Raw genomic sequence first — 55,862 nt, 5'->3', positions numbered from 1 at the left:
GGAACAGAGCATTTCGTAGAGATCGCCGCCGAAAAGCGGCCGCATATCGTCTTCACTGGCCATCTCGGCAACTTCGAATTGCTGCCGGTGGCGGCCGCGACCTTCGGCATGAACATCACGGCGCTGTTTCGCCCGCCCAACAATCCCTACCTCGCCGACTACATCCTTTCGACAAGGCGATCGACCATGGGAGGCTTGCTGCCTTCGATGGCTGGTGCCTCGTTCGCGCTGGCCGGAGTGCTGGAAAACGGCGGCAACATCGGCGTCCTGGTCGACCAGAAATTCTCCAATGGCCTGGAGACGACCTTCTTCGGCCGGCCCTGCCAGAGCAACCGCGTGCTCGGCACTCTTGCCCGTCACTATGACTGCGATGTCTATCCGGCGCGTTGCGTCAGGTTACCGGGCAACCGCTTCCGGCTCGAGATCGAGGACAAGCTGGTCCTGCCGCGCACCGCCGAAGGCAGCATCGACGTCCACGCCACCACCCAGATGCTGAACGACGTCGTCGAGCGCTGGGTGCGCGAGGATCCCGGCCAGTGGATGTGGTTCCACAAGAGGTGGGAGATCAGCAACTGGCGGCGCAAAAAGCGCGCCAAGCCGGCTCCCGTCTCAAACACTTGAACAGCCGCTGGCGGGAGCGCGAGTTCCTCCGCCGGCAGGCAAGGCCGATATCCGGGAATCGCTAATCGCCTAGAGGAATTCCAGGAAAAGTGCGTAGCGGTTTTCCGCCCGGAATTGCGTGAAAAACAAAGAGTTAGAGCGGTTCAGCGATTCTATCAAACGCTGAACCGCTCTAGTTGGTGACGACAATGCGCGTGTTGCCGAATCCGGCTTCGCGCACCATCGAATAAAAGGTCGCGGCATTTGCCGTATGCAGCCTCACGCAGCCATGCGAGGCCGGGCGGCCGAGCTGCCTGACGGCGCCTGTTCCATGGATGGCATAACCACCATGGAAGAATACGGAATATGGCATCGGCGACATATGGTACTTTTTCGAATACCACATCCGCGCGGTCCGCTGCGGCCGGTAGGTGCCGCGCGGCGTGAAATAACCTGGACGCGCCGTGGACACGGTCCACCGGTAAACCTCCAGGCCATATCTCACCGTCATAATCTGCGACGACACATCGATCTTCGCCTCAAGCATCGCCGCCTGGCCTGCGACAGATGTTCCAAACAACGCCGTTGCCAGCATCGCGGCCACAATTAAGAACTTTTTCATGCCCTCAAACCCCTTTGATTGCCCCTTGCATGCCCACCATCACTTTGTGCTTCACTTTTTTAATGGCAGGCGAACAGGATACACACACTCCTTGACCAATTGGCCAATCCATTGCAGCGAATTTGAACGATTTCCCGCGATAGTTGCCGCAGCGACACGTCCGCACGGGTGTGGTTGACGGACTTGCAAAATCGCGGCGATCGCTGCTCAACTCGTCGCATGAACGAGCGACTCCTCAAGGCAATCGATGTCAGGCGCGACGAAGTGGTCGCGCTGGCCGCCGACCTCATCCGTTTTCCAACCGTCAATCCGCCCGGTGAAGCCTACCGGCCATGCGCCGAATACATCGGCGCGCGGCTTCGCAAACGCGGCTTCGAGACCGAGTTCGTCCGTGCCGAAGGCACGCCCGGCGACACGGATCGCTATCCGCGCGTCAATGTCGTTGCGCGTTTCGATGGCAGGTCACCCGGCGCCTGCGTCCATTTCAATTCGCATATCGACGTGGTCGAGGCCGGTGAAGGCTGGACCGTGGATCCCTTTGCCGGCATCGTCAGGGATGGCAAGGTCTATGGCCGCGGCGCCTGCGACATGAAGGGCGGCCTCGCCGCCTCCATCATCGCCGTCGAGGCCTTCTTGGAAGTCTTCCCCGACTTTCCCGGCGCCATCGAGATCTCGGGTACGGTCGATGAGGAATCCGGCGGCTTCGGCGGCGTCGCCCATCTGGCCGGGCTCGGCTATTTTTCGAAACCCAGGGTCGACCACGTCATCATCCCCGAGCCTCTCAACAAGGACCGCATCTGCCTTGGCCACCGCGGCGTCTGGTGGGCGGAGATCGAGACCAAGGGCGAGATCGCGCACGGCTCGATGCCTTTCCTTGGCGATAATGCGGTGCGCCACATGGGCGCCGTACTGCGGGCCTTCGAGGATGAGCTGTTCCCGGCGCTCGACCGCAAGATGACGCGCATGCCGGTGGTGCCGGAAGGCGCCAGGCGCTCGACCATGAACATCAATTCCATCCATGGCGGCCAGACCGAGGATTTCCGGCCCGGACTGCCCTCGCCCAACGTGCCCGATTCCTGCCGGCTGACCATCGACCGCCGTTTCCTGCTCGAGGAAGATCTCGCCACGGTCAAAAGCGAAGTGACCGGCATTCTCGACCGGCTGAAGCGCGAGCGCAAAAAATTCGACTACGAGATCCGCGACCTGATGGAAGTGCTGCCGCTGATGACCGAGCGCGACGCGCCCGTGGTCAAGGCGGTGGCGCAAGGCATTCATGCGATCTTCGACCGCGAGCCCGACTATGTCATTTCGCCCGGCACCTACGATCAGAAGCATATCGCCCGCATCGGCCACATCCATGACTGCATCGCCTATGGACCCGGCATTCTCGACCTCGCCCACCGGCCCGACGAATGGGTCGGCATATCGGACATGGTGGAATCGGCCAAGGTGATGGCGATCGGGCTCGACGTGCTGCTGCGTGGCACCGCCTCCGGCTAGTCTCGGCGGCAAGCTTCTGCCGGTCGATACGGCCGGCATGAGAAAAACATTCCCAACCGCGAAGCGCGGCGGCAAGAAACGCAATTTACTACCGCGCGAAATCACGCTTCTATCGCCGGGTTTGAGCACGCGTCCTGAACGCATGGGGAGTCGCACGATGAGACTGTGGAAAACCATTCTGGCCGCGGCGGTGCTTACGCTTGCCGCCGGAAGTCAGTCTTTTGCCGCCCGGACCGACCTGGTCATCGGCATTCCGCTCGAACCGCCGCATCTCGATCCGACCGCGGGTGCCGCGGCGGCGATCAAGGAAGTGCTCTACGCCAATGTGTTCGAGGGCCTGACCCGGATCGGCCCCAATGGCGAGGTGTTGCCGGATCTGGCCGAAAGCTGGACCATTTCCGATGACGGCAAGGTCTATACGTTTAAGCTGCACACCGGTGTCAAATTCCACGACGGCTCCGATTTCAGCGCCGATGATGTGAAATTCTCGCTCGATCGGGCGCGCGCCGACAATTCGGTCAACGCGCAGAAGGGCCTGTTCGCCGCAATCGACAAGGTCGAAATCATCGACCCGGCAACGGTCGAGGTCACGCTGAAGCACCCGCAAGGGTCCTTCCTTTACAACATGGGCTGGGGCGACGCAGTGATGGTGTCGCCGAAATCCGCCGACACCAACAAGGCAAATCCTGTCGGCACCGGTCCGTTCAAGTTCCAGAACTGGGCCAAGGGATCATCCATCACTTTGGTAAAAGCCGACCATTACTGGGGCGCCCCGGTATTCCTCGACAAAGTCGAGTTCCGCATCGTGCCGGATGCGGCGGCCTATGTGCCGGCACTGCTGTCCGGCGACATCCAGGCCTTCCCCTTCTTCGATCCCGACAGTCTCGCACAGGTCAAGGACGACCCCCGTTTCAAGGTGGTGATCGGCTCGACCGAGGGTGAAACCATCCTGTCGATCAACAACAAGAAGCCGCCCTTCGACAAGCTGCAGGTCAGGCAGGCGATCTCCTACGCGCTCGATCGCAAGGCGATCATCGACGGCGCCTCGGCCGGGCTTGGCCTGCCGATCGGCTCGCACATGTCGCCGGCCAACAAGGACTATGTCGACCTCACCGGCCTCTATCCGCACAATGTAGCCAAGGCCAAGGAACTGTTGAAGGAGGCCGGACTGGAGAACGGCTTCAAGGCGACGCTGAAACTGCCGCCACCCTCCTACGCGCGGCTCGGCGGCGAGATCATCGCCTCGGAACTTCGCGAGGTCGGCATCGACCTCGAGATCATCCCCGTCGAATGGGCCCAGTGGCTGGACCAGGTGTTCACCAAGAAGGACTACGACCTGACCATCGTCTCCCACACCGAGCCGAACGACATCGATATCTATTCGCGCAAGGACTATTACTTCAATTACGACAATCCGACCTTCGACAAGGTGATCGCCGACCTCAACCTCACCTCCGACGAAGCCAAGCGCAAGGAACTGCTTGGCGAGGCACAGAAGATCCTGGCCGACGACGCGGTGGTCGGCTTCCTCTACGAATTGCCCAAGGTCGGCGTCTGGGACGCCAAATTGCAGGGCCTGTGGGAAAACGCGCCGATCCAGGCCAATGATCTCACCAAGGTGAAGTGGAGCGAATGAGGGTCATGGTGCGCGCCGATCCCTCGCCTCCCATGACCGCCTATCTCCTCAAGCGCCTCGCCATCGCTTTCGCCACGCTGGTGCTTGCCTCGATGGTGGTATTCGCCGTGCTGGAAATCCTCCCCGGCGACCCGGCGCGGCTGATGCTGGGCATGAACGCCAGCGCCGATCAGGTCGAACTCTTGCGCAACCAGATGGGCCTCAATGCGCCGCTGGCCTGGCGCTACCTGCATTGGGCAGGCGGCCTGTTCAGCCTCGATTTCGGCCGCTCCTATACCTATTCGGTACCGGTCATCGATCTCGTGCGTGAACGTCTTGCCGTGTCGCTGCCGCTGGCGCTGGTCGCGCTCGCCCTCTCCACCATCATCGCCATTCCGGTCGGGCTTTATTCCGCCAGCCGGCGCGGACGGGCCGGCGACACGGTGGCGATGGGTGCGGCTCAGCTTGGCGTCGCCGTGCCCAATTTCTGGTTCGCGCTGATGCTGATCTACGTCTTCGCGGTCTGGCTGCGGCTGGTCCCCGCCGGCGGCTTTCCCGGCTGGGGCGCCGGCGCCTGGCCGGCACTGAAATCACTGCTCTTGCCGGCGGTGGCGCTTGCCTTGCCGCAGGCGGCGATCCTGGCCCGCGTCACCCGCTCGGCTCTGATCGAGGTGCTGAACGAGGACTATATCCGCACCGCCCGCGCCAAGGGCCTGCCCTACCGGGCCGTGCTGTGGCGGCACGCGCTGCGCAACGCCATGATCCCGGTGCTGACCATTCTTGGCCTGCAATTCGCCTTCCTGCTCGCCGGCACCATCATCATCGAGAACGTTTTTTATCTCCCCGGCCTCGGCCGGCTGGTGTTCCAGGCTATCACCCAGCGCGACCTGATCGTCGTTGAAAGCGTGGTCATGCTGCTGGTCGCGGCCGTCATTGCCGTCAACCTCGCCGTCGACCTGTCCTATGCCGTCGTCGATCCCCGCCTGAGAACCCGGCAATGACGCTGCATATCGACATCCCCGAAGAGACGTTCGTCGGTATCCTGGCCAAGGCATTCAGGAACACAGCTTTCGTTACCGGCTTCGTCATCACCGTGCTGATCCTGGCGATGGCTGTAATCTCCTATGCCTGGACGCCTTACGATGTGACGAAGCTGGTCATAGCCGACAAGACGCAGGGCCCGTCGCTGGCGCACTGGTTCGGCACCGACCATTTCGGCCGCGACATCCTGTCGATGGTCATGGTCGGCGCCCGCAATTCGATTGCCGTGGCGCTGGTCGCCGTCGGCATCGGCATGGGCGTCGGCGTGCCGCTCGGCGCCTTTGCCGCCGCGCGCGGCGGCCTCGTCGACGAGGCGCTGATGCGCGTCAACGATCTCGTCTTCGCCTTCCCCGCGCTGCTGTCGGCCATCATGATCACCGCCATCTTCGGGCCGGGCGCCGTCAACGCCATCATCGCCATCGGCATCTTCAACATTCCGGTCTTCGCCCGCGTTGCCCGCGCCGGCGCGCTTGCCGTCTGGCCGCGCGAATTCATCCTTGCCGCGCGCGCCGCCGGCAAGAGCAGCGCGCAGATATCGATCGAGCATGTGCTGCCCAACATCGCCACGCTGCTGGTGGTGCAAGGGACGATCCAGTTCGCGCTGGGCATCCTGGCCGAAGCCGGGCTTTCCTATCTCGGCCTCGGCGCGCAGCCGCCAATGCCGAGTTGGGGCCGCATGCTGTTCGACGCCCAGACCCGCATGGTGGTGGCGCCGTGGATGGCGATCTTCCCCGGCATGGCGATCGTGGTCACCGTGCTCGGCCTGAACCTTCTGGGTGACGGCATCGCCGATATTCTCGATCCGAAATCGCGGCGGCAGCGATGAACCTGCTCGAGGTCGACACTCTGTCGCTGACCATCGGCGGCACGCAGATCCTGAAGAACATGGAACTCTCCGTCGCGCCCGGCGAGGTCATGGGGCTGGTCGGCGAATCCGGCTCCGGCAAGTCGATGACCGCGCTGGCGGTGATGCAACTCCTGCCCCATGCCGCACGCGCCACCGGGCGCATCACGTTTAATGGCGTCGATATCCTGGCGGCAACCGAGGACCAGATGTGCGCCCTGCGTGGCGACGACATCGGCATGGTGTTCCAGGAACCGATGACAGCGCTCAATCCGGTCAAGACGATCGGCGAACAAGTCGCCGAAGGCATACGCTGGCACACCAGGGCTAGCCGTGCCGACGCCGAGGAGCGGGCGCGAAAAATGCTCGACCGCGTCGGCCTTCCTTCGGCGAAATTCCCGTTGTCGCGCTATCCGCACCAACTGTCCGGAGGCCAGCGCCAGCGCGTTGTCATCGCCATTGCCTGCGCGCTGAAGCCGAAGCTGCTGATCGCCGACGAGCCGACGACGGCGCTCGACGTCGTGCTGCAGGCACAGATCCTTGACCTCCTGCGCGATCTCGTGGCGGAAAACCGCATGGGCCTGCTGCTTATCTCGCACGACCTCGCCGTCGTGACCGAGATGGCCGACCGCATCACCATTCTGCGCCGCGGCGAGGTGATGGAGGCCGGCGACACGGCGCGCACGCTGTCGGAACAGCTCCACCCCTACACCCGCCAGCTGGCGCAGGCCTCGATGCATGTGCCGGCACGTGCCCGGCCGCACGGCGCCGGATCGAGCCTCCCTTTGCTTGACGTCGAGGGTGTGAGCCGCAACTACCCCGGCCGCCGCATCTCGCTGTTCAGGCGAGCGCCTGACGTTCGTGCGGTCGACGACGTCTCGCTGTCGATGGCGCCCGGCCAGTCGGTGGCGCTGGTCGGCCGTTCCGGCTGCGGCAAGTCGACCCTTGCGCGCATGATCCTGGCTCTGGACCGGCCGAATGCGGGTGCGATCCGCTTTCGCGGCGAAGCCATCGTCGGAAAGCGCGAAGCCGCGCTGAAGCCGGCCAGGCGCGACATGCAAGTCGTCTTCCAGGACCCCTACGGCTCCTTCGATCCGCGCCAGAAGGTCGAGAGACTGGTCGCCGAGCCGTTGCATCTGCTGGAAAGGCGGCCGACCCGCGCCGAGCGCCGCGAAATGGTGGCTCATGCGCTGCACGAGGTCGGCCTCGATCAACGCGACATGGACAAATACCCGCACGAATTTTCAGGTGGCCAGCGCCAGCGCCTGTCGATCGCCCGCGCCATCATCACCCGCCCAAAACTGGTCGTTGCCGACGAGCCGGTCTCGGCACTCGACGTCTCGATCCGCGCCCAGATCCTCGATCTGTTCGCCGGGCTCAACCAGAAACTCGGCATAGCCTATCTCTTCATAACCCATGATCTGACCGTCGCCCGCGCCATCACCGACGAAGTGCTGATCATGCATGAGGGCAGGATCGTCGAGCGCGGCAAGACGAGCGAGGTGCTCGACCATCCGCGATCCGAGGCGGCGCAGGCTCTTGTTTCGGCGGCTCCGGATCTGCATCGAGCGATTGCGCGGCGGATGCAGGAACAGGGGTGAGCGACCGGTTCGCGAAGCGAGGAGCCGCCGCAGGCAGCTTGCCTCCGGCCGGGACATCCGTTCCTACTCGGCGGGCTTCACCAGATCGACCGGGCTGATGTCGAGCAAATCGAGCGTGCGACGCAACAGGCGCACCTCGCTCTCGGCCAGTTGTGAATCCGCCTTGGCGATCTCGGCCATGTGCTGGGCCAGTTGCTTGCGCCGTTCGACGTCCAGATCGCGGAACAGCGCGATCGCCTGCGAGCCGTTGGTCTCGTAGCCGAATTCGTTGAGATATTCGATGACGCCGTCGATGCTGGTCTCGGGAATGCCGAACGCATCCTTGCAGATGCGCCGGAATGCAACCATCTCACTCTCGCTGACTGTCCCATCGGCCAGGATCATGCGGAAGAGCATCAGAAGTTCCGCCGACAGGACAGGATCGTCCGCCACCTTGCGCACGCCTGGGTCGCCCTCGAAGATCGACCGTATCCGGTCCAGCAATGCGTATGCCATGAGCCGCCCCTTTCCGATTCCTCGTCAATAGAGTTAGCGCGGAATTGGCCTTGCGCAAACAGGGCGATCGTGGTCGAACGCCCGGTATCCAGCCAGCTAAATGTCTCAGCGCCAGATGATCGACCTCGGCATCCAATCCATCGCCATGCTCGCCTTCGCCGCCTTTGCCGCGGGGTTTGTCGATTCGATCGCCGGCGGCGGCGGGTTGATCACCATTCCGGCGCTGCTGCTGGCAGGTTTCTCGCCGGTCGAGGCGCTTGGAACCAACAAGCTGCAAGGCATGTTCGGCTCCGGGTCGGCGACGATCCACTATGCCTCCAAAGGCCATGTAGACTTGCGCCGGCAATTGCCGTCGGCGCTGCTCGCACTTGCCGGAGGCGCCATCGGCGCATTGCTGGCCACGATCGTGCCCGGCGACCTGTTGCGCGCCGCCCTGCCGCTGGTGCTGATTGCCATCGCGCTATACTTCGCGCTCAAGCCCAACATGAATGATGTGGACCGGGCCGAGCGCCTGTCGCCCTTCCTGTTCGGTGTGACCCTGGTGCCGGCCATCGGCTTCTATGACGGCGTCTTCGGGCCGGGCGCGGGTTCCTTCTACATGCTGGCCTTCGTGACGCTCGCCGGCTACGGCGTGCTCAAGGCGACCGCGCACACCAAGCTGCTCAATTTCGCTTCCAACATTGGTGGCTTCATCATCTTTGCAGCTGTCGGCGTCATCTCCTGGAAGATCGGCCTGATGATGGGCGTTGCCCAGTTCCTCGGCGCCCGGCTTGGCGCCAGTCTGGCCATGCGGATCGGCGCCAGACTGATCAAGCCGCTGCTGGTGGTCGTTTGCGTGGCTCTGGCGGTGAAGCTGCTGGCCGATCCCGCCAACCCTCTGCGCGTCATGATTGGTGTCTGATCACGCGCCTGTTACAATGACATGTTCGAATCATGTTGGAGGGACCAGACATGAATCTCAGCGCGCCTACCCAGATTGTTTTCATCATCTCCGTTGTTATCGCCATCATCGGCATTCTTGCAGCACTTGGCGTCCTTGCGTTCATTCCGCTCGCATCGGTGTGGATCATGCTTGTCGCCTATATCGTGCTCGCCGCCGGCTGCCTGATGCGCGGAGTCTGACAAGTTTCCCTTGAGGTGGGACCGAGAGCGCCCGGCCAAAAACCGGGCGCTTTTGATTCTGATCCAGCCTCTGCTAATAGCTTCGCCGGGTGGAAGGATGGCCCATGCCAATCGACATGCCGCGCCGAAAGGAACAAGACTGCTCCATCGCAGGGCGCTTCGAGATGCGCAGGCGTTTTGCCAGCCCTGCGCTCGACGGCATCGTTACCGACATTTGCGGCTACCGCGAAACGGCACCCGGCCATTTCCGCAATGTTGAATACGCGTCGCTGACAGTGCCGTTGGTGATCAGCTTCGCCGAGCCCTTCGCCATCGGCCTCGGCAGGCCGCCTTGTGACAATGACCGCGTCGCCAGTTTCGCCGCCGGCCTTTTCGCCGGTCCTGTAATGATCGAATCCTCCGGTGGCGCCTGCTGCATCCAGGTCAATTTCACCCCTCTTGGCGCCCGCCGCTTCTTCCGCCTGCCGATGAGCGAATTGACCGACAGCATGGTTGCCCTCGATGACGTTCTTGGCGCGGAAGGCGCGGCGCTGCGTGAACGGCTCGGCAACGTGCCTGACTGGACGGCACGTTTCGATCTTGCCGAGGCCTTCGTCGCCACTCGTCTTGAGAGCGCCGCCGGGACGCCGTTGGAAATCGCCTGGGCCTATGATCGCATCATCGCGTCCGGCGGCCGGACCCGGGTTGCATCGCTGGCCGCGCGGCTGGGCTGGAGCCGCAAACACCTCGCCGACAAATTCTCCGACGCGACCGGCATCGGCCCCAAGACGCTGTCGCGCATCGTCCGCTTCAACCGGGCACTGCGCCTGGCGAGGCAGTCGACCGTCGACTGGGCCGATGTCGCCGCCGATTGCGGCTATGCCGACCAGGCGCATCTGGTGCGCGAATTCCGCGTTCTTGCAGGCGAAACGCCGACGGCAATTTCGGTCAGGTAACATTTCTTCAAGACGCTGGAACGGTCTTCGAACACAGTGAGGCATGGACCAACCCAATTGAAGGAGGCTCCCATGCCCGCAACCACTGAAGCTCCCCGTCTCTACCCTGCCCTGCGTTACAAAAACGCGGCGAAAATGATCGACTGGCTTTGCGAGGCCTTCGGTTTCAGCGTCCGGGCCCGCTATGGCGAAGGCGAGGTCGTGCATCATGCCGAACTGGTCTTCGGCTCGTCGATGATCATGCTGGGCACGGTGCGCGACGACGACTACGGCAAGATGGTCGGCGAACCCGGTTCGGGCGGCGGCACGTCGATCTACATCGCCGTCGACGATGCCGACGCCGCTTACGCCAAAGCCAGGAAGGCCGGCGCGACGATCATCCAGGAACTGACGAACCGCGATTATGGCAGCCGTGAGTTCATCTGCCGCGACCCTGAAGGAAATGTCTGGTCCTTCGGCACCTACTGGCCGAAGGCCGGTGAGAAGGCTTGAGCCGAACGTAAGATGTGCTGAGCTTCAAGTCAGGCCGGCATCACCTTGAATATCGGTGCGCCTTAGACTCTTTGTCTTCACGCAATTCCGGACGGAAAACCGCTACGCACTTTTCCTGCAATTGCCTTAGCGGGCCTGCGCGAAAATCGCGTCACAGTCGAGATGGGTCTCCAACTCGGCAGCCACCTCGTCCAGCGCCCGCTCGACTTCGGCCCGGTAATCGATGCCGCCGCCCCTGATGCCGAGGCTTTCGAGGAATTTCCCACGAAAGTCGTCGGCGCCGAACAGGCCGTGCATATACGTGCCGATCACCTTGCCATCGGCCGAGACCGCGCCGTCCTTGGCGCCATTGATGATCGCCAACGGTCGCCTGGTGTCTGGGCCGGAGGTGCGACCGAGATGAATCTCGTAGCCTTCGAGCGGCTGGTCGAACGGCACCGAGCGGGCGCTGACATTGCGCACTGTCTTCTCCGGCTCCATCACAGTTTCGATATCGAGCAGGCCCAGCCCTTCGGCCTCCGTGACACTGCCTTCGATGCCATCGGGATCGCGCACCATGCGGCCGAGCATCTGAAAACCGCCGCAAATGCCGACGACATGGCCGCCGCGCTTGCGATGCGCGGCGAGATCCCGGTCCCAGCCATTGTCGCGAAACGTCAGAAGATCGCCGATCGTCGACTTGGAGCCGGGAATGACCACCAGCCCGGCATCGGCCGGCAGCGGCTTTCCCGCCGGCACGAACACCACCTCGACCTGCGGTTCGGCCTTGAGCGGGTCGAGGTCGTCGAAATTGGCGATGCGGCCAAGCATCGGCACCGCCACCTTCAGCGCGCGGGCGTCGCCGGACGCCAGCCGCTCCAGCACTACGGAATCCTCCGAAGGCAGCCGCGCCGCCGCCTTCAGCCACGGCACCACACCAAAACAGCGCCATCCGGTGAATTTTTCGATCGCCTTCAGGCCATCATCGAATAGCGATACGTCGCCCCGGAACTTGTTGATGAGGTAGCCGACGATCATGCGCCGGTCCTCTTCCGGCAGGATCAGATGCGTGCCGGCGATCGAGGCGATGACCCCGCCGCGGTCGATGTCACCGACCAGCACCACCGGGACATTGGCTCGCGTGGCAAAGCCCATATTGGCGATGTCGCGGCTTCTCAGGTTGATTTCGGCCGGCGAGCCGGCGCCCTCGACGATGACAAGGTCCGCATCCTCGCCGACCTTGCCCCAGGAATCCAGCACTGCATCCATCAGCCGGCCCTTCAGCGCTTGGTAGTCGCGCGCCCGTGCCTCGCCGAACACCTTGCCCTGCACGATGACCTGCGCGCCGACATCGGTCTGCGGCTTGAGCAGCACCGGGTTCATGTGAACACTCGGTGCGACGCCGCAGGCAATCGCCTGCAGCCATTGCGCGCGGCCGATCTCACCGCCGCCATGGTTGTTGTCGCCGGGAATATCGGCAACGGCGGCGTTGTTCGACATGTTTTGCGGCTTGAACGGCCTCACCTTCAGGCCGCGCCTTTTCGCGGCTCGGCAAAGGCCCGCGACCAGCACCGTCTTGCCGACATCCGAACCCGTGCCCTGCAGCATGATCGCCCTGGCCATCAGTTCCGGCCCTGCGTCGCGGTTCCGGTGATCGTGGATTTCTGCGCCAGCGGCCCGCCGCGCCAGATGTAGAGTGCCAGCAGCGGCTCCTTGCCGGTTCGCATAGCATGATTGACATTCGAAGCATGATGGACGACCTCGCCGGCCTGCCGATTGCGAAAACCGCCCTCGCCCATGCGCCACTCCGTGCCACCAGCCAGCGGAATATAAATCTCCTCGGCGATGTGATGATGGTCGGGGTAGACGATCTCAGGGCCAAGGATCAGCAGGCCGGCCGCGACCTCGCTGTTGGCGAAATGACCACGCGTGCCGAACATTTCCAGCCAGCCATAGTTATCGATGAAATCTTTTCCGAAATCCGCTTCGCTGTAAGTCTGCCCCCAATGGAGATCGTTGCGCTGCCGTGCCAGGGCTTGCACCAGCGGTTTCGCCGTCATCGGCGCCAACTCAGCCGCGCGATCGAGATGGCGCAGGCAGCCAAGCGGATGCGGCTTCATAGCGCGGGCCGGCATATCCCAGCCGATGCGCGCCACGGCTTCGCGCACCAGGGCGTCATCAACGGAAGCAAGATAGGCGTGGAACTGTCCCAACAGCTCATCGAATTTTATCGTCACATCTTGCTCCGCACATGCATTGGTGCACAGCCGCTCCGCGGCGGGTCGGGTTGCGCGGCGGCATCATTGGTCTAGATTGGTGCGCGCGCAAAGCCAAAAACGACAGGCCAGCAGGTCAGACATCAGGGAGCACGCCATGGACGCCGCGGTCGATGCGAGCACCAGCCAGTTCGAACTCAACGAGGACCAGCGCGCTATCCAGGAGATGGCGCGGGCCTTTGCCGCCGACCGCGTCGCACCGAACGCGCTCGAATGGGACCGCAGGAAACACTTTCCCGCCGACGTGATCCGTGAAACCGGACCGCTCGGCCTCGGCGGCATCTATATCAGGGACGACGTCGGCGGTTCCGCGCTCGGCCGGCTCGATGCGGTGCTGATCTTCGAGGCGCTGTCGCATGCCGATCCGGCCTTTTCGTCCTTCATCTCGATCCACAACATGGTGGCCTCGATGATCGACCGTTTCGGCAATGAAGAACAGCGCCAGCGCTTCCTGCCGAAGCTCGCCTCCATGGAATGGCTGGCGAGCTATTGCCTGACCGAGCCGGGTTCCGGCTCCGATGCCGCCGCGTTGAAGACGCGCGCGGTGAAGAGCGGCGGCGACTATGTTCTCAACGGCGCCAAGCAGTTCATCTCCGGCGCCGGCGACAGCGATGTCTACGCCGTCATGGTGCGCACCGGCGCAGACGGACCGAAAGGCATCTCCACCATTGTCGTGCCAAAGGATGCGCCCGGCCTCTCCTTCGGCGCCAACGAGCACAAGATGGGCTGGCACATGCAATCGACCCGCCAGGTCATCTTCGAGGATTGCAAGGTACCGGCGGAGAATCTTTTGTCGGGCGAAGGCGCCGGTTTCGGCATAGCCATGGCAGGACTCGACGGGGGCAGGCTGAACATCGCCGCCTGTTCGTTGGGCGGCGCGCAGTCGGCGCTCGACAAGGCGCTTTCCTACACGGCCGAGCGCAAGGCCTTCGGCTCGAACATCAACCAGTTCCAGGCGCTGCAGTTCAGGCTGGCCGACATGGAGACAGAGTTGCAGGCGGCGCGCATCTTCCTCTATGCGGCGGCCTCCAAACTCGACCGCAAGGCGCCGGACGCCGGCAAATGGTCGGCGATGGCCAAGCGCTTCGTCACCGACACCGGTTTCGACGTCGCCAACAATTCGCTGCAATTGCTGGGCGGCTACGGCTACCTGCATGACTACGGCATCGAGAAGCTGGTCCGCGACCTGCGCGTCCACCAGATCCTCGAAGGCACCAACGAGATCATGCGCGTCATCATCGCGCGCGCCCTGATCGGCCGCTGAGAGCAAGCTCTGGGAGACAGACATGACGACGATCGCCTTCATCGGCCTTGGCAATATGGGCAATCCGATGGCCGCGAATCTGGTCAAGGCGGGGCATGCCGTGCACGGCTTCGACCTGATGCCGGAGAACCTCACCGTAGCGCGGGAACACGGTGTCGTCGTCACGGCCAACGCGCCAGCCGCGGTGAAGGATGCCGATGTCGTGATCACGATGCTGCCGGCCGGCAACCATGTGCTGTCGGTCTATGAAGAGATCGCTTCGAGAGCGAAGAAGGGCGCGCTGTTCATCGATTCCTCGACGATCGACGTCGAATCGGCGCGCAAGGCGCATGCCATCGCAGCCAAACACGGCCTGCTCTCGATCGACGCGCCGGTTTCCGGCGGCACAGGCGGCGCTACCGCCGGCACGCTGACCTTCATGGCCGGGGGCTCCGACGAAGCCTTCGCCGCCGCCGAGCCGATCCTGAAGCCGATGGCCGGCCGCATCGTCCATTGCGGTGGTGACGGCGCCGGCCAGGCAGCGAAGATCTGCAACAACATGATCCTCGGCATTTCGATGATCGGCGTCGCCGAGGCCTTCGTGTTGGCGGAGAAACTGGGCCTGTCGCATCAGGCGCTGTTCGACGTCGCCTCGACCTCATCAGGCCAGTGCTGGTCGCTGACCACCTATTGCCCGGTGCCTGGCCCGGTGCCCACTTCTCCCGCCAACAGGGATTACAAACCCGGTTTCGCCGCTGCCCTTATGCTGAAGGATCTGAAATTGGCACAGGAAGCGGCACAAGGCTCCGGAGCGGTAACGCCGCTCGGCGCCGAGGCTGCGCAGCTCTACGCTCTGTTCAACGCGCAAGGAAATGCCGGCGCCGACTTTTCCGGAATCATTAATTTTCTGCGCGGCGGCAATCCACAAGCAGAAAGATAGTGGGCTTTTCGGGGTATCCGGCGAGAAACTTGCCAAATTTAGATTTGCTTAAGCTCTCGATAACTCCGCGGTAACGATGTCTCTATAAAACGGATTGCGAGGCGGACATATCGCATCCGCCCGGCGCTCCGGATCAGGTCTCGCGTACCGGAGCCCGTAAGTTTCGCAAGTGCCTTCGTAGCGAAACGCCATGCGTATCTGGCAAAGCCGCGTTCCCGATGGGGCGCGGTTTTTGCATTTCCGGCCCCTTTGTCACCCACGAACCGCCTAAATTCCAATCGCCGCACCCGGGATCGGCACGTGATCTTCATTGGTCAGCACGATGGGTGCATCGACACCGTCCACGCGGACCACGAGCAGGCGCGTGCTCCATGTGCCTGCATTGCGCACCAGATGGGAAAACACGGTGCCCTTGCCCTTGGTGCCGTGGACAGGAATGCTGAACTGAGCGTCGCCCGCTCCGTTCGCATTCACGTTGAGGTGGCCTCCGACCCAGAAATTGTCGGTCACATCGTCGCCGATCGCGGCCTTGACGCGGGAGTCGGCACGGACGGCGTCCATGGTCATGTGATAGGCATCGCTGCCTTTGAGCACGAAGGGAATGCTGCCGACCATTGTCGCACAGCCACCGATGCTGACCACCCAGACGGCAAGGCCGGCGATCGCCCAGTTGCGCTGCGTCTTGCGAAATTGTTCTGCGTCGCGCCAGGCCCGGTTCCGCCAGGCCCAGCGGCTGCCGCGTGCGCCGAGCACGAAGATCATGATGAGGTTGACGACGGGGATCAGCGCCAGCAGCGCGATGAAGGTGCTGTTGCCGATGCCCCAGATCCAGTTGAGGAAGAAGGCGCCCCAGTTCCAGCGATCGAGTTCGGCCGGAATTTCAGCCGGCTGGTTGAGCGGTTGTCCGGCCATGATGTTCCCCATCGGTGCGAATACCGATTGGTTCTAGCGCATCACCTCGGCGACGCGCAAAATCAAAGTTCCGCCGCGCCTAATCCTTTGTCGAAAGCCGGCGAAAATTCGCCTTCACCGCGCGGCTGGCCGGCTTCAGCGCGGCGCTTATCGACCGTTCAGCGGCAATGCCGTTGAACAGCGACGGTGTGCGGCCGGAAAAGACTTCGGGCCAGAAACGTGACGCCGACTGCAGCAGGGACATTTGCGCCGCGAACGCGCCTTCGGCGAGTGCGACCGTCTTCTCGTTGACCGCCCGCGCGGTCTCGGCGCCCCATGGCTGGTCGCTGCCGGCCTCCATCGCCATCAGCGGCAGCCGCATCATCGCCACCACGGGCGCCAGCATAAGACCACTGCCGATGGCGGCAGCCTCCCGGCTGCGCCGGCTCTTGCCCGTCCTGCTCATGAACACAGCCCCAAACAACAGCCGATGCGCTGCGCCAGCAACTACGCGCGGCGGGTGCAATCGTTCCCGCCGCGACGGATTTTTCAGGGCCGGGCGCCCAATCGAAGGGTCCCGGTTCGCTTTATCGCGTGCGCAGGTCGGCCTGCGCCAGGTCGAGCGCCTTGCCGATGCGCTCGCAGGCCATGTCGATCGTGTCGCGAGTCCAGATCAGCGGCGGCGACAGGATCATCGTGTCGCCGGTAGCGCGCAGCATCATGCCATTGGCGATCGCATGGTCACGTACCTTCACCGCGGCACTTCCCGCCGGCAGGAACCGCTCCTTGGTTGCCTTGTCCTTGACGATCTCGATCGCGCCCATCAGGCCGATCGAGCGCACCTCGCCAACCAGATCGTGCACGGCAATACGCTCCTGCAACGCCTTGGCGAAATAAGGCCCGGTGTCGTTCCTGACGCGATCGATCAGGCCTTCCTGTTCGATGATCTCAAGGTTCTTCAGCGCCACGGCGCAGGCCACGGGGTGACCGGAATAGGTGTAGCCGTGGTTGAACTCGCCACCCTTCTCGACGAGCGTCGAGGCAATGCGGTCGCCGACCAGCAGCGCCGACAGCGGCTGATAGCCCGATGTCAGCGCCTTGGCCGTGGTGATGGTGTCCGCTTCGATGTCGAAGGTCTGAGCCGCGAACCATTCGCCGGTGCGGCCGTAGCCGGTGATGACCTCGTCCAGCATCAGAAGCACATCGTATTTGCGGCAGATGCGCTGCACTTCCGGCCAGTAGCTCGCCGGCGGGATCTTGACGCCGCCCGCCCCCATCACCGGCTCGCCGATGAAAGCCGCGACCTTGTCGGCGCCGGCCTCGAGGATGGCATCCTCGACGGACTTTGCCGCGCGCAGGCCGAAATCATGGTCGCTTTCGCCAGGTAGAGCCAGCTCATAGGCATAGGGCATCATCACATGGACGATATTGGGCACCGCGCCGTTGAGCTGCTTGTGCATGGCATCCATGCCGCCGAGCGAAGTGCCGGCGATGGTCGAGCCGTGATAGGCCATCTTGCGCGAAATGACGCGGTTCTTCTCTGGCTTGCCCTCCAGCACCCAATAATGGCGGACAAGGCGCAACGCGGTGTCGTTGGCCTCCGAACCGGACGAGCCGTAAAACACCTGGTTGACGTTGCGTGGGGCGATCTCGGCCAGTTTCTTCGACAACAGCACCGGCGTCGGCGTCGAGCATTTGAAGAAGGAATTGTAGTACGGCAATTCCTTCATCTGGGCATAGGCGGCCTCGGCCAGTTCGTCACGGCCGTAGCCGATACTGACGCACCACAGGCCGGCCATGCCATCCAGCAGTTCCGTCCCCTCGGAATCGTAGATGAACGGCCCGTTGGCGTGGGTGATGACGCGCGCGCCGGCCTCGCGCAGTTCCTTGTGGTCGGTGAAGGGATGCAGATGGTGCGCGGCATCGATCTGCTGAAGCTGCTTCAGCGAATAATTCTGATAGGTCATGTCTGATCTTTCCTCTGGAATGCAATCCGGCGAGCGCCGGGACGAATGCATCAGAGAGCGGCGGGTGGCGAATAGCCGATACGGGCGCACAGCCGCAAAAGCTCGGCACGCAGCGTACGCAATGACGGTGTCACCGCGATGCGGAATGCCCTGACCCAAAGGAGGCTGGCCGATATCACGACAAGAGCCATGGCCGGCACCTTAGAGCAAAGGCTGGCCGAGGTGAACCACCCTTTGCTTGGCCATGAGCGGAATATGTCTAGGCCTTGGGAGCCAGCGCCCGCTGCAGAAACACGTATTTCATCGCCGTCTGAGCCGCTTGCGGCCGACGGTCGCCACGCCCGCCATGACCGCCTTCGGTCTCCTCGAAGAACAGGGTCCTGGCATGGCCAGCCTCCTGCAGGCGGGCAGCCATCTTGCGCGCGTGGCCCGGATGAACCCGGTCGTCCGCGGTCGAGGTAGTCAGCAGCACCGGCGGATAGGCGGCATCCGCCTTGACATGTTGATAGGGCGAGTAGGCGGAAAGCCATTTGGCGTCTTCCGGCTTTGACGGATCGCCATATTCGGCCATCCACGAAGCGCCCGGCGGCAGTTCGGTGTAGCGCAGCATGTCCAGCAGCGGAACCTCGATGATGACGGCGCCGAAAAGCTCGGGATGCTGTGTCAGGGAGGCGCCGGTCAGCAAGCCGCCATTGGAGCCGCCCTGTATGCCAAGCGAGGCAGGCGTTGCGATGCCACGCCTGACGACATCCTCAGCCACCGCGGCAAAGTCGTCGAAGCCGTTCTGGCGCTTGCCTTTGAGGGCAGCCTGGTGCCAGGCCGGGCCGAACTCGCCACCGCCGCGAATACAGGCCTGCACATAGGCATTGCCTTTCTCCAGCCACAGCCTGCCGCGCACGCCGGCATAGCCGGGCAGCAGCGGCACTTCGAAACCGCCATAGCCGTAGAGCAGCGTCGGCACCGGCCCATTCTGGTCGCGTCGCCTGACGACGAAATATGGGATCATCGTGCCGTCCTTCGAGCGTGCCTCGAACTGCTCGGAGACAAGCGGCGAGGCATCGAAGCGCGCCGGCTGCGACTTCACGGTGGCTAGCGTCTCGCCATCATCATCGGACCAGATGATCGAACTCGGTGTCAGGAAATCCGTGAAGGAAAAGGAGACGGTGGAGCCGAAATGCTCGGCATGGCTGATGCCGACCGTGCCGTTTTCAGGCAACGCAACAGGTTTCAGAGACCATGCGCCGCCCTCGCGCTCGCAAACGAGAACCTTGCCGCGGACATTGTCCATCAGGTTGATGAACAGGCGGTCCTGCGTTCTGGCGAGTCCGGCGATCGAGACGCGATGTGCCGGCGCGAGCAACGTCTCGATGGCGCCCAAACTGCCGGTTTCGATCCAGCGCGCGAAATCGAGGGAGTAGAGCCCGTCCGGCTGGCACGCCGTGCCGTCCGGCGCCGTCCATGGGCTGCGCACCCCGAACACCAGTTGATCCCTGAAGAGCGCGGTGTCGGTGATGTCGTCAGGCAGCGGAATCCGGCGGTTTTCGCCCGAAGGAAGACGCAGGAAACTGTGCGATGCGAAGAAGTTGAGTGTCCGAGCAAGAAACAGATGACGCTTCTCGCCGTCGAACTCGACGCCGGCGCCGACGGCGAGATCCTCGGTCTTTCCCTCGAAGATCGGGGTCGCCTCTTCCAGCTTGGTGCCGCGCTTCCAGAGCTTGACCACACGCGGATAGCCGGATTCGGTCTTGTCGGCCTCTTCGAAGGCGGCCGAAACGATGACCGTATCCTCGTCCAGCCAGCCAAAGCCCGATTTCGAAGCCGGCGCCTGAAAACCGCCTTCGACAAAGCACTTGGCCGCGATGTCGAACTCGCGCATCGCACTGGCATCACCTCCATCGGGCGACATCGAAACCAAGCAGCGGTTGAAATCGGGATAAAGCCTGACGGCGCCGCCGAATACCCATTTTATCCCCTCCTTCGCCGCAAGCTGGTCGAAGTCGATGATCGTTTCCCAGTCGGGCTTGTCGGTCTTGTAGGAAGCGACCGTCGTTCGGCGCCACAGGCCGAGCGCATTGGTCTTGTCCTGCCAGAAATTGTAGACATAACCGGCGATTGCCGCGCCAACCGCGATATTGTCCTCGGCCGTCATCAGGTCGAGCGCCGTCTCGAACGACGCCTGATAGGACGGATCACCCTGCAGTTCGCCAACCGTAATCTCGTTCTGGCGATGCACCCAGTCGAGCGACTGTTTGCTGGTCCTGTCTTCAAGCCACAGGAAGGGATCTTCATGAGCGGATTCTTGCTTGGCGATGGGCTTGGTCATGGAATCTCCGATTGCTTCGGCATGCAACATCGACATGCAATGTCCGATATTCAATAGCTGCGGCATATAGCAGAGGATTCAGGCCTTCCCGCGACCCACGACACTGGAGAGCGCCAGCGCAAAGCACAGCAAGCCAAGCGTGATCGGCAGGCCTGACGCGCCGAGCACATCCATGGCACCTCCCGCCACCGGCGGCACGGAAATGCCGCCGACACCCCACATCAGCGAAAAAGCAGCGTTGCCGGCGACCAGCGCCGAGCCGCTGAAACGCTCGCCGAGTTCGATAATCGACATAGTGTAGATGCCGTAGGAGACAGCGCCCCAGATGAAGATCGTCGGCCAGATCAGCGGCGTTTCGATGAGAAGCGGCAACAGCACGCATCCGAGCGTCGTGATACCGATGCAGATAAGTTGCACGAACCGTGCAGTCAGCCTTTCCGCCAGCAGACCGAGCGGCACTTGCATGGCGATGTTGCCGGCAATCATCATGGACAGCAGCGCTGACATGCGGGCTTCGGCGATGCCATAATGCATGCCATAGACCGGCAGCAGCGCCAGGGACGCCTGTTCGATCCCCGCGGCGACGACCACGGCAAACAAGAGCAGCCAGGCCAGCGGCACGAAGCTAAGGACCGAGAGCTGATGACCGGATTCGTCCACTTTCGGCAGGCGCGGCAGCACCGAGGCCAGGCAGATGCCGCAGAGAACAAAGGCGCAAATGCCGACCAGAAACGGCGACCAACCTTGCGTACCGACGGCAAGCAGGCAGAGCGGACCGGCGGCGAATCCGGCGGAAATGATCGTCGAGTAGACGCCCATGATACGCCCGCGCCGCGCCGGCGGCGCCAACGCGATCACCCAGATTTCGCTCAGCACATAGAGCGGATTGGTTACGACGCCGATCAGGAAGCGCAACGGAAACCACAGGTAGACATTCTGCGTACATCCGATCAGCGCCAGCACGACAGCCGAGAGCGCCGCGCAGGTGAGTGCAGTGCGCCCTGCTCCGAATCGCCGCGCCAGCGCCGGAATTAGCGGCGACGACAGAATGAAGCCTATCGGCGTCATAGCCGCCGACAGCCCGATCATCGCCGGCGAGACGCCTTGCCTCTGCAGGATGAAGCTCAGCAGCGGATAAGAGAGGCCCTGAGCGAGGGCGAACACGGACACGGTCGCGATCACGCCGGTGATGGCGGCCCACTCGAGGCCTTCCTGGCCCTTATCCGAACCGGTCACCATCACGCCTTGCCGCTCTGGCGCACGGACGAGCGATACAGCGCGAAGATCACCAGCAAGGCGTCGAGACCGGCGATCACCACGGGCAGCCCCAGCGGACCGATGCCCTGCATCAGCAGACCGGCGCCAGGCGGACCAACGATGCCGCCAACGCCCCATAGCAGGGCGAACGCCGCGTTGCCGGTGACCAGCAACGAGCCCCTGAAGCGGCTGCCGAGTTCGACCAGCGCCATCGTGTAAACGCCGTAACCGACCGCGCCCATCACCAGAAGCACACCCCAGATCAGAGGCGTGGTGATCAGCAGCGGGAGCAGAACGGCGCAAACGGCCGTCGCCACCGCGCAGGCCAGGATCATCGGCCGGCCACCGAAGCGTTCGGCGAGCAGGCCGAGGGGAATCTGGAAAAGGATGTTGCCCAGCGACAGCGCCATCACCAGCGCGGCGAGTACGGCCTCGGGCAGGCCGTAGCTTGTGCCGAAGACCGGGACCAGCGCGTAGGTGCTTTGCTGGACAGCGGCCGAGACCAGCACCGCCAGCAGCAGCGCCGGCGCCAACCGGGCAAAACCGACAAAGCTGCCGGCTGGCTGGCCGTCATCCTCGAAACCGGCGAGCTTCGAAGAGACAACGCGCAGGATGGCAGCGCAAAGCACGAAGCCGCCAATGCCGACGCTGAAGGGCGCCCAGCCGTCGATGCCGACAAAGGTCAGGGTGAAGGGGCCAGCCGCGTAGCCGGCGCCCATCAGCGTGTTGAACACGCCCATCACCCGACCGCGCCGCGACGGCGGCGCCAGCGACAGCGCCCAAACCTCGCCAAGGATGTAGAGCGGATTGATGACCAAACCGATGATGGAGCGGATGACGTACCAGGCAACCCAGTTCTGCAGATAGCCGATACCCAGGAAGCACAGTGCTCCGATCAGCGAGCATACGACGGCCAGGTTTCGCGCACCGACCAGCCGAACCGCCGCCGGCACGAAGGAAGCCGAAAGGATCAGCCCCAGAGGCATCATCGCCGCCGACAGGCCGATCAGGCCTGGCGACATGCCTTGCTTCTGCATCAGGAGCGTGAACAGCGGCGAGCTCAGCCCTTGCGCCGCCCCGAACATGGCCAATGCGGCGGTGACGCCCGCGAGCGCCGCCCATTGCGTTCCCGCTTCGCCTTCGCTCGAGCCGGTCGCGACCATGCTGTCATTCCATGTGAGGGTGCCGGCTGACCTCCTGGCCGGCAAGGGTCATCAGCTACTGGTTCGCTCGCAGGAAAGAAAGGGCCGGCAGGCGAAATCCGCTTGCGCCAACGGCCCGTCCAGAGATGGCGGGCAGGAACGGACGGCAGGTTCCAGGCCGCCGGCGCTATGGGAAATAACGGGCGATCGCGCCCTTCTTGCCATCGGCATAAGGCTTCAGCCATTTGTCGTCGGTGGAAAGCCCGTCATCGTCGGAAGGACCCTTGCCGATCGTCCTGCGCCAGGCGCGGAACTTGTAGTGGTCGAAGACGTCGAGCACGTGCACCGCATAGGCGGCCGCAAACGTCTTGTCGCCTTCGACGATCACCAGGTTCTCGTCGTTTTCGTAGGAGGCCTTGTAGCCAAGATTGTGGCTGCCGGTGACGACGGTGGCGTTGTCCTCCATCGGGTCGATGATGACGATCTTGTCGTGCACGATCGCGTGGCCGACGGTCAGCACCTCGGCCTGGAAGTCGCGGGCGATCGTAGCGCCGGTCAGGTTCGCCGCCCGCACGATGGAGACGTTCGGAGCCTCCCAGACCTTTTCCGGATAGACGAAGGGCGCCTTGCCGTCCTTGTTCGATTTATGGGTGACCGGATCCTTGGTCGGCGCGACATAGTTGGGCATGGCCTTTTCGTCGCTTATCGCGCCTTGCACGATCAGCTTCGGATCGGCCTTCGCCGCCGCGACCGCCTGGTCGACGATCGAGTTCTCGCCGAGCAGCGACGGGTTGAAGACCAGGAAAAGCATCGCCCGTTTCGCCGCCCTGATGCGGGCGAAGACATCCTCGAGGTCCACCGGCCGCACCGAGATATCCTTCTTGTTGCGGTCGGGATCGTTCGGCGAAAACCAGACCGTCATGCCATCCAGCGCCTTGGTGGCGCCGTTCAGCGGATTTGGAATATGGTTCTCCTTGCGAAACGGCACGCCTTGCGTCTGCGCGACGTGGCCGGGAGCGCTTTCCGAGGCCGGCGGTGGAAACACATCGGTTTTCATCCGCTGCCAATAGGCGTCGAAGATTTCGGCCATCGCCGGATCTTCACGGATGAAGGCGTTGTTGGATTGCCCGCAAATGCCGGTCGACGTCCAGTTGGTACTGCCGGTCATCACCGCTTGCGGCTTTCCCTGGGCGTCGCGGTAGACGGCAAACTTGTTATGGCCGATATGGTTGTTGTTGAAGAGGCGGTCCGTCACCACAATGCCCGCGTCGTGCAGGCGCTTCCTGTAGGGCGCATTGCCGGCATCCCAGGCCCCGGTCTGGTCGTCCTTGCCCGAATTGGAAAGAATGACCTCGACGACATCCTTGGCGGCGATAATGGCGTCGCACAGCTCGTCGTCGCCAAGCTCGTATAGCGCGAGCCTGACGGTGCCGCCGTCAGTCCTGGCGCGCTTCAACAGACTGGTCAGCACATCAGGCACATCGCCGTGAAGATAGGCGCGTATCTTGCTGGTCGGGTCCTCCAGCACCGCCCTGATCTTGTCGCGCTGCCCGACCTTGATGCCGGCTTCCGCCAGTGCGTGCGACATCCATTGCGTCGACAGCACGCCGTTGGTGAACGCCACGCGCGCCTTGCCGAACATCTGTCCCAGGAAGATCGGTGGGCTGACCGCGCCCTGGCCGAGATAACCCAGCGGCCGCGCCGGCCCGGTGTAGGCAGGCTTGCCGTCGACGACCTGCTCGGGTCGCACCGGCACTGGATCAAGACCGGGCTTCATGTCGCCCACCGGACGCACCCGATAGGCGATCAATTCGCCGTCAGGCCTGACATCGATACTGTCGCGGCGCCGCCGCACGGTGAGATCGCGCCAGAAGGTCTTTTGCACCGGCCACACGCCGGTATCCTGGGGGATCCATCGCGGATTGCGCTGGCCCTTGAAAGGTACCCAGGACGCCAGGCAACGCTCTTCGCCTGTATCGGGATAAAGGCGAACGATCTCGAAACCGAGGCAGCCCGGTATCATCCCGTCCATATCCCAGGAAAGGAACGCGACTTCGTTGTTGGTCGCGGCACGCACCTTGACGACATCAGGCATGGGCTGTCCCTCCAAAGACGTTCGGGCGCCAAAGTATACCAGAAGTAAAAGACGGTACTGTAACGCGCGCGGCGTCGGCATCCATTCATCCGGCCGCGTTCAGCACTTGCCGGTGTGTCATGGTGACAGGGCGAGCCACCGCCACGCGGATGCCGTTCGGGCATGTCGCTTCCCTCGCTCTAGTGGTCGCCGCCTCCGCAATGGCAGGACGGCCGCCGGTCCATTATGCCGCCCACTTTCGCATCCTACGAGGCTCTCCATGACCGCCGCCCTTCAACCCGTCGAATCGGCTCCGGCAACCGATCGCGCCCGCCGTGGCGGCCGCGCCGGAAAGCGCGCCGGTGGCTCGGCCGCGTTCGAGCAGCCGGCTTTCCGCCAGCTGAAAAATCCGTTGACGCCGACCAGTCTGGTGTCCGAGGACGAGTTGGAATCGATCCACCTCGCCTCCCTGCGCGTGCTCAGGGAGATCGGGGTCGACGTCCTGCACGACGAAGCCCGAAACATCATGAAGGCGCATGGCGCCGATGTGCGCGAGGGCTCGGAGCGCGTGCGCTTCGACAGCGACATGATCCTGGAGCTGGTGTCGAACTGCCCGTCCGAATTTACCATTCATGCCCGCAACCCCGCGCACAATGTGCGCTTTGGCGGCAACAACCTGATCATCTCGATGATGGCATCGGCGCCCAATTGCTCCGACATCGATCGCGGCCGCCGGCCAGGCAACCAGCAGGACTACCGCAACTTCCTGCGCCTGGCGCAGATGCACAACATACTGAACTGCACCGGCGGTTACCCGGTCGAGCCGACGGATATCCATCCGTCGGTCCGCCACCTCGAATGTGTCCGCGACCTCGCCACGCTGACCGACAAGGTGTTCCACATCTATTCGCTCGGCAAGGAGCGCAATGTCGACGGCATCGAGATCACCCGCATCGCGCGTGGCATCAGCCACGAGCAGATGCTGGCGGAGCCGTCGGTTTTCACCATCATCAACACCAATTCCCCGCTCAAGCTCGATGTGCCGATGATGGAAGGCATCATCCAGATGTCTAGCAAGGGCCAAGTCGTCATCGTCACGCCCTTCACCCTGTCGGGCGCCATGGCGCCCGTCACCATCGCCGGTGCGCTGGTGCAGCAGAATGCCGAGGCGCTGTCCGGCATCGCCTTCGCCCAGATGGTCAGGAAGGGTGCACCGGTCGGCTATGGCGGCTTCACTTCCAATGTCGACATGAAGTCCGGCTCACCGGCCTTCGGCACGCCGGAATACATGAAGGCACAGCTAGTCGGTGGGCAGCTCGCCCGCCGCTACAACATCCCCTACCGCACCTCCAACACCTGCGCCGCCAACACGGTCGACGCGCAGGCGGCCTATGAGAGCGTGTTCTCGCTGTGGGGCGCCGTCCAGGGCGGTGGCAATCTGATGATGCACGCGGCCGGCTGGCTGGAAGGCGGCCTGCGCTGCTCCTACGAAAAAACCATTCTGGACATCGACCTGTTGCAGATGGTGGCCGAATTCCTGACCCCGCTCGACCTGTCGGAAGAGGCGCTTGGCTTCGATGCCATCCAGTCGGTCGGCCCCGGTGGCCACTTCTTCGGCACCCAGCACACGCAGGATCGTTACAAGACCGCGTTCTATTCGCCGATCCTGTCGGACTGGCGCAATTTCGAGACTTGGGCCGAAGCCGGCTCGCCGACCGCGCTGGAAAAGGCCAACAAGGTCTGGAAGGAGCGTCTGGCCTCCTATGACGAGCCTTACATGGACCCGGCGATCCGCGAGGAACTCAACGCCTTTGTCGCGAAGCGCACGGCCGAAGGCGGCGCGCCGACCGACTTTTGATCAATGTTGTTGATGAACAGTCGACCCCCACTCCGTCGAGCTACGCTCGACACCTCTCCCCCGATCGACGGGGTAGAGGAAGGGCGCGCCGCGATTCCAGCCGGCACCTTTCCTCTCCCTCCGGAGGGGGGAGAGGTGGCGCCGCGAAGCGGCGACGGAGTGGGGGAAGGCGCTCCCCGAGCGCGCAGCCGCCGCAAAACTGGTACAACACATCGAGCGCGTAAACTCCGACAAGCGGGCAATCAGGCTGAGGCATTGCTGTGGCTTGAACTGAAGGCGCGCAAGCTTGGTGGCTATCGCTTCACGCGTCAGCTCTCTATTGGCCCATTCTTTGCTGACTTCGCCTGCCGCGAAAAATGGCTTGTCATCGAAGTTGACGGACAGCAGCACGCCCACAGTCCCTATGGCCGTCGCCGCGACGATTTCATGCGCGCCCAAGGCTATTCCATCCTGCGTGTCTGGAGCCACGATGTCCTGAAACATCGTACTTCCGTCTGTGAAACCATCCTTGCCGCGCTTGATGGCAGGCTCTCCGAAAACATCGCCGTATCCGACCTCCGCTTTGTTTTCACGCCCAACTCATTCGATTCAATATCTTCAAAAACGGAACTATCTTCATGAAATCCCATGTAAAAGCGGTTGTCATTGGCGGCGGCGTCGTCGGCTGCTCGGTTCTCTATCACCTGGCCAAGGCCGGCTGGACCGACATCATGCTGATCGAGCGCTCGGAGCTCACCTCCGGCTCGTCGTGGCATGCGGCCGGTGGCTTCCATACGCTGAACGGCGATCCCAACGTCGCCAAGCTGCAGGCCTACACGGTCCAGCTCTACAAGGAGATCGAGGAGATATCCGGCCAGTCCTGCTCGCTGCACCTGACCGGCGGCGTGATGATGGCCGATACGCCCGAGCGCATGGACTTCCTGCGGCTTGCCCACGCCAAGGGCCGCTATCTCGGCATGGACACCGAACTGATCACGCCATCCGAAGCCAAGGCAATGTTCCCGCTGATGGACGAGACCAATTTCGTCGGCGCCATGTGGGACCCGGTCGAAGGCCATCTCGACCCCTCCGGCACCACCATCGCCTACTCCAAGGCGGCGAAGAAACTCGGCGCCGAGATCGTGCTGCGCAACCGCGTCGTCGACCTGACGCAGCAGCCCGACGGCACCTGGAACGTCGTCACCGAACAGGGCACGGTCCACGCCGAGCATGTCGTCAATTGCGGCGGTCTGTGGGCGCGCGAGATCGGCCGCATGGTCGGCGTCGAGTTGCCGGTGCTGGCCATGGAGCACATGTACCTGCTCACCGAGCCGATGCCGGAGGTCGAGGAATTCAACAAGTCGACCGGCCGCGAGATGATCGGTGTGCTTGATTTCAAGGGCGAGATCTACACCCGCCAGGAACGCAACGGCATCCTGCTCGGTACCTATGAGAAGGCCTGCAAGCCGTGGTCGCCGGTCAACACGCCATGGGATTTCGGCCACGAACTGCTGGCGCCGGATCTCGACCGCATCGCGCCGTCGCTGGAGATCGGCTTCAAGCACTTCCCGGGCATCGAAAAGGCCGGCATCAAGCAGATCATCAATGGCCCCTTCACCTTCGCGCTCGACGGCAACCCGCTGGTCGGCCCCGTGCAGGGCCTGACCAATTTCTGGTGCGCCTGCGCCGTCATGGCCGGCTTCAGCCAGGGCGGCGGCGTCGGCCTCGCTCTGTCCAACTGGATGGTGCACGGCGATCCGGGCTTCGACGTCTGGGGCATGGATGTCGCCCGCTTCGGCGAATGGGCCGGCCTGCGTTACACCAACGCCAAGGTGCGCGAGAACTATTCGCGCCGCTTCTCGATCCGCTTTCCCAATGAGGAACTGCCGGCCGCCCGCCCCGCACAAACGACGCCACTCTACGACACGATGCTGGCCAACAACGCCGTGATGGGCGACTCATGGGGCCTCGAGACCCCGCTGTGGTTCGCGCCCAAGGGCAAGGAGCCGAAAGACATCGTCTCTTTCCACCGCTCCAACGACTTTGGGCCGATCGGCGAGGAAGTGCGCGCCACGCGCGAGCGCGTCGGCGTCACCGAAATCGCCAACTTCGCCAAATACGAAGTGTCGGGACCGGGCGCGGAAGAGTTCCTCAACCGGCTAATGACCAACCGCATGCCGAAGACCGGCCGCATCGTGCTGACGCCGATGCTCAATGAATTCGGCAAGCTCATCGGCGACTTCACCATCGCCAAGGCCGGTGAGGACCGCTTCATGATCTGGGGTTCTTCCGCCGCGCAGAAATATCACATGCGCTGGTTCGAGAAGCACCTGCCGAAGGACGGTTCTGTCCGCATTCACCGCTTCGACCAGACGCTGGTCGGCCTGTCGATCGCCGGGCCGAAGTCGCGTGAACTGTTGCAGAAGCTGGTGGATGTCGACATCTCGACCAAGGCTTTCCGCTTCATGGACTTCCGCGAAATGGCGGTCGGCGGCGCGCCGTGCCTGGTCAACCGCATCACCTACACCGGCGACCTCGGCTACGAAATCTGGATGGCGCCGGCCTATGAGCGGCTGGTCTACAAGGCGATCAAGGATGCCGGCGAGGAATTCGGCCTGGTCGATTTCGGCATGCGCGCGCTTCTGTCGATGCGCCTGGAAAAGAACTTCCCGACCTGGTTCCGCGAGTTGCGGCCGATCTACGGGCCGTTCGAAGGCTCGATGGACCGCTTCATCAAGCTCGAGAAGAACGATTTCATCGGCCGCGAAGCCGCTGCCAAGGAACAGGCCGAAGGCCCAAAACTGCGCCGCGTCTCCTTCATCGTCGACGCAGCGGACGCCGACGTGATGGGCGACGAGCCGATCTGGGCCAAGGTCAGCAAGGATTACGGCACTGTTGAAAAGCCGCATGGCTATGGCGCGCCGCGCTTCGACACTTCAGGCAACGAAATACGTGGCTCAAAGGCCGCCGAAGGTGCGTCCGCCGTGCGCGGCATCGCCGACGGCGACTGGCGTGTGGTCGGCTGGGTGACGTCGGGCGGCTATGCCCATTACGTGGAGAAGTCGATGGCGCAGGGCTATGTGCCGGCGGCCCTCGCCGAGGATGAAAGCGCTGGACTGTTCGAGATCGAGATTCTTGGTCACCGGCGCCCGGCTCGCATCAATGTCGAGGCGCCCTTCGACCCAAGCGGCGAGAAGATGCGGACCTGAGGTTTCGGCCATGGACAGCGCGGCGCCAAAGGGGAGCTTCGGCCGCCATCGCAAGATCATGCCGTTTGTATCAGGCTCGACCGAAGCGTTGCGTGACGCTTCCCGCGAGAAGGCGGCGTCGCTCAACCAGCATGTGCTCGGCTACGGCGCGGTAGCCGAAGCCGAGTGGGCCGCGGCAGGCATCGCCGCGCCCGACCTGCCGGCGATGCGCCAGTACCGGCTTGGGCGCATCCGGGCGGAGCTGAAGCGCCGCGGCTATGCCGGCGCCCTGCTCTACGACCCCGTAAACATCCGCTACGCGACCGACAGTACGAACATGCAGCTGTGGGTCGCGCACAACCCGACCCGGCACTGCTTCGTCGCCACCGAAGGTCCGGTGGTGCTGTTCGACTATTTTTCCTGCGAGCATCTGTCGGACCATTCCGGCGTCGTCGATGAAGTCCGTCCCGCCATTTCATGGATGTATCTCTATGGCGGCGAACTGACGGAGCAGAAGGTTCGCCGCTGGGCCGCCGGCATCGCCGATCTGGTCCGGGAACATGGCGGCGGCAACAGCCGCATCGCCGTCGACCACGTCAACCCTGAAGGCGTCGAAGAACTCCACCGCCTCGGCATTTCCATCGGCAACGGCGAAGCAGTGATGGAAAACGCCCGCCTGATCAAATCGCCGGACGAGATCCTCGCCATGCGCCGCGCCATCGTCGCTTGCGAGGCGGCGATGGGCGAAATGGAACAGGCGCTTAAGCCCGGCATCTCCGAGAACGAATTATGGGCCGAACTGCATCGCGGCAACATCGCGCGCGGCGGCGAATGGATCGAGACCCGACTGCTCACATCAGGCCCGCGCACCAATCCTTGGTTCCAGGAATGCTCGTCACGCAAGATTGAATCAGGCGACCTCGTCGCCTTCGACACCGACCTGATCGGCCCTTACGGCTTCTGCGCCGACCTGTCGCGTACCTGGCTTTGTGGAAGTACAAAGCCGACTAATGAACAACGCGACCTGTTCCGCATCGCCGCCGATCAGATCGAGCACAACGCCGAACTGATGCAGCCCGGCGTCTCGTTCCGCGACCTTGTCGAACGCTCGGCGGTGCCGCCGGACGATTGTTTTCCGACCCGCTACGGCGTGCTCTATCACGGTGTCGGTCTTGCTGATGAGTACCCGACCCTGCCGCATGCCAGTGACTGGACATCCGATACGCCCGACGGCGTGCTGGAACCGGACATGGTTCTGTGTGTGGAGAGCTATATCGGCCGGCTCGGCGGCCACGAGGGCGTCAAGATTGAAGAGCAGATCCTGATCACCGAGACCGGTAACGAGCAGCTTTCAACCTACCCGTTGGATGCGAGGTTGCTCGGCTAGCCCGGCAAGGGCTTCGCGCATGGCCTTGACCGTGCTCTCCGGCGTGGTCCTGGCGGTGATGAACGGCAGGCCCTTGCGCCGCCTTGTCCAGCCAACGACTTCCACGGCTTTCGCCGCCGGCTCGAAACGCCGCGCCAGCGCCCAGCTTTCGCAATCGATCGCGGCGACATCCGCTTTGCCCTCGGCAACAGCGACGATCGAGTCGCGATGGCCGCCGCTCTCGCTGCGCGATGAAAAGATGTCGAGGCTTTCGCCGGCCGCTTCCAGGTCGCGCGTCAGTGCGATGATACCAGACATCGAATCGGGGCTGTTGAAGGTGAAGCGCCTGCCCCGGATGAGGTCAAGTGGCAGCAAGGCCTTGCCGTCGGCGGGCGACCGGACCTCCGGACCCTCGCCTGTCCGCATCACCAGCGCGCTCGAATAAAGCTCGCCCTGCCCGCCCTCGCAGGCGTCATAGCTCGGCTGGCCGACGACCTGCACATGGCTCGACAGGCCAAGCTCCATCGGACCCCAGCAGGTCTGCGCGAACAGCAGCGCAGGATGCAGCCAGAGCTTGTGAAAATCGAGTTCATCCGGCGGCAAGGTCGCGGGATCGGGCGCGATGAGTTGACCTTCGCCATCCCGAATGCCGCCTGGCATGGGCGGCAGGTCGCCATTGCGGCGCACGATGGATTGCGGCGCGTCGATCCCCTTGCGCCGGAAAGCATCGCGCAACAACGTCCATTGAGCGTCGACCTCGTCGCGCGCTTCGGGCCAGTCATACATCGGCAACGCCGCAATCAATTCGCTCATGGCGATATCAAACCACCCTGTCCGGAAAAAGGATCGCAAAAACGCGGCGTCCAATCAGGATTGGCCGACACGGCATCCATGCTGTCGGCGGATACTATTCCTTGGGGGGCTCGGCCGGGACCGGCAGCGTGCCAAGCCCGTTGATGCTGCGTGCCCTGACGCGCGGCTTGAATGCCCTGCCCGGCTCCGGCGCGCGCCGCAGCACCGGGTGCACGATCGGCTCCTTGGCCTTGAAGGCAAAGGCTTTGACCAGCGCGAAATAGTTCGGGTAGGCATAGCCATTGTTCATCCGCAGCCACTCGTCGCGGCGGTCACGAAACAGCTTCGGCAATTGATACCATGCGACCGTCGGGCTCTTGTGGTGGACGAAATGCAGATTGTTGTTGAGGAACAGGTACGACAGCGGCGAGCGCTCGACGATCACCGTGCGGCCTTCCGGGTGCTCCGACCACTGATGCTCGGCATAGGTGCGGATCGAGATCAGCGACTGGCCGAGCCAGACCGGCACCAGCACATAGAGCCAAACCGGCATGCCGAACCCGAACTGCACAACCGGCAGAACCATGGCCAGGCCGATCGCATGCAGCAGCCAGGCCTTGCGGATCGCCTTGTCTCCAGCGATCACCTGCTTGGCGTCATCGATGAAGAAGCCGATGCAGGACAGCCACGGGCCAAGCACCAGGCGACCAGCCATCGTGTTGTTGATCTTGAGCAGGAATTTCATCAACGGCGGCATTTCTTCATGCATCCAGAGCGCCTGGTAATAGCTCTCCGGATCGTCCAAAGGATCGGTCAGCCGCTCGTCGGCATGGTGGCGCAGGTGAATGGTCTTGAAGCGGCGGAACGGCCAGGCAAGACCGATCGGGAGGAAGACAAAGGCTTCGTTTACCAAGGCGTTGCGGGTCGGGTGACCATGCAGCACCTCGTGCATGATCGAAGACTGCAGTGCCAGCGTGAAGGCCAGGGCGATCAGTGCGAGGATCGGATAGGATGGCCAGAGGAAGAGTCCGGCGGCGAACCATGTGCCGTAGCAGAAGAAAGCGAGGACCACGGTCGGCCATTCGATGGCCGGTTTGCTGCTTCGACGAACGCTCTTGCCTGGTATGCTTGCCATGCTATCGACCACTGCCCTCCAGTCGTCGGAACCCCAACTGGTTCCTGACAGCATTGTGTCAGGAGACGTGATTCCACTCAACGCGACAAAGTGCACAAAATGTTGCGTCTGCGCATTTTTGGCGGCATATGTTGTACATTGTAAACAGTATCAAGGATTCATTTACGCCTGGAGTGCCGCTTAAACCACTTCGACGCAAAATTTTCCTTCCAAAGCATGGAGTGAGAGGATGGATAAACGTGATCTCTCGGCGCTCTTTCGAGAGCGTCTGAAGCTGCTCCTGACACGATCCAACCTCAACCAGTCGGCCTTCGCGTCAGCTGTCGGTATCGACCGGTCGGCGCTTTCCCAACTGCTTTCGGGTGTCTCGACCCGCCTGCCACGCGCCGAAACGCTGCTCAACATCGCCGCCGAATTCAAGGTGTCGCTGGACTGGCTGCTTGGCCTCAGTCAGGACGAGGGCTTGACCGGCGAAATCCGCGAGAGCCTCGAGATCGAGGAAGCGCCCGACGGCTTCGACCGAACGCTGCTCGCCAAATGGTTTGCCGAAGCCGCCGGTACCAAGATCCGTTATGTGCCGGCCGGCATTCCCGATCTTCTGCGCACCCACGCGCTGGTCGACTACGAGGCCAACATCACCAACAGGAGCCGCCTGGCGCAGGCCAGCGAAACCCGATACCGCATCGAATACAACCGGCGCCCGGAAACCGACATGGAAGTCTGCATGCCGCGCCACACGCTGGAAATCTTCGCCCGCGGCCTCGGTGTGTGGGACCGCTTCCCCGCCGCCGACCGCCAGCAGCAACTCGCCCACATGGCGACACTCCTCGACGACCTTTATCCGACTTTCCGTCTGTTCCTCTATGACGGCCGCATGCGCTATTCCATCCCGCTCACCATCTTCGGCCCCTATCGCGCCGCCATTTATGTCGGCGACATGTATGTGGTGCTGAACGCCACGCAGCCGGTCCAGGCCCTGACCCAGCATTTCGACAACCTGATCCGCGCCGCCGACGTCAATCCGCACGAGGCGGCCGCCTTCGCGCGCAATCTGGCCGGCATGTCATTCCCATCCGGCTCTGTCTGATCCACGGCAATCGACGTCACCCGTCGGGCCTTTGGCCATCAATGGCGGGATCTGCACAGATATGGAGGCCCAGATCACCGCTGCCGTGTGATCAAGGTTTCAGCAGGCATCGCGTGAACGCTATTTCATTGACTGGACATAAAGACTTTTTTATATCCTTATTCGAATTCAAAACACGAAAGCCAATCCGATGACGACGACCAACCCCATTGACGCACTGCTGGCGGAAAAGGGCGTGCTGCTGGCTGATGGCGCTACGGGCACCAATTTGTTCGCCATGGGTCTGGAGGCCGGCGAGGCGCCGGAACTGCTGAATGAAACCGCGCCCGACACCATCACCAGCCTGCACCAGAATTTCGTCGACGCCGGCGCCGACATCATCCTGACCAACTCCTTCGGCGGCACCCGCCACCGGCTCAAGCTCCACCATGCGCAGGACCGCGTCCATGCTCTGAACAAGCGCGCCGCCGAAATCGCCCGTGCCGTCGCCGACAAGGCCGGCCGCAAGGTGATCGTTGCCGGTTCGGTCGGCCCGACCGGCGAACTGCTGGTGCCGCTTGGCGCCATGACCTATGACGAGGCGGTCGACGCCTTCGCCGAGCAGATCGAGGGTCTCAAGGAAGGCGGTGCCGAAGTCGCCTGGATCGAGACGATGTCGGCGCCCGACGAGATCCGCGCCGCCGCCGAGGCCGCCATCCGCGTCGGCCTGCCCTACACCTATACCGGCTCGTTCGACACCGCCGGCCGCACCATGATGGGTCTGCTGCCGAAGGACATCCACGGCGTCGCCGACGGCCTGTCGCAAGCACCGCTCGGCGTTGGCGCCAATTGCGGTGTCGGCGCCTCCGATATCCTGGCCTCGTTGCTCGACATGACCGAGGCGAAGCCGGAGGCGACTGTCATCGTCAAGGGCAATTGCGGCATCCCCGAATTCCGTGGCACCGAGATCCACTATTCCGGCACGCCGGAACTGATGGCCGACTATGTCCGGCTCGCCGTGGATAGCGGCGCGAAAATCATCGGCGGCTGCTGCGGCACCTCGTTCCAGCATCTTGCCGCGATGCGCAAGGCGCTCGATGCCCACACACGGGCGGATCGTCCGACGGTCGAAAAAATCGTCGAGCGCATCGGCCCTATGCGCAACAAGGTGGCGACGGCAAACACCGCCGAGACCAGCGAATCCCGCCGCGAGCGGCGGCGCACCCGCGCCTGACGCGAATTCCTTCGCGGTTATTCGCTGTTTTCGGCGTAGCTCGACTGCGCCGACTTGAAATCGACAACGTTGTCGCCGCGCATTGTCGCCAGCGCGCCTGACGCGCCCGGATCGGTAATCTGCTCCAGCATGGCGCGGAAGCGGTCGTTGGTCAGCGCCGACATGGCGGTGTGGCGCGCCTGCGCGACATCATCGCCGATGCGCTGGGATTCCGCCGACGGGACTGATGAAACCGCCGAAGCGTCGCGTGCCGGCGGAGTCGAGTTGGCGATGGTTGTGATCTGCAATTCCGGCTCCCTCAAGCCTTGGACATGACCGGTGTAGCAGGAGGAAATTGCGATCCGGTACCGGAAATACCGCGTAATTTAACGATCATGCGGGCTAAAAGGGCCGGCAAGGAAAGTATCCCTCGCCGGCCTGCCTAACCCGCCTTTGGGCCGGCTTTCCTATCAGAACGGCCCCATCATCCGCAGAAAGCCGACCGTCGTCGCCACTACCGGTTACCGCCCAGCGCCGAGGCAAGGCGCACAAGCGAAAGGAACTCGGACCTGTACCCGAACGGGTCGGCTCCTCGGGCGGCAGTGGCAATCTCCATGATCTTGTCGTAGCCGAACTTCGCGGTCGCGTCCTCGTCGCGCAGCTTCTGACCGAAAGCCGCGACCGCGATGGAGAAGCGCTGGTCGGTGCTCGCCTGGTCGAAGGACGCGAGCTCGTTGGTCGATGTCACCGGCGTGGTGATCAGTTTCGAGACGTCCTCGTTCGGCAGCTTGTAGCGGATCTTGACGAAGGCATATTCGTCCGCATTGGCGACGCCGCCATTGTTGACCGTGGCCTGGCCATAGCGCAGCGGATCGATCTGTTCGCCGCCACTGCCTTTGGGCGTGATCTCGTAGATCGCGGTGACCGAATGGCCTGACCCGATATCGCCGGCATCGACGCGGTCGTTGTTGAAATCCTCACGGTTGAGCGCCCGGGTCTCGTAGCCGATCAGGCGGTATTCCGAGACCTTGTCCGGATTGAACTCGACCTGGATCTTCACATCCTTGGCGATGGTGAACAGCGTCGAGGAAGCGTCCTCGACCAGCACCTTCTCGGCTTCGGCCAGCGTGTCGATATAGGCGGCGGTGCCGTTGCCGTTCTGGGCGATGGTCTGCATCATCTCATCGTTCAGATTGCCGCGACCGAAGCCGAAGACCGACAGGAACACGCCAGTCCTGCGCTCGCTCTCGATCAGCCGCTTGAGATCGTCGTCATCGCTCTGGCCGACATTGAAATCGCCGTCGGTGGCGAGCATCACGCGGTTGACGCCATCCTTGATAAAGGACTGCTGGGCAAGCTTGTAGGCTTCCCTGATGCCGGCTTCGCCTGCCGTCGAGCCCCCGGGCTGCAGATTGTCGATGGCATTGAGGATCTTGTCCTTCTCGGCAACCTTGGTCGGCATCAGCACGGTTCTGGCATCGCCGGCATAGGTGACGATCGAGATGGTGTCGTCGGCCTTCAGCTTGCTGACCAGCAACCGGAACGCCGACTTGAGCAACGGCAACTTGTCGGGTTCGTCCATCGAGCCCGATACGTCGATCAGGAAGACCAGATTGGCCTTCGGCCGCTCGGTCGGCTTGATGTCGAAGCCCTTGATGGCGACATGCATCAGCTTGGTGTGCGCGTTCCACGGCGTCGGCATCACGCTGACGGTCGAATTGAACGGCGTCGAGGCCGAGTCCGGCCCCTTCCAGTCATAGGGGAAGTAATTGATCATCTCCTCGACACGGACCGTGTCGGCCTGCGGCAGGTAGCCCTGCTTCAGCGAACTGCGCACGAAGGAATAGGAAGCGGTGTCGACATCGATCGAAAAGGTCGAGACCGGATCTTCTAATGCGGCGTGCACCGGATTGGTCTTGAAATCCTGGACGCGGTCGCGGTTTTCCTGTTGCGGCATGATCTGGTCAGCCGGTGCCGTGGCCGGCTGCTGGATCATCAACTTGGATTCGGCGGCCGGCATGCGGGCCACCCGCGACGTGCTGGCCGCGCCAGTGGCGCCATCCAGCGCGAATTCACCGGTCGGCGCCGGCGGTGCTGGCTCAGCCAACACTCCACGCTCCGTCGCAGTCTGCCGGGCGGCCCCGCCCGCTTGGGCCGATTCGGAGTTCGGCGGCGAAGCCGGAGCCACAAGCGCATCGGTCGCGCCGCGACTTTCCACATCCGCGTCGGCTTTCTTGTCCTTCACCGGCGCGGTGGTCACGGCCGGCTCGTCGGCGGCCTGGTCTCCCGGTGCCTGCTTGGCCAATGGCTTCAGTGTTGCCGGCTTGTCGGCCAGCGTCTCTGTGATCTTCTCGTCGCCGCCGAACGGCGACGGCTGTTCCCTCAGCATATGGAAGGTGGCGTATCCGGCGATCGGCAGGGCGACGAGCCCGGCAAGGGCCGGCGCGGCAATGAGTTTCTTTTGCATGATCTCGCTCCAGAGCTTTCGTGCTCGCTCTGTGAGACGAAGACGGCCGACCGATCCTTGGGTGACGGCGGAGATATTTTCCTGGTCATAGGCACGCATGGCGGCCTCGAAGGTACGCGCCCTCGCGTTCTCGCCAGGCGCTGGTATTGCCGCGTCGCGCAGCTTTCCGAGTTCGTTGTCGTCGACCATGGTCACACTTCCCCGGCTGAACGTGTCAACGTCTTCAGCCGTTTCTTCGCTTCATGGATGTGCCAGGAAACCGTCGTCTCCGAGATCGCCATAGCTTCGGCGGCCGCCGCATGGCTCAAGCCTTCGCCATAGACAAGCATCACGGCATCGCGCTGCTTGTCCGGCAATTGCCGCACCACCACCCACAGCGCCTCGGCAGGGTCCTCGCTCTCCGCCGGGGCCTCGCCCGAAATCAGCGCATGGACGCCATAGGCCTCGGTCTTGACCGTCTCGCGCGCGGTCTTGCGCATCATGTCGCGCGCGGCATTCACCGTCATGGCATAGAGCCATGTCGTAAACGCGCTGCCGCCGCGGTAGTCGCGGATCGCCTTGCCGAGCCGGACGCAGACTTCCTGGGCGATGTCTTCGGCATCGGCCTTCCTGCCGCACCAGCGGTAGGCTGCGCGATAGACGAAGTCGTAGTGACGCTCCAGCAATTTGCCGAAGGCCCCCCTGTCTCCGCCCTTCGCCCGCCCGATCAGCTCGGCGTCGGAGGCTTCGCTCTCATCCAGCATCATCGCCATCATTTATCTGTTGGACGAAGGCTAATGGCTAATCCTTGGGGGAGGGAAAGATTTTTTGATAAGCCTCTTCCTCTCCCTCTTCGCGGGAAAGCGAGGATTGGTCCGCGCAGCGGGCGAAAAGCCGATACCTGGCTTTTCAAGCGACGAAACACCCGAAGGGCGGATGTGGGCCGCGGCAACCTTTCGAAGCTTGGCCTACCCGAGCGTCTCCGCAAATAACGCCGTCAGCCGTTTCCAGTGACGCTCAGCGCCGGCCTCGTCGAAGGCGCTGTGGTCCGGCACACACCACCCATGCGCCATGCCGACATAATTCTCGATCAAATGGTCGACTTCAGCGTTCCGCAGCGCCTCTTCCAGCCGCGTCGACTGTTCCGGCGGAAAACTCCTGTCGACGCCCGCCATGCCGACATAAACGCGCGCCTTGATGGAAGCCGCCTTGCGATGCGGGCTGTCGGCGGCGTCGCTGGCGAGGTTGCCGCCATGGAAACTGGCGGCGGCCTTGATCCTGTCTGGGTAACTCGCAGCCGCGTTGAGCGCCCGCGCCCCGCCCATGCAATAGCCGACGGTGCCGATCGGTCCCGTAACGCCTTCGGCGGACATTGCCTCGATAAACGTGCCGCTGTCGCTGATGGTCATCTCCTGCGTCGTGCCGGTGACCAGCGCCATCAGCGCTGCCTTGGTCTTCTCGTCGGCGAAGGCGGTTTTGGCATCGAACGGACCATAGGGCGCGTTGCGGTAAAAAAGATCGGGAACCAGCACCGCATAGCCCTCACCCGCCAGCCGCTCGGCCATGCCATCGAGCGCCTGGCGCGGACCGAAAGCGTCCTGGTAGAGAATGGCCCCGGCCTTGGTCGGCGAAGCGGCGGACGAGCGGAACAGTCCTGCTCGTGCGATACCATCGCTGGTCCTTATCTCGATACCACACTTCGCCATGGCCGGGTCCCTTCTGATCGTCGCACATACATATCGGCGCGGGTTGGAAGGGCAAGGCCGGGCTGACGGGTGGCGTTCACAAAAGCGTATCGAGCGGCCACGAAGCACATCCCGCAAGAGGCCCTATCGAGGTCATTATGCGGCAAGCGCTTCTCTGTGCATTTCCGTCGGCATTTCTGCCGCCAACGGCGTGCCGCTAGCGCATGAAGCTCGCCATATGAAAGGCCTGAACCTCCGGCGGATAGCGGTAGGACGTGCCATGGGGACAGGCATTTCGGTCAAGGCAGCCGCCGCTCCGGCAAGGCTCGCCATCTGCTCCCCGCACATGCCCAAGACAGGATTGGTAGGCGAACCCTCTGATGGAACAGGCATCGACCGGACAGGCTTTCATGCAGGGTTTCTCGACACATGCGTCGCAGAGATGGACCGCCTCGCGAGGCTCCGGAAGCGCTATCTCCTCCTCGAACAGCAAAGCGCCGCGATAGGCATGCCAAAGCCCGTATTGCGGATGCATGAGGATACCAAGCGGCGACGGCCTTAGCCCCTCGGCCCGCATCGCCCACTGCTGGAAGGGCAGATAAGGCCTGTCCGACGGTGAAACGGCGCGCGCGCCAAACTTTTCCGCCACAGCGCCAATCACCTGGCGCGACCATGTATCGAGCGGATTGGCGATGCCATGAGGTTGGGTAGCCCGCCAGCGCAGGAAATGCGGCCAAGGCGCGACACCCGCCTGCCCTACCAGCAGGACGGACTTTGCCGGCACTCCCGAGGCACCGTGAGGCGCACCCTCGTGATCGGGAAAAAGAACGCCGCCTCGTAGGATGAGGCCGTTGGCGCCAAGCGCGGCCGTGATCTCCTCGATCATGCCGCGCACGCGTATCATCCCTTCTTGTCCGGATCGGAGAACGCGCTCCGCCAGACTTCCTTGTGGATGATGTTGGCGACTTTAGCCCCGCCTGACTCGGGCTCCTTTCAGGTGAAGGCGTCGGGCATCGACCCCTTCTTCCTGGCGATGAAGTCCTTCAGGGCTTCGTCGATGCCTTCATCGAGGTGCGGCGCCTCGTAAGCCTCCAGCCACCGGCGGGCGAGATCGTTGGCACGCTGCGGCGCGGTCTTCTGGCCTTCCGCCAGCCACTGCTCATAGGAGTTGTTGTCGGCGATCGACGAGCGGTAGAAGGCGGTCTGGAAGTTGGCCTGGGTATGGTCGCAGCCGAGATAGTGGCTGCCCGGACCGACCTGGCGGATGGCGTCCATCGCCTGCCCGTTTTCCGAGAGGTCGACGCCTTCGCAGAATTTCTGCTGCATGCCGAGCTGGTCGATATCCATCATGAACTTTTCGTAGCAGGACGCCAGCCCGCCCTCGAGCCAGCCGGCCGAATGAAGGACAAAATTGGTGCCGGCAAGAATGGTCGAGTTCAGCGTGTTGGCGCTTTCATAGGCCGCCTGCGCGTCCGGGACCTTCGACGCGCAGAGCGAACCACCCGTGCGGAACGGCAGCCCCAGCCGGCGTGCCAGTTGCGCCGCGCCATAGGAGACCAGCGACGGCTCCGGCGTGCCGAAGGTCGGCGCGCCCGACTGCATCGAGATCGACGAGGCGAAGGTGCCGAACAGCACCGGGGCGCCCGGCCGGATCAGCTGCGTGAAAGAGGCACCGGCCAGCACTTCGGCCAGGACCTGCGTCAGCGTGCCGGCCACCGTCACCGGGCTCATCGCGCCGGCCAGGATGAACGGCGTGACGATGCAGGCCTGGTTATGCCGCGAATAGACCTTCAGCGCGCCGAGCATGGTTTCGTCGAACACCATCGGCGAGTTGGCGTTGATCAGGCTGGTCAAAACCGTGTTGTTCTCGACGAAGTCGTCGCCGAACACCAGCTTGGCCATCGCCACCGTGTCCTCGGCGCGCTCCGGCGCGGTCACCGAACCCATGAACGGCTTGTCGGAATATTTGATGTGGGCGTACACCATGTCGAGATGGCGCTTGTTGACCGGCACGTCGACCGGCTCACACACCGTGCCGCCCGAATGGTGGATCGACGGTGCCATATAGGCAAGCTTCACGAAATTCTGGAAATCCTCGATCGTCGCATAGCGCCTGACACCATCGAGGTCGCGCACGAAGGGCGGGCCGTAGACCGGCGCGAATACCGTGGCATTGCCGCCGATCTGCACCGAGCGTTCGGAATTGCGCGCATGCTGCGTGTAGACGGAGGGCGCGGTCTTCAAGAGCGAACGGCAAAGGCCTTTCGGGAAATGCACGCGCTCGCCCTTGACGTCGGCGCCGGCCTCTTTCCACAGTTGCAGCGCTTCGGCGTCATCGCGGAAGATGATGCCGATTTCCTCGAGCACCGTATCGGTGTTCTTCTCGATCAGGGCCAGCCCTTCCTCGTTGAGCACCTCATAGACGTCGATCTGGCGCTTGATATAGGTGAGCTGGGTGCCCGGACCGCCGCCGGAGCGCGCCGCGCGCCGCGCCGCGGCTCCGCCGCTGGCGCCGCGCCCACGCCGCGCGTTTGACGCTTCCTGGTCGACTGCCGCGTGTTCGCTCATGATCGCTCTTCCCTGAATTATGGCCAGGCCTCGATATGGACTGGTCCCAACCGTTGCGGCCGCATGGCGCGGCTTTCGCCGGATCGTAGCCATGCACCCTATTCGAAACGGCCCGTCCGCGCCAACGCCTGTCGCAAAATCGACAAGAAATCCGATAGATTTTCCAGTCGCTTTCCTTTTGCGGGAAGTCGCAAATCAGCTATGGACACAAGCCCGTTGCGGGTTAGGTATGAGCGCTATTGTTTTGTGCCTTGCGACACCGTCGCGATGCCGTGAGGAGCTGGATTAAAATGTCCGACGACGAGATCATCCTTTCTGAACTTTCCGACGACGAATTGGTGCAGCAGATGCACGACGATCTTTATGACGGGTTGAAGGAAGAGATCGAGGAAGGCACGCGCATCCTGCTCGAGCGCGGCTGGGTGCCTTACAAGGTGCTGACCGAGGCGTTGGTCGAAGGCATGCGCATCGTCGGCGAGGATTTTCGCGACGGCATCCTGTTCGTTCCTGAGGTGCTTCTGTCCGCCAATGCGATGAAGGCCGGCATGTTCATCCTGCGCCCGCTGCTCGCCGCCACCGGCGCGCCCAAGCAGGGCAAGATGGTGATCGGCACCGTCAAGGGCGACATCCACGACATCGGCAAGAACCTCGTCGGCATGATGATGGAAGGCGCCGGCTTCGACGTCATCGATCTCGGCATCAACAATGCGGTCGAGAAATATCTCGATGCGATCGAGCAGCACCAGCCCGACATCATCGGCATGTCGGCGCTGCTCACCACCACTATGCCCTACATGAAGGTCGTCATCGACACGATGAAGGAAAAGGGCATTCGCGACGACTATGTCGTGCTGGTTGGCGGTGCCCCGCTCAACGAGGAATTCGGCAAGGCCGTCGGCGCCGACGCCTATTGCCGCGACGCCGCGGTGGCGGTCGAGACAGCCAAGGACTACATGAAGCGCAAGCACAACGTGCGCGCTTCGGCCTGATCCAAGGCATCAGGACGAACAAAAAAGCCGCGCCTTGCAGCGCGGCTTTTTTGTTCCCAGATGAGGGACGGACTGCGGCAACGAAAGCCGGTTCAGCTGAAATCATGGCCAAGGTGCAGAAAACGCAATCGACTCAAGCAGGCAGGCTTTTGGTCATTGCCTGCGGGATGATCGCGCGCGAAGTCCTGGCCGTGAAGGAGCAACTTAAGCTCGATCATCTCGAACTGACCTGCCTCCCGGCGGAATTTCATTTCTATCCCGACCGCATCGCGCCGGCCATGGACAAGGCGATCGCAAAGGCCAAGGCAGAGGGATACGAGCACATCTTCGTGGGCTATGCCGATTGCGGCACTGGCGGCCTGCTTGACCGGGTCCTTGAGAAGCATGGCGTCGAGCGCATGGCCGGCCCGCATTGCTTCGCCTTCTATCAAGGCATGGAAGCCTACGACAAGGTCGGCGACGACGACATGATGTCGTTCTACATGACGGACTTCCTGTGCCGTCAGTTCGACGCCTTCTTCATGAAGCCGCTCGGCCTCGACAAACACCCGGAGCTGATCAAGGACTATTTCGGCAATTACCAGAAGCTGATCTATCTCGCCCAGACCGACGATCCGGAACTCGACAAGGTCGCGGAAAAGGCCGCCGCCTTGCTAGGCCTCGCATACGAGCGCCGCTCCACCGGTTTTGGCGACCTGACGCAGGGGCTGGCGCGGGCGGCCGCGAACGCCTGACGGCTTCAGCTCCCCTCTTCGGCCGCCAGCGCCGCCAGCACGTCGGCAAAATTCGTCCTGCAGGCAAAACCCAGCCTGTCCTTCGCCCGCGACGCGTCATAGACCCGATCGATCGAGGAAAACATCGTCCAGCCCTTGCGCACGCAGGAGTGGCGCCAAGGCGCTTCCCAGCCAACCCGACGACCCCGTAAGCAAGACTCGCATTCGTCACACCGTGAATTTCTGACCGTGACGCTGTTAAGCACGGATGACAGGCGCCAGGGACCCGGTAAGTTATGCGCCAGGCGGCAGCGGCGCCGTTCCAGACAAAAACAGGGAATCCCGTGATGAAACTCCGCCCGTTGCTTGCCGTTGTCGGCCTGCTCTGCTGCACCTTGCCCGCTCTTGCCGACGGTCAAGTGCAGAAACTGATCACTGCCGCCGACAAGGCGCGGCTCGACAAATATGGCGACACCCGCAAGGCGGCACTCGCCGAGGCAAAGGCGGGCAACCCCGCCGAGATCAGGCAGCTCGACGCGCTGCTGGCCAAGCCGCTGGTCGCCTTCTCCGACAAGAACCTCACCGGCAACTGGCGGTGCCGCACGATCAAGGTCGGCGGGCTCAGCCCGCTCGTCATCTACGGCTGGTTCAAATGCAGGGTAACCGATGATGGCTCCGGCTGGCGGCTGCAAAAGATCAGCGGCTCGCAGCGCACGCAGGGCCGCTTCTTCGACGACGGCGACAAGCGCTCGATCTATCTTGGCTCAGGCTCTGTCAACGACGACCGGGCAAAGCCCTATGGCAGCGGCCCGCAAACCGACCAGGTCGGTTACGCCTTCCGCAACAGCGCCAAGGAATGGCGCATCGAATTCCCCGCGCCCTATTACGAATCGAAGCTCGACATCATGGAGTTCAAGCGCTGACCCGGTCTTCATGCCTCGGCAGGCTCGCGGCATACCAAGGATTAACCCGCCTGCCCTAAGGTCCGGCCCTCATCAGCGGGTCCTTGGAGCATGGCAAGATCGATGGCAGCGTCGGAATCCAATCCGCGACCGATTGTAGTCGTCACCGGTGGCGGCGCGCACGTCTGGGCCATGATCAACGACCTCGCCGACCGCGTCGGCCCCGTCAGCGTCGTCCTCGAAATCCCTGAAGCTAAGAAACAATTGCTGCGCGGCCGCGCCCGACGCCAGGGCTGGATCTCCGCCATGGGCCAGTTCGGCACGATGGTGCTGAGCAGGCTGGGCAAACGGGTCAATGTCAAACACGCCGCCCGGTTGATTGCCGAGGAGAAGCTTGAAACCGAACCGCGGCAGGGCCAGGTCATCGTCCCTGTGGCATCCGCCGACGGGCCGGAATGCCTGCGGGCGATCGAGACGATCAAGCCCGGTGTCGTGCTGCTGAACGGCTGCCGGCTGATTTCCAGGGAAATGCTGGGCAAAATGCCTTGTCCGGTGCTCAACTATCATGCCGGCATCACGCCGAAATATCGCGGCATGAACGGTGGCTATTGGGCCTTGGTTTCCGGCGATGCCGGGAATTTCGGCTCAACCGTGCACCTGGTCGATGCAGGAGTCGACACTGGCGGTGTGCTGAAGCAGGCGCGTGGCAAGCCGAAACAAGGCGACACCATCTCAAGCTATGCGCTGCGCCAGGCGGCGTTTTCGCGCGACATCTGCGTCGAGGCTGTCAGTGACGCGCTGGCCGGAAAACTCGCGACGTTCGATCCGGGCCTGCCGTCGAAACAGTGGTACCACCCAACGATCTGGTTCTATGTCTGGACAGGATTGAGAACCGGCATCTGGTAGCACAGGCTCCATTCGCAATGGCATTTCCGGCGCGTCGAGGATGCCGCCGGCACACGCCGGAAACGAATAAGCGCACCTTTCATTTTACGACATCCAAATGCGTCGCTTTTGAATGCGCGCGCGTCGTCCCATAACAAGCGGGCCAACTGCGCTTGCGGCAATGCTCGCGGATCGAGGAGCGAGAATTCATGGCCGATCTTATCGTCGTATACTGGCGCGACATCCCTGCCCAGGTCATCGTCCGGAAAGGTCGGCAGAACGCCAAGCGCGAACTGCCATTGCGCTTCACCGAGGCGATCGACATGTGCGCCATGCGCACCGGCGCCGGTGGCACCGACGATTATCTCGCCGAATGGCGCAAGGCCGATCCGGTTCCGGTCGGTGACGATCTCGAAGCCGAGGTCGAAAAGGCGTTCCTGGAGCTTGACGCGAGATACGACCGCGAGCGGCTGGTCGCTCTGGTCAAGGCGGGCGGAAAAGAAAATGTCTGACGAGAACCCGGCGGTTACCCAGGCAACGCTGGTCAAGAAGGCAGCGCCGAAATCCGACTATAAACCGGCCGACGTCTCGCCGCAGCGCCGCGTGCAGCGCTCCTTCGCGGTGAGATTATGGTCTATCCGGCACTCGCGATTGCTCGAATGGTTCTACGCCCGCTTCGCCGACACCTTCTTGCTGCTGCATCCCTTGTGGAAGGGCATCGGCTACGGTCGCGTCGAAGCTCCAATCAAGTTCGTCGAAAAGCGCGTCAAGGGCTTCATGTTCGACTGCCGCATGTGCGGTCAATGCATCCTGTCCTCGACCGGCATGTCGTGTCCGATGAACTGCCCCAAGCAGTTGCGCAACGGCCCGTGCGGCGGCGTGCGCGCCAACGGCAATTGCGAGGTCGAGCCCGATATGCCCTGCGTCTGGGTCAAGGCATGGGAGGGTTCGCAGAACATGGTCAACTCCGACAGGATCCTCACCGTGCAGAAGCCGGTCGATCAGTCGTTGCGCGAAACCTCGGCCTGGCTGCGGGTGACCGCCCAGGCCGCGGCAGCCCGTGAAGCCGCCTCCGCCAAGACCGGAGCTTCCGCATGATCGGTCGCCAGCCCGACGAAAATCCGGCCGGCATCCATCTGCCGCTCGATCCCCTGCCCGGCCACACCTCGCGCGGCCGGCTGGAGCGGGTGCTGAGACGCGGCGAGTTCGCGGTGACGACCGAACTCAACCCGCCCGACAGCGCCGATCCCGAGGATGTGTACAACAGGGCGAAAATCTTCGACGGCTGGGTCGACGCCATCAACGCCGTCGATGCGTCCGGCGCCAATTGCCACATGTCGTCGGTCGGCATCTGCGCACTTCTGACCCGCATGGGCTATGCGCCGATCATGCAGATCGCCTGCCGCGACAAGAACCGCATCGCCATCCAGGGCGACGTGCTGGGGGGTGCTGCAATGGGCGTCGCCAACATGCTGTGCCTGACCGGAGACGGCGTGCAGGCCGGCGACCAGCCGGGCGCCAAGCCGGTGTTCGACCTCGACTCCATGTCGCTGCTGGAGACCTGCCGCATCATGCGTGACAACGGCAAGTTCCTGTCCGGCCGCAAGCTGACGACGCCGCCGCAACTGTTCCTCGGCGCTGCCGTCAATCCGTTCGCGCCGCCCTTCGACTTTCGTCCGATCCATCTCGGCAAGAAGATCGCCGCCGGCGCGCAGTTCGTGCAGACGCAGTATTGCTTCGACGTCCCGATGTTCAAGACCTTCATGCAGAAGGCCCGCGATCTCGGCCACACCGAAAAGGTCTTCATCCTGTGCGGCGTCGGCCCGCTCGCTTCCGCCAAGACGGCAAAATGGATCCGCTCCAACGTGCCGGGCATCCATATCCCTGACGCCGTCATCAAGCGGTTGGAAGGTGCCCAGGATCAGAAGAAGGAAGGCAAGCAGCTCTGCATCGACATCATCAACGAGGTGAAGGAAATTCGCGGCGTCTCTGGCATCCATGTGATGGCCTACCGCCAGGAGGAGTATGTCGCCGAGATCGTCGATGAATCGGGCGTTCTGAAGGGCCGCCAGCCATGGAAGCGTGAGATCCGTCGCGACGATCAGATGGTCGCCGACCGGCTGGACCGGATCCTGCACGACGAGATTACCGAAACCCAGGTGGATATGGTGAAGACCGCGCATTGAACGCGGGGGAACGACACCAATCGCTTGAACGAAATCAGATAACGATATAAAGAAATCTTTATATCACGGCGGAGAGAATTCATGACCCGGACCATTGTCGCCTCGGCGACGCGCGAAATCATCATCGGCTTCGACCAGCCCTTCTGCGTGATCGGCGAACGCATCAACCCGACCGGCCGCAAGAAGCTCGCCGCCGAGATGGTGGTTGGCAATTTCGAGACCGTCATCAAGGACGCTCTGGAGCAGGCCGCCTGCGGCGCCACCATGCTCGACGTCAATGCCGGCGTCACCTCGGTCAACCCGAACGAGACCGAACCTGGCCTTTTGGTGCAGACGCTTGAAATCGTGCAGGGCCTGGTTGACCTGCCGCTGTCGATCGACTCGTCGGTCACCGCTGCGATCGAGGCGGCGCTGAAGGTCGCCAAGGGCCGCCCGCTGGTCAACTCCGTCACCGGCGAGGAAGAAAAGCTCGAAGCCATCCTGCCGCTGATCAAGAAATACAATGTCCCGGTCGTCGCCATCTCCAATGACGAGACCGGCATCTCGATGGATCCGGACGTGCGCTTCGCCGTCGCCAAGAAGATCGTCGAGCGCTGCGCAGATTTCGGCATTCCGGCGCACGACGTTGTCGTCGACCCGCTGGTCATGCCGATCGGTGCGCTTGGCGATGCCGGCCGCCAGGTGTTCGCCCTGCTGCGCCGTTTGCGCGAAGAGCTCAAGGTCAACACCACCTGCGGCCTCTCCAACATCTCGTTCGGCCTGCCGCACCGTCACGGCATCAACGCCGCCTTCATCCCGATGGTGATCGGCGCAGGCATGACTTCGGCGATCATGAACCCGGTGCGTCCGCAGGAAATGGAAGCCGTGCGCGGCGCCAATGTGCTGAACGGCACCGACGAGAACTGCACCAACTGGATCCGTACCTACAAGGACTACAAGCCCGCTGAAGGCGGCCAGGCCGTTGCCGCTCCGACCGCGGTCAACGCGCCGGGCGAAGGCGGCGGCAATGGTGGCCGCCGCCGCGGTGGCCGTGAAGCTCGTATGGGCAGGGGATAAGCGCGCAATCGTGAAACGGACCGCAACCCATGCCGAGCCGATCGCATCACCGATGCGACCGGATAGGCCTGCGTTGCGTTCAGGACAACCCCAATATGGCGTCGAACAACGCCATTCCCGCCCAAGATCCGAATATGCCCGTCACGCCGCCTATGATGAGATCATCGTCGTAAGCGGGCCGGAAGCCGTGGAGCAGCATCGCCGCGCCAATCGCGCCGAGAATTCCGGTGGCCAGGTATTGCGGATTGCGCAGCCATGGGCCCTTGAGCAGGCGCACCATGGTAAAAGCGGTGAATATGCCGGACATCAGGAAATCGGGCATGATTGGCCTCTGGACCATCAGACACTCCGCCCAATAATGAAACGATCCGTTAAATGGGATCGGCAATCCTTACCGAGACGCGTGCAAGTATGAACTCGCCTGCCAACATTACCGATCCGCTCGTGCTGTTCATGCCGTCGGGCAAGCGCGGGCGCTTCCCTGTCGGCACGCCGGTGCTCGACGCCGCGCGCCAGCTCGGCGTCTATGTCGAAAGCGTGTGCGGCGGACGCGCTACATGCGGGCGCTGCCAGATCGAGGTGCAGGAAGGCAATTTCGCCAAGCACAAGATCACCTCCTCAAACGACCACATCTCGGCCAAAGGCCCCAAGGAAGAGCGTTACGAGCGCGTGCGCGGCCTGCCCGAACGGCGCCGCCTCTCCTGCTCGGCGCAGATCCTCGGCGACCTCGTCATCGACGTGCCGCAGGATACCGTCATCAACGCGCAGACCATCCGCAAGGATGCCGACACCAGGGTCATCGCCCGCGATACGGCCATTCGCATGTGCTATGTCGAGATCGAAGAGCCCGACATGCACAAGCCGCTGGGCGATCTCGACCGGCTCAAGATCGCGCTGATGAAGGATTGGGGCTTCAAGAACCTCGAATTCGACTTCTATCTGCTGCCGCAGGTGCAGGGCATATTGCGCAAGGGCAACTGGACCGCGACCGCCGCCATCCACAAGGATGCCGACAGCGACATAGCGCGCGTCATCGCGCTGTGGCCGGGTCTCAAGAACGAGGCCTATGGGCTCGCCTGCGACATCGGCTCGACCACCATCGCCATGCATCTGGTGTCGCTGCTGTCGGGTCGCGTCGCCGCATCGTCCGGCACATCGAACCCGCAGATCCGCTTCGGCGAGGATCTGATGAGCCGCGTTTCCTATGTGATGATGAACCCGGACGGCCGCGAAGGCATGACGGTTGCGGTGCGCGAGGCTATCTCGGGCCTCGTCGACAAGGTCTGCGCGGAAGGCAACGTCCAGCGCAACGACATCCTGGATTCCGTCTTCGTCGGCAATCCGATCATGCATCATTTGTTCCTCGGCATCGATCCGACCGAGCTCGGCGGCGCGCCCTTCGCGCTCGCCGTCTCCGGCGCCGTGCGCATCAAGGCATCCGATATCGGCCTCAAGCTCAACCAGGGCGCGCGCCTCTACATGCTGCCTTGTATCGCCGGCCATGTCGGCGCCGACGCGGCTGCCGTCACCCTGTCGGAAGGTCCGCATCGCCAGGACGAGATGATGCTGATCGTCGACGTCGGCACCAATGCCGAGATCGTGCTTGGCAACAGGACCCGTGTCGTGGCGGCCTCCTCGCCCACCGGCCCGGCCTTCGAGGGCGCCGAAATCTCCGGCGGCCAGCGTGCGGCGCCCGGCGCCATCGAGCGCGTGCGCATCGATCCCGACACGCTGGAGCCGAAATATCGCGTCATCGGCTCGGACCTGTGGTCGGACGAACCCGGCTTCCTCGACAGCGTGCAGGCGACCGGTGTCACCGGCATCTGCGGCTCCGGCATCATTGAGATCGTCGCCGAAATGTATCTCGCCGGCATCATCTCAGAGGATGGTGTCGTCGACGGATCGCTCGCCGCGCGCTCGCCGCGCGTCGTCGCCAACGGCCGCACCTTCTCCTATGTGCTGAAGGAAGGCGAGCCGAAGATCACCATCACCCAGACCGACGTGCGCGCCATCCAGCTTGCCAAGGCGGCGCTCTATGCCGGCACCAAACTGTTGATGGAAAAGCAGAACACCGAGCATGTCGACCGCATCCATTTCGCTGGCGCCTTCGGCTCCTTTATCGATCCGAAATACGCCATGGTGCTGGGCCTGATCCCCGATTGCGATCTCGACAAGGTCTCGGCCGTCGGCAACGCCGCCGGCGCCGGCGCTCGCATGGCGCTGCTCAATCGCGGCTATCGCCGCGAGATCGAGGAGACGGTGAGCCAGATCGAGAAGATCGAAACGGCGCTGGAGCCAAAATTCCAGGAGCATTTCGTCTACGCCATGGCGCTGCCCAACAAGGTCGACCCGTTCCCGAAACTGTCGGCGGCGGTGAAGTTGCCGCCTCGCAAGACGGTGAGCGAGGACGGCGTCGCCGGCGACGCCGCCCCGCGCCGGCGCTCGCGCGAAGGCCACGCGGCAAGGCGTGGGCGCGAATAGAGCTGCCTTCACAGGACGGCCTAAACCTTCAATCTCATTTGCATGCAAATGTTTCCGGATCTCCCGATCCGGAAACCGAAACGCTGTTTTCGTGAAATCCCTCCGATACATGAGTGACGCATTTAGCGGGCGTCGAGCGGCGGCCGCGGGCAATCCCGGGCTGCCGCATTTCTTGAAAGGAGATGAAAATGTCGGTGTTTGGAAATCTCGGCCGCTTTGGTTCCACCATCAGGCAGGCCCACGCCAGGAACAAGGCGATCCGCGCGTTGAACAACCTGCCAGCGCATGTCCAGAAGGATATTGGCTGGCCGGCTTCACCACCGGCCGATCCGCAGGCAACGCTCGCTTCGCTGCTACTGGGCACCACGCGCTGATGACATTCGCAGAAAAATGCAAACTGCTCGGCATCCGCCGGGGATCTCGCATGCCCCCGGCGGTGACCAGCAACCGGCTGCGCGCCACTTTTGCCATGCCGGTGACTGCGGCGCGGATCACACCGCCGTGTGGACACATCGTAAATCTTGACATTTTTGCCAAGCGCACGATCTTCGCAAAAGAAGGGAAATTCTCTTAGTCGGCTGCAGCCGAGTTCGTGTATCCGCATGCCCAGTTTGAAAAGCCACTTCGTTTCCTTCGTGCTGAGGCACAGCCGCAAGAAGGCGTTTTCCAGCCCAGAAAATCTGCGGCGCTGGATTGCTGCCGCGCGCAAAACCGAGGATCACCATCCGCCGGCCGCGCTGCAACAGCGTTTCGACATCCAGACGCGCACCGTGGACGGCTTTCCGGTCTATGAAATCAGCCCCAGGGCCGGAGAGCGCAAGCGGATTCTCTACCTGCATGGTGGCGCCTATGTCTTTGAAATCACGCCCTATCATTGGCATCTGATTGCAGACATGGCCGACCGGCTCGGCTATGCCGTCACCGTTCCGATCTACCCCATCGCCCCCGAGCATGACTTCCACGCCATGTTCGGTATGGTCGGCGATGTCTATCGTCGCATGCTCGACGAGACGGAGCCGGGCGACATCATCTTCATGGGCGATTCAGCCGGCGGCAACATGGCCGTGGTGCTGACCATGATGGCCGCCGAGGAAGGATTGGCGCTGCCGTCGCGCCATGTGCTGATCTCGCCCGGTCTCGACATGTCGCTCGCCAATCCGGAAGTGTTCGAGGCCGAGGGCAAAGATCCCTGGCTCGGCATTGCCGGCGGCCTGGAGGCGATCCGGATGTACAGTGCCGGCATCGATCGCACCGACTGGCATATCAGCCCGCTTTACGGCGATCTCTCCGTTCTGCCGAAGACACTGCTTCTGACGGGGTCGCACGACATGCTCAGTCCGGACAATCTGATCTTCGCCGAAAAGGCGCGAGCCGCGGGCGTCGAGGTCGACGTCGTCTACGAGGAAGGCATGTTCCACGTCTGGCCATTGATCGACATGCCGGAATCCCGGCGGGCGCGCCAGCGCATGGCCGCATTTCTAGAGGAAGGCCGCCCACAAGGCTGGCGCGGCCATACCGAAAAACGTCGTGCCGCGGGTACAGGTTGGCAATCTGCGCCGGCAGCGGAATAGGCTCCGGAAAGCCTCCAATCCAGCTGTGATCAGAACTTCCCGGTTTCCCTAAACGCCTCGAAGGTCGCGCGGATGTGGTCGGCGACGGCCTTGACCGGCGCGCTGGCGTCCGGCGCCACCACCATGGCAAGATTGTAAGTGCCGATATCGGGCATGCCATCCTTCGGGCAGAGTTCGACCATGTCATTGCCCAGGAACGAGCGCGGTAGTGGCGCCACCGCGAGATCCGCCATGATGGCGGCGCGCTGGCCGGCTGTATGGGCGCTCATGTAAGCGACGCGATAGTTGCGCCCTTCACGCCCCAGCGCTTCGAGCGCGCCGGCCCGCCAGGCGCAGCCCTCCTCCCACAGCGAAACCGGCAAGGGTTCGCGCAGATGCGCGCAGCCGCCCTTGGCGCCGGCCCAGACGATCGGCTCGGTCAAAAGCACCTCGGCGCCGAGCGCGCTGGTCTTGTAGGAATTCGTCAACAGCGTGATGTCGAGCGCCCGATCGTCCATGCGGCGGCGCAGATTGCTGCTCTGGTCGATGGTGACGTCGACGGCGATCGAGGGATGCGACTGCGCGAAGCGCTTCAGCACATGCGGCAGCACGCGCTCGCCATAGTCGTCCGGTGAGCCCAGCCGGACCACGCCGACAATGTCGGGAATGATGAATTTCGAAACAACCTCGCGGTTGATCGACAAAAGCCGGCGGGCATAGCCGAGCAGCATCTCGCCATCGGTGGTGAGCGTCACCGAACGCGCGTCGCGCGCGAACACCGAGCGGCCGAGAATGTCCTCCAGCTTCTTGATCTGCATGGAGACAGCCGACGGCGTGCGGAACACGGCATTGGCCGCGGTGGTGAAGCTGCCGGTTTCGGCAATCGCCACGAAAGTGCGCAGAACGTCGAGGTCGAGCAGCGGCAGCGGATGATTGATTGGGGCGTTCATGGCGATCAGCCTTCAATTTTTCTGATACAAAACATCATTCCATTTCGTTTGATTGAACATCAGATCAGGAGCATAGTCAACTCCATCGAAGCAGCATGCTGCCAAAAGCGGTCACCAAACGACCACGACGCAGACCTGCATTCGACATGTAATGAAGCTGAAACAGACCTGACGTAACGCATTGCCGGCGCCTCCCGCGCCGCAGCAAAGGAGATCGAAATGTCTATCCTGTCATCCCTCGGTCGCATCGCGACCGAATTCAACGCAGCCCGCGCCCGCTACCAGACCGAACGCGCGATCCGCTCCCTGCCGATCGAACTGCAGAAGGATATTGGCTGGCCTGAAGCTGCCGACACCAAGAGCGGCATCCGCAACGGCGTCGGATCCTGGGCTGGAGCAAAGTAGATCGTGTGTACCCAGTGCTGAAGGCCTGCCGCGCAGTCCGCCCGGCAGGCCTTCTCGTTTTTAGGACGTTGCTTGTCGCTTTACTTGTATTCAAATGATTTGAAGAGCCATGCTGCGGCTGCATGGCGCATATGAACAAGCCGCATAGCACCTCCACTTCTGGACTATCCCCATGTAAACAAAGGATAATTCCAGGAGCGCCATCGCGACCTGTCGCATTTGATGTCGCTTTTCATATCAAGCGCTTCGCTTTTGCGATTTAGTTTCCGCTCACACAAGCCTATATCACCGTCAGCAAACGAGCTGCCCCACTCCATCAAGCGAAGGCGACCCGTCTGAGCAACCGATTGGAGATGATCATGAAGCTTTTTGCACGCCTCTTCGCCCGCCGCGAAATGAACCTGACCACGGCTCTCGAGCGTCAGCGCCTTGCCAAGACCATGCCTGGCCAGACTGGCGCCATGGCTGCCGCGCGCCTCGGCTTCGTCGCCTGAATTACAGCAGTTCCGGGAAGAATGTGTAACGGCTTTCCGCCCGGAGCCGCTTAGCGCTAAGAAAAGTACAGAGTACCTCCAGAGCCGCGCTCCCTGCCACGGGCTTGAGGGTTGACTGCCGCCGCTTCGGCTTCCGCCGAGGCGGCGTTTGTCTTGTTGCGCTTCCATCGCCTTTCCGCGACCTGGTTCTTGAACAACACCAAACGGCAATTGCCCATTTGCGACCCATGTCGCAAATTTAATCTTTCCAAAGCCGTCTACCCAATTGACAGGAATGGTTTTTCCTGATGTCGCTATGCTATTCGCGACATCCTGTTCGCGTCATGGCCAGGTGAGGTTCCCCGTGAACGCCGTCAAGCATCCGATCAAGCGGTCGTTTGTATTCTTCCTTATCCCCGATTTCACCATGATCGCTTTTGCGACCGCGCTGGACCCGCTGCGCTCCGCCAACCGGATGCTCGGCTATGAGGCCTATCGCTGGCGCCTTGCCAGCATTGACGGCAAGCCAGTGAGCGCCTCCAACGGCGTCGAATGCGCCGTCAACACCTCGCTGGAGGAGGAACGCAAGAAGATGGCGGGCCCGGAACGGCCCAATATGGCCATCGTCTGTAGCGGCACCAATGTCGAGCGCTACCAGAACAAGTCGGCCTTCGCCTGGCTGCGCGAAGAGTACAATCGCGGCGTCGCCGTCGGCGGCCTGTGCACCGGCGCGCATATCCTCGCCGCCGCCGGCCTGTTGTCGAACAAGCGCTGCGCCATCCATTGGGAAAACCTGCCGGGCTTTTCCGAAGCCTTCCCGAAGGCCAACGTCTTTGCCGACCTCTTCGAGATCGACCAGAACATCTACACCTGCGCCGGCGGCACCGCGGCACTTGATATGATGCTGAAACTGATCGGCGACGATTTCGACGAGAACCTCGTCAACCGTGTGTGCGAGCAGGTGCTGACCGACCGCGTGCGCAGCCCGACCGACCGTCAGCGCCTGCCGCTGCGTGC

General features: G+C 62.9%; 55 protein-coding genes (2 of these 55 only partly in view). 33 read left to right on the top strand and 22 right to left on the bottom strand.

Features of this window, described 5'->3' with window-relative positions; all coding sequences use genetic code 11:
- Positions 1-621, top strand: partial view of a lipid A biosynthesis lauroyl acyltransferase gene (locus LB556_RS20885; RefSeq protein ID WP_224569620.1) — the 3' portion only. 363 nt of this gene lie to the left of the window's left edge; the window shows 621 of its 984 coding nt (coding positions 364-984); its start codon lies beyond the left edge, outside the window; it ends in the stop codon at positions 619-621.
- Between the two features lie 172 nt (positions 622-793).
- Here the strand turns inward: LB556_RS20885 and LB556_RS20880 are convergent, their stop codons facing one another.
- Positions 794-1,222 (bottom strand): L,D-transpeptidase, encoded by a 429-nt coding sequence (locus LB556_RS20880; RefSeq protein WP_224569619.1) that lies wholly within the window; start codon positions 1,220-1,222, stop codon positions 794-796.
- A gap of 219 nt (positions 1,223-1,441) precedes the next feature.
- Here LB556_RS20880 and LB556_RS20875 point away from each other — a divergent pair, with 219 nt between their 5' ends.
- The 5 genes from LB556_RS20875 (at position 1,442) to LB556_RS20855 (ending at position 7,823) form a co-directional block, all read left to right on the top strand.
- A complete protein-coding gene (locus tag LB556_RS20875) occupies positions 1,442-2,722 on the top strand; it encodes an acetylornithine deacetylase/succinyl-diaminopimelate desuccinylase family protein (RefSeq protein WP_224569618.1) in 1,281 nt (426 codons plus the stop codon).
- 157 nt (positions 2,723-2,879) lie between these two features.
- Positions 2,880-4,358, top strand: a complete 1,479-nt coding sequence (locus LB556_RS20870; protein WP_224569617.1) for an ABC transporter substrate-binding protein — start codon at positions 2,880-2,882, stop codon at positions 4,356-4,358.
- Between the two features lie 32 nt (positions 4,359-4,390).
- Entirely contained in the window at positions 4,391-5,338 is a 948-nt protein-coding gene (locus LB556_RS20865) for an ABC transporter permease (RefSeq protein WP_224569645.1), read from the top strand.
- Positions 5,335-6,204, top strand: a complete 870-nt coding sequence (locus tag LB556_RS20860) for an ABC transporter permease (protein WP_224569616.1) — start codon at positions 5,335-5,337, stop codon at positions 6,202-6,204. The genes LB556_RS20865 and LB556_RS20860 overlap by 4 nt, the downstream gene beginning before the upstream one ends.
- Positions 6,201-7,823 carry an ABC transporter ATP-binding protein gene (locus LB556_RS20855; RefSeq protein ID WP_224569615.1) on the top strand — a complete coding sequence of 541 codons (1,623 nt, stop codon included), beginning with the start codon at positions 6,201-6,203 and terminating at the stop codon, positions 7,821-7,823. The genes LB556_RS20860 and LB556_RS20855 overlap by 4 nt, the downstream gene beginning before the upstream one ends.
- Before the next feature lie 63 nt (positions 7,824-7,886).
- On the opposite strand, the gene LB556_RS20850 is transcribed toward LB556_RS20855, so the two are convergent.
- The gene (locus LB556_RS20850) at positions 7,887-8,318 is read right to left on the bottom strand and encodes a TerB family tellurite resistance protein (protein WP_224569614.1); all 432 of its coding nucleotides are present in this window, start codon (positions 8,316-8,318) and stop codon (positions 7,887-7,889) included.
- Positions 8,319-8,433: 115 nt separating this feature from the next.
- Here LB556_RS20850 and LB556_RS20845 point away from each other — a divergent pair, with 115 nt between their 5' ends.
- The 4 genes from LB556_RS20845 (at position 8,434) to LB556_RS20830 (ending at position 10,867) form a co-directional block, all read left to right on the top strand.
- Complete coding sequence (locus LB556_RS20845; protein ID WP_224569644.1) at positions 8,434-9,219, top strand: TSUP family transporter; 786 nt, start codon at positions 8,434-8,436, stop codon at positions 9,217-9,219.
- Positions 9,220-9,269: 50 nt separating this feature from the next.
- On the top strand, positions 9,270-9,440 hold the full coding sequence (locus LB556_RS20840; RefSeq protein WP_224569613.1) for a hypothetical protein: 171 nt from the start codon (positions 9,270-9,272) through the stop codon (positions 9,438-9,440).
- 104 nt (positions 9,441-9,544) lie between these two features.
- Positions 9,545-10,375 carry a helix-turn-helix domain-containing protein gene (locus LB556_RS20835; protein ID WP_224569612.1) on the top strand — a complete coding sequence of 277 codons (831 nt, stop codon included), beginning with the start codon at positions 9,545-9,547 and terminating at the stop codon, positions 10,373-10,375.
- A 72-nt stretch (positions 10,376-10,447) separates the two neighbouring features.
- Positions 10,448-10,867, top strand: coding sequence for a VOC family protein (locus LB556_RS20830; protein ID WP_224569611.1), 420 nt, complete (start codon positions 10,448-10,450; stop codon positions 10,865-10,867).
- Between the two features lie 126 nt (positions 10,868-10,993).
- Here the strand turns inward: LB556_RS20830 and LB556_RS20825 are convergent, their stop codons facing one another.
- Both LB556_RS20825 and LB556_RS20820 read right to left on the bottom strand, forming a co-directional pair.
- On the bottom strand, positions 10,994-12,469 hold the full coding sequence (locus tag LB556_RS20825; RefSeq protein ID WP_224569610.1) for a cobyric acid synthase: 1,476 nt from the start codon (positions 12,467-12,469) through the stop codon (positions 10,994-10,996).
- On the bottom strand, positions 12,469-13,083 hold the full coding sequence (locus LB556_RS20820; protein WP_224569609.1) for a dimethylsulfonioproprionate lyase family protein: 615 nt from the start codon (positions 13,081-13,083) through the stop codon (positions 12,469-12,471). The genes LB556_RS20825 and LB556_RS20820 overlap by 1 nt, the downstream gene beginning before the upstream one ends.
- A 136-nt stretch (positions 13,084-13,219) precedes the next feature.
- Here LB556_RS20820 and LB556_RS20815 point away from each other — a divergent pair, with 136 nt between their 5' ends.
- Both LB556_RS20815 and mmsB read left to right on the top strand, forming a co-directional pair.
- Positions 13,220-14,386, top strand: coding sequence for an isobutyryl-CoA dehydrogenase (locus LB556_RS20815; RefSeq protein ID WP_224569608.1), 1,167 nt, complete (start codon positions 13,220-13,222; stop codon positions 14,384-14,386).
- Between the two features lie 22 nt (positions 14,387-14,408).
- A complete protein-coding gene (gene mmsB / locus LB556_RS20810; protein WP_224569607.1) occupies positions 14,409-15,305 on the top strand; it encodes a 3-hydroxyisobutyrate dehydrogenase in 897 nt (298 codons plus the stop codon).
- A 267-nt stretch (positions 15,306-15,572) separates the two neighbouring features.
- Here mmsB and LB556_RS20805 read toward each other — a convergent pair whose 3' ends face one another.
- The 8 genes from LB556_RS20805 to LB556_RS20770 all read right to left on the bottom strand — a co-directional run bounded on the left by LB556_RS20805 (position 15,573) and on the right by LB556_RS20770 (position 24,980).
- Positions 15,573-16,217, bottom strand: a complete 645-nt coding sequence (locus LB556_RS20805) for a cytochrome c oxidase assembly factor Coa1 family protein (RefSeq protein WP_224569606.1) — start codon at positions 16,215-16,217, stop codon at positions 15,573-15,575.
- A gap of 79 nt (positions 16,218-16,296) precedes the next feature.
- Positions 16,297-16,662 (bottom strand): hypothetical protein, encoded by a 366-nt coding sequence (locus LB556_RS20800; RefSeq protein ID WP_224569605.1) that lies wholly within the window; start codon positions 16,660-16,662, stop codon positions 16,297-16,299.
- Between the two features lie 121 nt (positions 16,663-16,783).
- A complete protein-coding gene (locus tag LB556_RS20795) occupies positions 16,784-18,163 on the bottom strand; it encodes an aspartate aminotransferase family protein (RefSeq protein ID WP_224569604.1) in 1,380 nt (459 codons plus the stop codon).
- A 50-nt stretch (positions 18,164-18,213) separates the two neighbouring features.
- Positions 18,214-18,354: a capsid protein gene (locus LB556_RS20790; protein ID WP_224569603.1), complete on the bottom strand. Its 141-nt coding sequence runs from the start codon at positions 18,352-18,354 to the stop codon at positions 18,214-18,216.
- Positions 18,355-18,422: 68 nt separating this feature from the next.
- On the bottom strand, positions 18,423-20,486 hold the full coding sequence (locus LB556_RS20785) for a prolyl oligopeptidase family serine peptidase (protein WP_224569602.1): 2,064 nt from the start codon (positions 20,484-20,486) through the stop codon (positions 18,423-18,425).
- Positions 20,487-20,564: 78 nt separating this feature from the next.
- Positions 20,565-21,725 (bottom strand): MFS transporter, encoded by a 1,161-nt coding sequence (locus LB556_RS20780; RefSeq protein ID WP_224569601.1) that lies wholly within the window; start codon positions 21,723-21,725, stop codon positions 20,565-20,567.
- Positions 21,725-22,906 carry an MFS transporter gene (locus tag LB556_RS20775; protein ID WP_224569600.1) on the bottom strand — a complete coding sequence of 394 codons (1,182 nt, stop codon included), beginning with the start codon at positions 22,904-22,906 and terminating at the stop codon, positions 21,725-21,727. The genes LB556_RS20780 and LB556_RS20775 overlap by 1 nt, the downstream gene beginning before the upstream one ends.
- A 166-nt stretch (positions 22,907-23,072) precedes the next feature.
- Entirely contained in the window at positions 23,073-24,980 is a 1,908-nt protein-coding gene (locus LB556_RS20770) for a phospholipase D-like domain-containing protein (protein ID WP_224569599.1), read from the bottom strand.
- A gap of 259 nt (positions 24,981-25,239) precedes the next feature.
- On the opposite strand from LB556_RS20770, the gene LB556_RS20765 reads away from it, so the two are divergent.
- From LB556_RS20765 to LB556_RS20750, 4 genes are all read left to right on the top strand, one after another.
- Positions 25,240-26,817, top strand: coding sequence for a trimethylamine methyltransferase family protein (locus LB556_RS20765; RefSeq protein WP_224569598.1), 1,578 nt, complete (start codon positions 25,240-25,242; stop codon positions 26,815-26,817).
- A gap of 135 nt (positions 26,818-26,952) precedes the next feature.
- Complete coding sequence (locus LB556_RS20760) at positions 26,953-27,438, top strand: endonuclease domain-containing protein (protein ID WP_224569597.1); 486 nt, start codon at positions 26,953-26,955, stop codon at positions 27,436-27,438.
- The gene (locus LB556_RS20755) at positions 27,435-30,005 is read left to right on the top strand and encodes an FAD-dependent oxidoreductase (protein WP_224569596.1); all 2,571 of its coding nucleotides are present in this window, start codon (positions 27,435-27,437) and stop codon (positions 30,003-30,005) included. The genes LB556_RS20760 and LB556_RS20755 overlap by 4 nt, the downstream gene beginning before the upstream one ends.
- 10 nt (positions 30,006-30,015) lie before the next feature.
- Entirely contained in the window at positions 30,016-31,371 is a 1,356-nt protein-coding gene (locus LB556_RS20750; RefSeq protein WP_224569595.1) for a M24 family metallopeptidase, read from the top strand.
- Here the strand turns inward: LB556_RS20750 and LB556_RS20745 are convergent.
- Positions 31,336-32,163, bottom strand: a complete 828-nt coding sequence (locus tag LB556_RS20745) for a phosphate/phosphite/phosphonate ABC transporter substrate-binding protein (RefSeq protein WP_224569594.1) — start codon at positions 32,161-32,163, stop codon at positions 31,336-31,338. The two genes, LB556_RS20750 and LB556_RS20745, sit on opposite strands and share 36 nt — an antisense overlap.
- A 94-nt stretch (positions 32,164-32,257) precedes the next feature.
- Positions 32,258-33,277: a fatty acid desaturase gene (locus LB556_RS20740; protein WP_224569593.1), complete on the bottom strand. Its 1,020-nt coding sequence runs from the start codon at positions 33,275-33,277 to the stop codon at positions 32,258-32,260.
- A 229-nt stretch (positions 33,278-33,506) separates the two neighbouring features.
- On the opposite strand from LB556_RS20740, the gene LB556_RS20735 reads away from it, so the two are divergent.
- Together LB556_RS20735 and bmt are read left to right on the top strand one after the other, a co-directional pair.
- Positions 33,507-34,364 carry a helix-turn-helix domain-containing protein gene (locus LB556_RS20735; protein ID WP_224569592.1) on the top strand — a complete coding sequence of 286 codons (858 nt, stop codon included), beginning with the start codon at positions 33,507-33,509 and terminating at the stop codon, positions 34,362-34,364.
- Between the two features lie 190 nt (positions 34,365-34,554).
- On the top strand, positions 34,555-35,577 hold the full coding sequence (bmt, locus tag LB556_RS20730) for a betaine--homocysteine S-methyltransferase (protein WP_224569591.1): 1,023 nt from the start codon (positions 34,555-34,557) through the stop codon (positions 35,575-35,577).
- Positions 35,578-35,594: 17 nt separating this feature from the next.
- Here bmt and LB556_RS20725 read toward each other — a convergent pair whose 3' ends face one another.
- The 6 genes from LB556_RS20725 to LB556_RS20700 form a co-directional block, all read right to left on the bottom strand.
- Complete coding sequence (locus tag LB556_RS20725; RefSeq protein WP_224569590.1) at positions 35,595-35,864, bottom strand: hypothetical protein; 270 nt, start codon at positions 35,862-35,864, stop codon at positions 35,595-35,597.
- 206 nt (positions 35,865-36,070) lie between these two features.
- Positions 36,071-38,212, bottom strand: a complete 2,142-nt coding sequence (locus LB556_RS20720; RefSeq protein WP_224569589.1) for a VWA domain-containing protein — start codon at positions 38,210-38,212, stop codon at positions 36,071-36,073.
- A gap of 2 nt (positions 38,213-38,214) precedes the next feature.
- Positions 38,215-38,775 (bottom strand): RNA polymerase sigma factor, encoded by a 561-nt coding sequence (locus tag LB556_RS20715; RefSeq protein WP_224569643.1) that lies wholly within the window; start codon positions 38,773-38,775, stop codon positions 38,215-38,217.
- Between the two features lie 195 nt (positions 38,776-38,970).
- Entirely contained in the window at positions 38,971-39,708 is a 738-nt protein-coding gene (locus LB556_RS20710; protein WP_224569588.1) for a dienelactone hydrolase family protein, read from the bottom strand.
- 196 nt (positions 39,709-39,904) lie between these two features.
- On the bottom strand, positions 39,905-40,582 hold the full coding sequence (locus tag LB556_RS20705; RefSeq protein ID WP_224569642.1) for a 4Fe-4S dicluster domain-containing protein: 678 nt from the start codon (positions 40,580-40,582) through the stop codon (positions 39,905-39,907).
- A 98-nt stretch (positions 40,583-40,680) separates the two neighbouring features.
- Positions 40,681-42,255 (bottom strand): trimethylamine methyltransferase family protein, encoded by a 1,575-nt coding sequence (locus LB556_RS20700; RefSeq protein ID WP_224569587.1) that lies wholly within the window; start codon positions 42,253-42,255, stop codon positions 40,681-40,683.
- 290 nt (positions 42,256-42,545) lie between these two features.
- Here LB556_RS20700 and LB556_RS20695 point away from each other — a divergent pair, with 290 nt between their 5' ends.
- The 8 genes from LB556_RS20695 to LB556_RS20660 all read left to right on the top strand — a co-directional run bounded on the left by LB556_RS20695 (position 42,546) and on the right by LB556_RS20660 (position 48,986).
- Entirely contained in the window at positions 42,546-43,244 is a 699-nt protein-coding gene (locus LB556_RS20695) for a corrinoid protein (RefSeq protein ID WP_140701704.1), read from the top strand.
- A 104-nt stretch (positions 43,245-43,348) separates the two neighbouring features.
- Positions 43,349-43,978, top strand: a complete 630-nt coding sequence (locus LB556_RS20690; RefSeq protein WP_224569586.1) for a DUF1638 domain-containing protein — start codon at positions 43,349-43,351, stop codon at positions 43,976-43,978.
- A gap of 326 nt (positions 43,979-44,304) precedes the next feature.
- The gene (locus LB556_RS20685; RefSeq protein WP_224569585.1) at positions 44,305-44,880 is read left to right on the top strand and encodes a DUF4893 domain-containing protein; all 576 of its coding nucleotides are present in this window, start codon (positions 44,305-44,307) and stop codon (positions 44,878-44,880) included.
- Between the two features lie 102 nt (positions 44,881-44,982).
- Positions 44,983-45,765 carry a formyl transferase gene (locus LB556_RS20680; RefSeq protein ID WP_224569584.1) on the top strand — a complete coding sequence of 261 codons (783 nt, stop codon included), beginning with the start codon at positions 44,983-44,985 and terminating at the stop codon, positions 45,763-45,765.
- Between the two features lie 188 nt (positions 45,766-45,953).
- The gene (locus tag LB556_RS20675) at positions 45,954-46,256 is read left to right on the top strand and encodes a virulence factor (RefSeq protein ID WP_224569583.1); all 303 of its coding nucleotides are present in this window, start codon (positions 45,954-45,956) and stop codon (positions 46,254-46,256) included.
- Positions 46,249-46,842 carry a methylenetetrahydrofolate reductase C-terminal domain-containing protein gene (locus LB556_RS20670; protein WP_224569582.1) on the top strand — a complete coding sequence of 198 codons (594 nt, stop codon included), beginning with the start codon at positions 46,249-46,251 and terminating at the stop codon, positions 46,840-46,842. Before LB556_RS20675 ends, LB556_RS20670 begins: the two co-directional genes overlap by 8 nt.
- Positions 46,839-47,930, top strand: coding sequence for a methylenetetrahydrofolate reductase (locus tag LB556_RS20665; RefSeq protein WP_224569581.1), 1,092 nt, complete (start codon positions 46,839-46,841; stop codon positions 47,928-47,930). The genes LB556_RS20670 and LB556_RS20665 overlap by 4 nt, the downstream gene beginning before the upstream one ends.
- Before the next feature lie 81 nt (positions 47,931-48,011).
- Positions 48,012-48,986: a methyltetrahydrofolate cobalamin methyltransferase gene (locus LB556_RS20660; RefSeq protein WP_224569580.1), complete on the top strand. Its 975-nt coding sequence runs from the start codon at positions 48,012-48,014 to the stop codon at positions 48,984-48,986.
- Positions 48,987-49,065: 79 nt separating this feature from the next.
- Here the strand turns inward: LB556_RS20660 and LB556_RS20655 are convergent, their stop codons facing one another.
- Positions 49,066-49,308, bottom strand: a complete 243-nt coding sequence (locus tag LB556_RS20655; protein ID WP_224569579.1) for a hypothetical protein — start codon at positions 49,306-49,308, stop codon at positions 49,066-49,068.
- Between the two features lie 89 nt (positions 49,309-49,397).
- Here LB556_RS20655 and LB556_RS20650 point away from each other — a divergent pair, with 89 nt between their 5' ends.
- The 4 genes from LB556_RS20650 (at position 49,398) to LB556_RS20635 (ending at position 53,038) form a co-directional block, all read left to right on the top strand.
- Positions 49,398-51,467, top strand: coding sequence for an ASKHA domain-containing protein (locus tag LB556_RS20650; protein WP_224569578.1), 2,070 nt, complete (start codon positions 49,398-49,400; stop codon positions 51,465-51,467).
- A gap of 188 nt (positions 51,468-51,655) precedes the next feature.
- Positions 51,656-51,841, top strand: coding sequence for a hypothetical protein (locus LB556_RS20645; protein WP_224569577.1), 186 nt, complete (start codon positions 51,656-51,658; stop codon positions 51,839-51,841).
- Entirely contained in the window at positions 51,841-52,041 is a 201-nt protein-coding gene (locus LB556_RS20640; RefSeq protein WP_224569576.1) for a hypothetical protein, read from the top strand. Before LB556_RS20645 ends, LB556_RS20640 begins: the two co-directional genes overlap by 1 nt.
- A 28-nt stretch (positions 52,042-52,069) precedes the next feature.
- Complete coding sequence (locus LB556_RS20635) at positions 52,070-53,038, top strand: alpha/beta hydrolase (RefSeq protein ID WP_224569575.1); 969 nt, start codon at positions 52,070-52,072, stop codon at positions 53,036-53,038.
- Positions 53,039-53,067: 29 nt separating this feature from the next.
- Here the strand turns inward: LB556_RS20635 and LB556_RS20630 are convergent, their stop codons facing one another.
- On the bottom strand, positions 53,068-53,967 hold the full coding sequence (locus LB556_RS20630; protein ID WP_224569574.1) for a LysR substrate-binding domain-containing protein: 900 nt from the start codon (positions 53,965-53,967) through the stop codon (positions 53,068-53,070).
- Between the two features lie 219 nt (positions 53,968-54,186).
- Here LB556_RS20630 and LB556_RS20625 point away from each other — a divergent pair, with 219 nt between their 5' ends.
- The 3 genes from LB556_RS20625 to LB556_RS20620 form a co-directional block, all read left to right on the top strand.
- Positions 54,187-54,372 (top strand): hypothetical protein, encoded by a 186-nt coding sequence (locus tag LB556_RS20625; protein WP_224569573.1) that lies wholly within the window; start codon positions 54,187-54,189, stop codon positions 54,370-54,372.
- 359 nt (positions 54,373-54,731) lie between these two features.
- Positions 54,732-54,866, top strand: a complete 135-nt coding sequence (locus LB556_RS31655) for a hypothetical protein (protein ID WP_127281166.1) — start codon at positions 54,732-54,734, stop codon at positions 54,864-54,866.
- 406 nt (positions 54,867-55,272) lie between these two features.
- Positions 55,273-55,862 carry the 5' portion of a GlxA family transcriptional regulator gene (locus tag LB556_RS20620; protein ID WP_411908600.1) on the top strand. It continues 349 nt past the right edge of the window, so 590 of the gene's 939 nt are visible here — the first part of the coding sequence; its start codon is at positions 55,273-55,275; its stop codon lies off the right edge, out of view.

Source organism: Mesorhizobium sp. ES1-4 (assembly GCF_020164745.1).
Lineage (GTDB): Bacteria > Pseudomonadota > Alphaproteobacteria > Rhizobiales > Rhizobiaceae > Mesorhizobium.
Note: the sequence above shows the minus strand (reverse complement) of the source record. Positions and strands in the feature narration are given on the sequence as shown.

What these genes read in the sequence shown, in the direction of transcription:
- LB556_RS20880 (WP_224569619.1), bottom strand. Translation starts at nt 1,222, where the DNA reads ATGAAAAAGTTCTTAATTGTGGCCGCGATGCTGGCAACGGCGTTGTTT.
- LB556_RS20875 (WP_224569618.1), top strand. Translation starts at nt 1,442, where the DNA reads ATGAACGAGCGACTCCTCAAGGCAATCGATGTCAGGCGCGACGAAGTG.
- LB556_RS20870 (WP_224569617.1), top strand. Translation starts at nt 2,880, where the DNA reads ATGAGACTGTGGAAAACCATTCTGGCCGCGGCGGTGCTTACGCTTGCC.
- LB556_RS20865 (WP_224569645.1), top strand. Translation starts at nt 4,391, where the DNA reads ATGACCGCCTATCTCCTCAAGCGCCTCGCCATCGCTTTCGCCACGCTG.
- LB556_RS20860 (WP_224569616.1), top strand. Translation starts at nt 5,335, where the DNA reads ATGACGCTGCATATCGACATCCCCGAAGAGACGTTCGTCGGTATCCTG.
- LB556_RS20855 (WP_224569615.1), top strand. Translation starts at nt 6,201, where the DNA reads ATGAACCTGCTCGAGGTCGACACTCTGTCGCTGACCATCGGCGGCACG.
- LB556_RS20850 (WP_224569614.1), bottom strand. Translation starts at nt 8,318, where the DNA reads ATGGCATACGCATTGCTGGACCGGATACGGTCGATCTTCGAGGGCGAC.
- LB556_RS20845 (WP_224569644.1), top strand. Translation starts at nt 8,434, where the DNA reads ATGATCGACCTCGGCATCCAATCCATCGCCATGCTCGCCTTCGCCGCC.
- LB556_RS20840 (WP_224569613.1), top strand. Translation starts at nt 9,270, where the DNA reads ATGAATCTCAGCGCGCCTACCCAGATTGTTTTCATCATCTCCGTTGTT.
- LB556_RS20835 (WP_224569612.1), top strand. Translation starts at nt 9,545, where the DNA reads ATGCCAATCGACATGCCGCGCCGAAAGGAACAAGACTGCTCCATCGCA.
- LB556_RS20830 (WP_224569611.1), top strand. Translation starts at nt 10,448, where the DNA reads ATGCCCGCAACCACTGAAGCTCCCCGTCTCTACCCTGCCCTGCGTTAC.
- LB556_RS20825 (WP_224569610.1), bottom strand. Translation starts at nt 12,469, where the DNA reads ATGGCCAGGGCGATCATGCTGCAGGGCACGGGTTCGGATGTCGGCAAG.
- LB556_RS20815 (WP_224569608.1), top strand. Translation starts at nt 13,220, where the DNA reads ATGGACGCCGCGGTCGATGCGAGCACCAGCCAGTTCGAACTCAACGAG.
- mmsB (WP_224569607.1), top strand. Translation starts at nt 14,409, where the DNA reads ATGACGACGATCGCCTTCATCGGCCTTGGCAATATGGGCAATCCGATG.
- LB556_RS20805 (WP_224569606.1), bottom strand. Translation starts at nt 16,217, where the DNA reads ATGGCCGGACAACCGCTCAACCAGCCGGCTGAAATTCCGGCCGAACTC.
- LB556_RS20800 (WP_224569605.1), bottom strand. Translation starts at nt 16,662, where the DNA reads ATGAGCAGGACGGGCAAGAGCCGGCGCAGCCGGGAGGCTGCCGCCATC.
- LB556_RS20795 (WP_224569604.1), bottom strand. Translation starts at nt 18,163, where the DNA reads ATGACCTATCAGAATTATTCGCTGAAGCAGCTTCAGCAGATCGATGCC.
- LB556_RS20790 (WP_224569603.1), bottom strand. Translation starts at nt 18,354, where the DNA reads ATGGCTCTTGTCGTGATATCGGCCAGCCTCCTTTGGGTCAGGGCATTC.
- LB556_RS20785 (WP_224569602.1), bottom strand. Translation starts at nt 20,486, where the DNA reads ATGACCAAGCCCATCGCCAAGCAAGAATCCGCTCATGAAGATCCCTTC.
- LB556_RS20780 (WP_224569601.1), bottom strand. Translation starts at nt 21,725, where the DNA reads ATGGTGACCGGTTCGGATAAGGGCCAGGAAGGCCTCGAGTGGGCCGCC.
- LB556_RS20775 (WP_224569600.1), bottom strand. Translation starts at nt 22,906, where the DNA reads ATGGTCGCGACCGGCTCGAGCGAAGGCGAAGCGGGAACGCAATGGGCG.
- LB556_RS20770 (WP_224569599.1), bottom strand. Translation starts at nt 24,980, where the DNA reads ATGCCTGATGTCGTCAAGGTGCGTGCCGCGACCAACAACGAAGTCGCG.
- LB556_RS20765 (WP_224569598.1), top strand. Translation starts at nt 25,240, where the DNA reads ATGACCGCCGCCCTTCAACCCGTCGAATCGGCTCCGGCAACCGATCGC.
- LB556_RS20755 (WP_224569596.1), top strand. Translation starts at nt 27,435, where the DNA reads ATGAAATCCCATGTAAAAGCGGTTGTCATTGGCGGCGGCGTCGTCGGC.
- LB556_RS20750 (WP_224569595.1), top strand. Translation starts at nt 30,016, where the DNA reads ATGGACAGCGCGGCGCCAAAGGGGAGCTTCGGCCGCCATCGCAAGATC.
- LB556_RS20745 (WP_224569594.1), bottom strand. Translation starts at nt 32,163, where the DNA reads ATGAGCGAATTGATTGCGGCGTTGCCGATGTATGACTGGCCCGAAGCG.
- LB556_RS20740 (WP_224569593.1), bottom strand. Translation starts at nt 33,277, where the DNA reads ATGGCAAGCATACCAGGCAAGAGCGTTCGTCGAAGCAGCAAACCGGCC.
- LB556_RS20735 (WP_224569592.1), top strand. Translation starts at nt 33,507, where the DNA reads ATGGATAAACGTGATCTCTCGGCGCTCTTTCGAGAGCGTCTGAAGCTG.
- bmt (WP_224569591.1), top strand. Translation starts at nt 34,555, where the DNA reads ATGACGACGACCAACCCCATTGACGCACTGCTGGCGGAAAAGGGCGTG.
- LB556_RS20720 (WP_224569589.1), bottom strand. Translation starts at nt 38,212, where the DNA reads ATGGTCGACGACAACGAACTCGGAAAGCTGCGCGACGCGGCAATACCA.
- LB556_RS20715 (WP_224569643.1), bottom strand. Translation starts at nt 38,775, where the DNA reads ATGGCGATGATGCTGGATGAGAGCGAAGCCTCCGACGCCGAGCTGATC.
- LB556_RS20710 (WP_224569588.1), bottom strand. Translation starts at nt 39,708, where the DNA reads ATGGCGAAGTGTGGTATCGAGATAAGGACCAGCGATGGTATCGCACGA.
- LB556_RS20700 (WP_224569587.1), bottom strand. Translation starts at nt 42,255, where the DNA reads ATGAGCGAACACGCGGCAGTCGACCAGGAAGCGTCAAACGCGCGGCGT.
- LB556_RS20695 (WP_140701704.1), top strand. Translation starts at nt 42,546, where the DNA reads ATGTCCGACGACGAGATCATCCTTTCTGAACTTTCCGACGACGAATTG.
- LB556_RS20690 (WP_224569586.1), top strand. Translation starts at nt 43,349, where the DNA reads ATGGCCAAGGTGCAGAAAACGCAATCGACTCAAGCAGGCAGGCTTTTG.
- LB556_RS20685 (WP_224569585.1), top strand. Translation starts at nt 44,305, where the DNA reads ATGAAACTCCGCCCGTTGCTTGCCGTTGTCGGCCTGCTCTGCTGCACC.
- LB556_RS20680 (WP_224569584.1), top strand. Translation starts at nt 44,983, where the DNA reads ATGGCAGCGTCGGAATCCAATCCGCGACCGATTGTAGTCGTCACCGGT.
- LB556_RS20675 (WP_224569583.1), top strand. Translation starts at nt 45,954, where the DNA reads ATGGCCGATCTTATCGTCGTATACTGGCGCGACATCCCTGCCCAGGTC.
- LB556_RS20670 (WP_224569582.1), top strand. Translation starts at nt 46,249, where the DNA reads ATGTCTGACGAGAACCCGGCGGTTACCCAGGCAACGCTGGTCAAGAAG.
- LB556_RS20665 (WP_224569581.1), top strand. Translation starts at nt 46,839, where the DNA reads ATGATCGGTCGCCAGCCCGACGAAAATCCGGCCGGCATCCATCTGCCG.
- LB556_RS20660 (WP_224569580.1), top strand. Translation starts at nt 48,012, where the DNA reads ATGACCCGGACCATTGTCGCCTCGGCGACGCGCGAAATCATCATCGGC.
- LB556_RS20655 (WP_224569579.1), bottom strand. Translation starts at nt 49,308, where the DNA reads ATGCCCGATTTCCTGATGTCCGGCATATTCACCGCTTTTACCATGGTG.
- LB556_RS20650 (WP_224569578.1), top strand. Translation starts at nt 49,398, where the DNA reads ATGAACTCGCCTGCCAACATTACCGATCCGCTCGTGCTGTTCATGCCG.
- LB556_RS20645 (WP_224569577.1), top strand. Translation starts at nt 51,656, where the DNA reads ATGTCGGTGTTTGGAAATCTCGGCCGCTTTGGTTCCACCATCAGGCAG.
- LB556_RS20640 (WP_224569576.1), top strand. Translation starts at nt 51,841, where the DNA reads ATGACATTCGCAGAAAAATGCAAACTGCTCGGCATCCGCCGGGGATCT.
- LB556_RS20635 (WP_224569575.1), top strand. Translation starts at nt 52,070, where the DNA reads ATGCCCAGTTTGAAAAGCCACTTCGTTTCCTTCGTGCTGAGGCACAGC.
- LB556_RS20630 (WP_224569574.1), bottom strand. Translation starts at nt 53,967, where the DNA reads ATGAACGCCCCAATCAATCATCCGCTGCCGCTGCTCGACCTCGACGTT.
- LB556_RS20625 (WP_224569573.1), top strand. Translation starts at nt 54,187, where the DNA reads ATGTCTATCCTGTCATCCCTCGGTCGCATCGCGACCGAATTCAACGCA.
- LB556_RS31655 (WP_127281166.1), top strand. Translation starts at nt 54,732, where the DNA reads ATGAAGCTTTTTGCACGCCTCTTCGCCCGCCGCGAAATGAACCTGACC.